Origin of the sequence: Amycolatopsis sp. 505 (assembly GCF_031625235.1) — a bacterium.
In the GTDB taxonomy this organism is placed as follows: Bacteria; Actinomycetota; Actinomycetes; order Mycobacteriales; family Pseudonocardiaceae; genus Amycolatopsis.
Genome location: NZ_JACKQP010000010.1, coordinates 1 through 55,763, shown reverse-complemented (window position 1 = coordinate 55,763; position 55,763 = coordinate 1). Strand labels below are relative to the sequence as shown.

The 55,763-nt window shown below is 71.9% G+C and carries 54 protein-coding genes (1 of these 54 running past the window's edge); 25 read left to right on the top strand and 29 right to left on the bottom strand.

Translation table 11 applies throughout. The annotated features are described in order from the left end of the window. From H5965_RS33655 to H5965_RS33640, 4 genes are all read left to right on the top strand, one after another. Window positions 1-1,354 carry the 3' portion of an excinuclease ABC subunit UvrA gene (locus H5965_RS33655; protein WP_310974819.1) on the top strand. 1,022 nt of this gene lie to the left of the window's left edge, so the window shows 1,354 of its 2,376 coding nt (coding positions 1,023-2,376); the start codon falls outside the window, past its left edge; it ends in the stop codon at window positions 1,352-1,354. Window positions 1,355-1,453: 99 nt separating this feature from the next. Continuing rightward, window positions 1,454-2,470 (top strand): acyl-CoA desaturase, encoded by a 1,017-nt coding sequence (locus H5965_RS33650; RefSeq protein ID WP_310974818.1) that lies wholly within the window; start codon window positions 1,454-1,456, stop codon window positions 2,468-2,470. A gap of 10 nt (window positions 2,471-2,480) precedes the next feature. Beyond that, window positions 2,481-3,542 (top strand): MBL fold metallo-hydrolase, encoded by a 1,062-nt coding sequence (locus H5965_RS33645; protein WP_310974817.1) that lies wholly within the window; start codon window positions 2,481-2,483, stop codon window positions 3,540-3,542. A gap of 175 nt (window positions 3,543-3,717) precedes the next feature. Next, entirely contained in the window at window positions 3,718-3,972 is a 255-nt protein-coding gene (locus H5965_RS33640; RefSeq protein WP_086675002.1) for a Smr/MutS family protein, read from the top strand. Window position 3,973: 1 nt separating this feature from the next. On the opposite strand, the gene H5965_RS33635 is transcribed toward H5965_RS33640, so the two are convergent. The 6 genes from H5965_RS33635 to H5965_RS33610 form a co-directional block, all read right to left on the bottom strand. Then, window positions 3,974-4,573: a hypothetical protein gene (locus H5965_RS33635; protein WP_310974816.1), complete on the bottom strand. Its 600-nt coding sequence runs from the start codon at window positions 4,571-4,573 to the stop codon at window positions 3,974-3,976. 128 nt (window positions 4,574-4,701) lie between these two features. Then, on the bottom strand, window positions 4,702-5,241 hold the full coding sequence (hsaB, locus tag H5965_RS33630; protein ID WP_310974815.1) for a 3-hydroxy-9,10-secoandrosta-1,3,5(10)-triene-9,17-dione monooxygenase reductase subunit: 540 nt from the start codon (window positions 5,239-5,241) through the stop codon (window positions 4,702-4,704). Beyond that, window positions 5,238-6,149 carry an iron-dependent extradiol dioxygenase HsaC gene (gene hsaC, locus H5965_RS33625; RefSeq protein ID WP_310974814.1) on the bottom strand — a complete coding sequence of 304 codons (912 nt, stop codon included), beginning with the start codon at window positions 6,147-6,149 and terminating at the stop codon, window positions 5,238-5,240. Before hsaC ends, hsaB begins: the two co-directional genes overlap by 4 nt. Further along, a complete protein-coding gene (gene hsaD, locus H5965_RS33620) occupies window positions 6,149-6,994 on the bottom strand; it encodes a 4,5:9,10-diseco-3-hydroxy-5,9,17-trioxoandrosta-1(10),2-diene-4-oate hydrolase (protein WP_310974813.1) in 846 nt (281 codons plus the stop codon). The genes hsaC and hsaD overlap by 1 nt, the downstream gene beginning before the upstream one ends. After that, on the bottom strand, window positions 6,994-8,157 hold the full coding sequence (gene hsaA / locus H5965_RS33615) for a 3-hydroxy-9,10-secoandrosta-1,3,5(10)-triene-9,17-dione monooxygenase oxygenase subunit (protein ID WP_310975214.1): 1,164 nt from the start codon (window positions 8,155-8,157) through the stop codon (window positions 6,994-6,996). Before hsaA ends, hsaD begins: the two co-directional genes overlap by 1 nt. A 34-nt stretch (window positions 8,158-8,191) precedes the next feature. Beyond that, entirely contained in the window at window positions 8,192-9,793 is a 1,602-nt protein-coding gene (locus H5965_RS33610) for an FAD-binding protein (protein WP_310974812.1), read from the bottom strand. 100 nt (window positions 9,794-9,893) lie between these two features. Between H5965_RS33610 and kstD the strand changes: the two genes are divergently transcribed. The 6 genes from kstD to H5965_RS33580 are packed head-to-tail and all read left to right on the top strand — an operon-like array spanning window position 9,894 to window position 15,314. Further along, complete coding sequence (gene kstD, locus H5965_RS33605; RefSeq protein WP_310974811.1) at window positions 9,894-11,558, top strand: 3-oxosteroid 1-dehydrogenase; 1,665 nt, start codon at window positions 9,894-9,896, stop codon at window positions 11,556-11,558. Further along, entirely contained in the window at window positions 11,555-12,691 is a 1,137-nt protein-coding gene (locus H5965_RS33600; protein ID WP_310974810.1) for a Rieske 2Fe-2S domain-containing protein, read from the top strand. The genes kstD and H5965_RS33600 overlap by 4 nt, the downstream gene beginning before the upstream one ends. Next, window positions 12,688-12,945, top strand: coding sequence for a hypothetical protein (locus H5965_RS33595; RefSeq protein ID WP_310974809.1), 258 nt, complete (start codon window positions 12,688-12,690; stop codon window positions 12,943-12,945). The genes H5965_RS33600 and H5965_RS33595 overlap by 4 nt, the downstream gene beginning before the upstream one ends. Further along, window positions 12,938-13,969 (top strand): ferredoxin--NADP reductase, encoded by a 1,032-nt coding sequence (locus H5965_RS33590; RefSeq protein WP_310974808.1) that lies wholly within the window; start codon window positions 12,938-12,940, stop codon window positions 13,967-13,969. The genes H5965_RS33595 and H5965_RS33590 overlap by 8 nt, the downstream gene beginning before the upstream one ends. A 9-nt stretch (window positions 13,970-13,978) precedes the next feature. Beyond that, window positions 13,979-14,827, top strand: coding sequence for a MaoC/PaaZ C-terminal domain-containing protein (locus H5965_RS33585; protein WP_310974807.1), 849 nt, complete (start codon window positions 13,979-13,981; stop codon window positions 14,825-14,827). Window positions 14,828-14,858: 31 nt separating this feature from the next. After that, complete coding sequence (locus tag H5965_RS33580) at window positions 14,859-15,314, top strand: riboflavin kinase (protein WP_310974806.1); 456 nt, start codon at window positions 14,859-14,861, stop codon at window positions 15,312-15,314. An 85-nt stretch (window positions 15,315-15,399) separates the two neighbouring features. Here H5965_RS33580 and H5965_RS33575 read toward each other — a convergent pair whose 3' ends face one another. From H5965_RS33575 to H5965_RS33550, 6 genes are all read right to left on the bottom strand, one after another. Then, a complete protein-coding gene (locus H5965_RS33575) occupies window positions 15,400-16,056 on the bottom strand; it encodes a DUF5134 domain-containing protein (protein ID WP_310974805.1) in 657 nt (218 codons plus the stop codon). Between the two features lie 81 nt (window positions 16,057-16,137). Further along, a complete protein-coding gene (locus H5965_RS33570; RefSeq protein WP_310974804.1) occupies window positions 16,138-17,307 on the bottom strand; it encodes a lipid-transfer protein in 1,170 nt (389 codons plus the stop codon). Beyond that, a complete protein-coding gene (locus H5965_RS33565) occupies window positions 17,304-17,690 on the bottom strand; it encodes a MaoC family dehydratase (RefSeq protein WP_310974803.1) in 387 nt (128 codons plus the stop codon). Before H5965_RS33565 ends, H5965_RS33570 begins: the two co-directional genes overlap by 4 nt. Next, window positions 17,687-18,595, bottom strand: coding sequence for an OB-fold domain-containing protein (locus H5965_RS33560; RefSeq protein WP_310974802.1), 909 nt, complete (start codon window positions 18,593-18,595; stop codon window positions 17,687-17,689). The genes H5965_RS33565 and H5965_RS33560 overlap by 4 nt, the downstream gene beginning before the upstream one ends. After that, a complete protein-coding gene (locus H5965_RS33555; RefSeq protein ID WP_310974801.1) occupies window positions 18,592-19,746 on the bottom strand; it encodes an acyl-CoA dehydrogenase family protein in 1,155 nt (384 codons plus the stop codon). The genes H5965_RS33560 and H5965_RS33555 overlap by 4 nt, the downstream gene beginning before the upstream one ends. Window positions 19,747-19,751: 5 nt before the next feature. Next, window positions 19,752-20,801: an acyl-CoA dehydrogenase gene (locus tag H5965_RS33550; RefSeq protein ID WP_310974800.1), complete on the bottom strand. Its 1,050-nt coding sequence runs from the start codon at window positions 20,799-20,801 to the stop codon at window positions 19,752-19,754. A gap of 87 nt (window positions 20,802-20,888) precedes the next feature. Between H5965_RS33550 and H5965_RS33545 the strand changes: the two genes are divergently transcribed. Next, window positions 20,889-21,740, top strand: a complete 852-nt coding sequence (locus tag H5965_RS33545) for an alpha/beta fold hydrolase (protein ID WP_310974799.1) — start codon at window positions 20,889-20,891, stop codon at window positions 21,738-21,740. Beyond that, a complete protein-coding gene (locus tag H5965_RS33540; RefSeq protein WP_310974798.1) occupies window positions 21,740-22,237 on the top strand; it encodes a nitroreductase family deazaflavin-dependent oxidoreductase in 498 nt (165 codons plus the stop codon). The genes H5965_RS33545 and H5965_RS33540 overlap by 1 nt, the downstream gene beginning before the upstream one ends. Here H5965_RS33540 and H5965_RS33535 read toward each other — a convergent pair. Next, the gene (locus H5965_RS33535; protein WP_310974797.1) at window positions 22,221-23,606 is read right to left on the bottom strand and encodes a wax ester/triacylglycerol synthase family O-acyltransferase; all 1,386 of its coding nucleotides are present in this window, start codon (window positions 23,604-23,606) and stop codon (window positions 22,221-22,223) included. The two genes, H5965_RS33540 and H5965_RS33535, sit on opposite strands and share 17 nt — an antisense overlap. A 64-nt stretch (window positions 23,607-23,670) precedes the next feature. On the opposite strand from H5965_RS33535, the gene H5965_RS33530 reads away from it, so the two are divergent. Beyond that, window positions 23,671-24,909 carry an alpha/beta hydrolase gene (locus H5965_RS33530; RefSeq protein ID WP_310974796.1) on the top strand — a complete coding sequence of 413 codons (1,239 nt, stop codon included), beginning with the start codon at window positions 23,671-23,673 and terminating at the stop codon, window positions 24,907-24,909. Here the strand turns inward: H5965_RS33530 and H5965_RS33525 are convergent. From H5965_RS33525 to H5965_RS33515, 3 genes are all read right to left on the bottom strand, one after another. Further along, a complete protein-coding gene (locus tag H5965_RS33525) occupies window positions 24,903-26,063 on the bottom strand; it encodes an SWIM zinc finger family protein (protein WP_310974795.1) in 1,161 nt (386 codons plus the stop codon). The two genes, H5965_RS33530 and H5965_RS33525, sit on opposite strands and share 7 nt — an antisense overlap. Further along, window positions 26,063-29,008 (bottom strand): DEAD/DEAH box helicase, encoded by a 2,946-nt coding sequence (locus H5965_RS33520; protein ID WP_310974794.1) that lies wholly within the window; start codon window positions 29,006-29,008, stop codon window positions 26,063-26,065. Before H5965_RS33520 ends, H5965_RS33525 begins: the two co-directional genes overlap by 1 nt. A 101-nt stretch (window positions 29,009-29,109) precedes the next feature. Then, window positions 29,110-31,164 carry an acyl-CoA dehydrogenase gene (locus tag H5965_RS33515; protein ID WP_310974793.1) on the bottom strand — a complete coding sequence of 685 codons (2,055 nt, stop codon included), beginning with the start codon at window positions 31,162-31,164 and terminating at the stop codon, window positions 29,110-29,112. A gap of 141 nt (window positions 31,165-31,305) precedes the next feature. Here H5965_RS33515 and kstR point away from each other — a divergent pair, with 141 nt between their 5' ends. Together kstR and H5965_RS33505 are read left to right on the top strand one after the other, a co-directional pair. Next, window positions 31,306-31,932: a cholesterol catabolism transcriptional regulator KstR gene (gene kstR, locus H5965_RS33510; RefSeq protein ID WP_086849903.1), complete on the top strand. Its 627-nt coding sequence runs from the start codon at window positions 31,306-31,308 to the stop codon at window positions 31,930-31,932. Next, window positions 31,929-32,624, top strand: coding sequence for a maleylpyruvate isomerase family mycothiol-dependent enzyme (locus H5965_RS33505; protein WP_310974792.1), 696 nt, complete (start codon window positions 31,929-31,931; stop codon window positions 32,622-32,624). Before kstR ends, H5965_RS33505 begins: the two co-directional genes overlap by 4 nt. Here the strand turns inward: H5965_RS33505 and H5965_RS33500 are convergent. Then, window positions 32,578-33,408 carry an LLM class F420-dependent oxidoreductase gene (locus H5965_RS33500; RefSeq protein ID WP_310974791.1) on the bottom strand — a complete coding sequence of 277 codons (831 nt, stop codon included), beginning with the start codon at window positions 33,406-33,408 and terminating at the stop codon, window positions 32,578-32,580. The two genes, H5965_RS33505 and H5965_RS33500, sit on opposite strands and share 47 nt — an antisense overlap. 77 nt (window positions 33,409-33,485) lie before the next feature. Here H5965_RS33500 and H5965_RS33495 point away from each other — a divergent pair, with 77 nt between their 5' ends. Next, complete coding sequence (locus H5965_RS33495) at window positions 33,486-34,175, top strand: class I SAM-dependent methyltransferase (RefSeq protein ID WP_310974790.1); 690 nt, start codon at window positions 33,486-33,488, stop codon at window positions 34,173-34,175. Window positions 34,176-34,364: 189 nt separating this feature from the next. Here the strand turns inward: H5965_RS33495 and icmF are convergent, their stop codons facing one another. Beyond that, the gene (gene icmF / locus H5965_RS33490; RefSeq protein ID WP_310974789.1) at window positions 34,365-37,598 is read right to left on the bottom strand and encodes a fused isobutyryl-CoA mutase/GTPase IcmF; all 3,234 of its coding nucleotides are present in this window, start codon (window positions 37,596-37,598) and stop codon (window positions 34,365-34,367) included. 138 nt (window positions 37,599-37,736) lie between these two features. Here icmF and H5965_RS33485 point away from each other — a divergent pair, with 138 nt between their 5' ends. From H5965_RS33485 to H5965_RS33470, 4 genes are all read left to right on the top strand, one after another. Continuing rightward, window positions 37,737-38,063: a metalloregulator ArsR/SmtB family transcription factor gene (locus H5965_RS33485; protein WP_310974788.1), complete on the top strand. Its 327-nt coding sequence runs from the start codon at window positions 37,737-37,739 to the stop codon at window positions 38,061-38,063. Beyond that, window positions 38,056-38,496, top strand: a complete 441-nt coding sequence (locus tag H5965_RS33480) for an SRPBCC domain-containing protein (RefSeq protein ID WP_310974787.1) — start codon at window positions 38,056-38,058, stop codon at window positions 38,494-38,496. Before H5965_RS33485 ends, H5965_RS33480 begins: the two co-directional genes overlap by 8 nt. Continuing rightward, on the top strand, window positions 38,493-39,143 hold the full coding sequence (locus tag H5965_RS33475) for a DUF899 domain-containing protein (protein WP_310974786.1): 651 nt from the start codon (window positions 38,493-38,495) through the stop codon (window positions 39,141-39,143). The genes H5965_RS33480 and H5965_RS33475 overlap by 4 nt, the downstream gene beginning before the upstream one ends. 226 nt (window positions 39,144-39,369) lie before the next feature. Continuing rightward, entirely contained in the window at window positions 39,370-39,930 is a 561-nt protein-coding gene (locus H5965_RS33470) for a dihydrofolate reductase family protein (RefSeq protein ID WP_310974785.1), read from the top strand. Between the two features lie 39 nt (window positions 39,931-39,969). Here H5965_RS33470 and H5965_RS33465 read toward each other — a convergent pair whose 3' ends face one another. Genes H5965_RS33465 through H5965_RS33450 form a run of 4 tightly spaced genes read right to left on the bottom strand, consistent with a single transcriptional unit; the run spans window position 39,970 to window position 45,946 of the window. Further along, window positions 39,970-40,581 (bottom strand): ATP/GTP-binding protein, encoded by a 612-nt coding sequence (locus H5965_RS33465; RefSeq protein ID WP_033261921.1) that lies wholly within the window; start codon window positions 40,579-40,581, stop codon window positions 39,970-39,972. Then, entirely contained in the window at window positions 40,562-41,278 is a 717-nt protein-coding gene (locus H5965_RS33460) for a DUF742 domain-containing protein (RefSeq protein ID WP_310974784.1), read from the bottom strand. The genes H5965_RS33465 and H5965_RS33460 overlap by 20 nt, the downstream gene beginning before the upstream one ends. A gap of 7 nt (window positions 41,279-41,285) precedes the next feature. Further along, the gene (locus H5965_RS33455; protein ID WP_004561253.1) at window positions 41,286-41,738 is read right to left on the bottom strand and encodes a roadblock/LC7 domain-containing protein; all 453 of its coding nucleotides are present in this window, start codon (window positions 41,736-41,738) and stop codon (window positions 41,286-41,288) included. Further along, window positions 41,735-45,946, bottom strand: coding sequence for a nitrate- and nitrite sensing domain-containing protein (locus H5965_RS33450; protein ID WP_310974783.1), 4,212 nt, complete (start codon window positions 45,944-45,946; stop codon window positions 41,735-41,737). Before H5965_RS33450 ends, H5965_RS33455 begins: the two co-directional genes overlap by 4 nt. A 1,008-nt stretch (window positions 45,947-46,954) precedes the next feature. Here H5965_RS33450 and H5965_RS33445 point away from each other — a divergent pair. Next, a complete protein-coding gene (locus tag H5965_RS33445; protein WP_310974782.1) occupies window positions 46,955-47,392 on the top strand; it encodes a DUF485 domain-containing protein in 438 nt (145 codons plus the stop codon). Beyond that, window positions 47,389-48,981 (top strand): cation acetate symporter, encoded by a 1,593-nt coding sequence (locus H5965_RS33440; protein WP_310974781.1) that lies wholly within the window; start codon window positions 47,389-47,391, stop codon window positions 48,979-48,981. Before H5965_RS33445 ends, H5965_RS33440 begins: the two co-directional genes overlap by 4 nt. A 19-nt stretch (window positions 48,982-49,000) precedes the next feature. On the opposite strand, the gene H5965_RS33435 is transcribed toward H5965_RS33440, so the two are convergent. Then, window positions 49,001-49,564: a TetR/AcrR family transcriptional regulator gene (locus H5965_RS33435; RefSeq protein ID WP_310974780.1), complete on the bottom strand. Its 564-nt coding sequence runs from the start codon at window positions 49,562-49,564 to the stop codon at window positions 49,001-49,003. Window positions 49,565-49,698: 134 nt separating this feature from the next. Between H5965_RS33435 and H5965_RS33430 the strand changes: the two genes are divergently transcribed. Then, on the top strand, window positions 49,699-51,123 hold the full coding sequence (locus H5965_RS33430) for an MFS transporter (RefSeq protein ID WP_310974779.1): 1,425 nt from the start codon (window positions 49,699-49,701) through the stop codon (window positions 51,121-51,123). Here H5965_RS33430 and H5965_RS33425 read toward each other — a convergent pair. From H5965_RS33425 to H5965_RS33405, 5 genes are all read right to left on the bottom strand, one after another. Then, window positions 51,101-51,442 carry a DUF3817 domain-containing protein gene (locus tag H5965_RS33425; protein WP_086857625.1) on the bottom strand — a complete coding sequence of 114 codons (342 nt, stop codon included), beginning with the start codon at window positions 51,440-51,442 and terminating at the stop codon, window positions 51,101-51,103. The genes H5965_RS33430 and H5965_RS33425 overlap by 23 nt on opposite strands. 11 nt (window positions 51,443-51,453) lie before the next feature. Beyond that, on the bottom strand, window positions 51,454-51,846 hold the full coding sequence (locus H5965_RS33420; RefSeq protein WP_310974778.1) for a hypothetical protein: 393 nt from the start codon (window positions 51,844-51,846) through the stop codon (window positions 51,454-51,456). Between the two features lie 64 nt (window positions 51,847-51,910). Next, window positions 51,911-52,825, bottom strand: a complete 915-nt coding sequence (locus tag H5965_RS33415) for a lytic murein transglycosylase (RefSeq protein ID WP_310974777.1) — start codon at window positions 52,823-52,825, stop codon at window positions 51,911-51,913. 123 nt (window positions 52,826-52,948) lie between these two features. After that, window positions 52,949-53,431 (bottom strand): hypothetical protein, encoded by a 483-nt coding sequence (locus tag H5965_RS33410; RefSeq protein ID WP_013224355.1) that lies wholly within the window; start codon window positions 53,429-53,431, stop codon window positions 52,949-52,951. Between the two features lie 359 nt (window positions 53,432-53,790). After that, the gene (locus H5965_RS33405; protein WP_014466828.1) at window positions 53,791-53,958 is read right to left on the bottom strand and encodes a hypothetical protein; all 168 of its coding nucleotides are present in this window, start codon (window positions 53,956-53,958) and stop codon (window positions 53,791-53,793) included. A 101-nt stretch (window positions 53,959-54,059) separates the two neighbouring features. Between H5965_RS33405 and H5965_RS33400 the strand changes: the two genes are divergently transcribed. Beyond that, the gene (locus H5965_RS33400) at window positions 54,060-54,833 is read left to right on the top strand and encodes a crotonase/enoyl-CoA hydratase family protein (protein ID WP_310974776.1); all 774 of its coding nucleotides are present in this window, start codon (window positions 54,060-54,062) and stop codon (window positions 54,831-54,833) included. A gap of 276 nt (window positions 54,834-55,109) precedes the next feature. After that, window positions 55,110-55,640 carry a GNAT family protein gene (locus tag H5965_RS33395; RefSeq protein WP_310974775.1) on the top strand — a complete coding sequence of 177 codons (531 nt, stop codon included), beginning with the start codon at window positions 55,110-55,112 and terminating at the stop codon, window positions 55,638-55,640. On the opposite strand, the gene H5965_RS33390 is transcribed toward H5965_RS33395, so the two are convergent. After that, the coding region (locus H5965_RS33390; RefSeq protein WP_310975213.1) for an integrase core domain-containing protein at window positions 55,637-55,763 on the bottom strand (127 nt) is incomplete at its 5' end. The two genes, H5965_RS33395 and H5965_RS33390, sit on opposite strands and share 4 nt — an antisense overlap.

The window sequence follows — 55,763 nt, the reverse complement described above, 5'->3', positions numbered from 1 at the left end:
GCTGCTGGACGCGCTGAAGCACACGCTCGACTCGTTCGTCGAGATCGGCCTCGGCTACCTCTCGCTGGACCGTCCATCCGGGACACTGTCGGGCGGGGAAGCCCAGCGCACCAAGATGATCCGGCACCTCGGGTCGTCGCTGACCGACGTCACCTACGTCTTCGACGAGCCGACGATCGGCCTGCACCCGCACGACATCCGGCGCATGAACGACCTGCTGCTGCAGCTGCGTGACAAGGGCAACACGGTGCTGGTCGTCGAGCACAAGCCGGAGGCGATCGCGATCGCCGACCACGTCGTCGACCTCGGCCCGCGCGCCGGCACCGAAGGCGGCGAGATCGTCTTCGAGGGCACTGTGGACGGTCTGCGCAAGAGCGGGACGCTGACCGGGCGGCACCTCGACGACCGGGCGTCGCTGAAGTCGTCGGTGCGTTCGCCGTCGGGTGTCCTGGAGGTGCGCGGCGCGTCGACGCACAACCTGCAGGACGTCGACGTCGACATCCCGCTCGGCGTGCTGGTGGTGGTGACCGGGGTGGCGGGCTCGGGCAAGAGCTCGCTGATCCACGGCTCGGTGTCCGGCGGCGAGGGCGTGGTGACGGTCGACCAGACGGGCATCCGCGGCTCGCGCCGGAGCAACCCGGCGACGTACACGGGCCTGCTGGAGCCGATCCGCAAGGCGTTCGCCAAGGCCAACGGCGTCAAGCCGGCGTTGTTCAGCGCGAACTCCGAAGGCGCGTGCCCGAACTGCAACGGCGCGGGCGTGGTCTACACGGACCTGGGGATCATGGCGAGCACGGCGACGCCCTGCGAGGTGTGCGAGGGCAAGCGGTTCAACGCCGACGTGCTGGAGTACACCTTCGGCGGCCGCGACATCAGCGAGGTCCTCGGCATGTCGGTGGCTTCGGCGTTGGATTTCTTCGCGTCCGGCGACGCCGCCCTGCCGGCGGCGCACAAGATCCTCACGCACCTGTCCGACGTCGGCCTCGGCTACCTGACGCTGGGCCAGCCCCTGACGACGCTGTCCGGCGGCGAGCGCCAGCGCATCAAGCTGGCGACGCACATGGCGGAGCAGGGCGGGGTGTACATCCTCGACGAGCCGACGGCGGGCCTGCACCTGGCGGACGTCGAGCAGTTGCTGGGCCTGCTGGACCGCCTGGTGGACGCGGGCAAGTCGGTGATCGTCATCGAGCACCACCAGGCGGTGATGGCCCACGCGGACTGGCTGATCGACCTCGGCCCCGGAGCGGGTCACGACGGCGGGAAGGTCGTGTTCGAGGGGACGCCGGCGCAGCTGGTGAAGGCGCGGAAGAAGACGCTGACGGGGAAGCACCTGGCCGAGTACGTCGCTTCCTGACCCGAGCGCCTACCGGCTCGGGCGGTAGGGCTGGCCCCCCGAAACCGTCTGGGGCGAGCCGGATTCCGATATCGGGCGCCGGTGCGAAGACTCGGGTGGGTGACCACCACAGAGAACAGCGTCGGCAGCGACTTCGCCCGGCTGAGCCACCGCATCTCCGCCGCCGGGCTGATGGCACGGCGGCCCGGCTACTACACCGCCCGGATCGCGCTCGTCGCCGGGTTGTTCGCCGCCGGGTGGGTGGCCTTCGCGCTGCTCGGGAACTCCTGGTGGCAGCTCGGCGTCGCGGCCTTCCTGGCCGTCATGTTCGGGCAGGTCGCCCTGCTCTCGCACGATCTCGCGCACAAGCAGGTCTTCCGGCGACGGCGGCCCACCGAAATCGCCGGGATGCTCGCCGGGAACCTCGGGATCGGGATGAGCTACGGCTGGTGGATGGACAAGCACACCCGCCACCACGCCAACCCGAACCACGAGGAGCTCGACCCCGACGTCGATCCGGACATCCTCGTCTGGTCGAAGGACCAGGCGCGCGCTAGCCGCGGGGTGCCGCGGTTCATCGGGCGGTACCAGGCCTTCCTGTTCTTCCCGTTGCTCACGCTCGAAGGCCTCAACCTGCACTGGTCGGGGATCCGCGCGGTCGGCAAGCCGGGCCTGCGCCACCGCAAAGTCGAAGCCGCGTTGCTCGCCGCGCACTTCGTCCTCTACTTCAGCGCGCTGTTCACCGTGCTCAGCCCCGGCATGGCAGTGCTGTTCTTCGCCGTCCACCAGGGACTGTGGGGTGTCTACATGGGATCGATCTTCGCGCCGAACCACAAGGGCATGCCGACGCTGACCGGGCGCACCGAACTCGACTTCCTCCGCAAGCAGGTGCTGACCTCGCGCAACGTCCGCGGCGGGCTCGTCACCGACGTCGCCCTCGGCGGGCTCAACTACCAGATCGAGCACCACCTGTTCCCGAGCATGCCGTCACCGCACCTGCGGCGGGCGCAGCCGATCGTCCAGGCCTACTGCGCCGAGCTCGGCGTTCCCTACCTGCAGACGAGCCTGGTCGACTCCTACCGGCAGGCCCTCACCCACCTGCATGAAGCTGGGGCCCCTCTCAGGAACCGTTCGTAGACTCGATCCCATGAGGAAGACGATCGCTGCGCTGCGCGACTTACCCGCGGCGTTCGGTGCCAAAGCCACCGGTGCCCGGGCCGAGCGGGTCCGCTCCTCGCCGCAGTTCGACGGCAAGGTGTTCCGCAACGCGGCGCCGCGGCACCCGATGACAGCGGCGTCGATGCGGGCCATCTTCCGCGAGATGTTCTTCGGCGAGCACCGTGAGCTGCGCAAACCGGCCGGCGCGGTCCCGCTGGTGACGGCCGGGCCGGTCGAGTCGGCGAGCGGGCTGCACCTGACCTGGTACGGCCACGCCTCGACGCTGGTCGAGCTCGACGGCGCCCGCGTGCTGCTCGACCCGGTGTGGAGCGACCGCGTCTCCCCCGCCGCGTTCGCCGGCCCGAGGCGGCTGCACGAGCCGCCGGTCCCGCTGTCCGGGCTCGGCCGGATCGACGCCGTCGTCATCTCGCACGACCACTACGACCACCTCGACCTGGCGACGGTCCGCGCGCTGGTGACGTCGTCCGAAGCGCCGTTCCTCGTCCCGCTCGGCGTGGGCGCGCACCTCGAGCGCTGGCACGTGCCGGCTGCCCGCATCATCGAGCTCGACTGGCACGAAGAGGCGACGGTGGCGGGCGTCCGCTTCATCGCGACGCCGGCCCAGCACTTCTCCGGCCGCGGCATCACGAACGACGACACGCTGTGGACGTCGTGGGCGCTGCTGGGCCCGGCGCACCGGGTGTTCTACAGCGGCGACACGGGCTACTTCGACGGGTTCGCGGCGGTCGGCGCGGAACACGGCCCGTTCGACGCGGCCCTGATCCAGGTCGGCGCGTACGCCCCGCAGTGGCCGGACATCCACATGACCCCGGAGGAAGGCGTGGCGGCGGGCCTCGACGTCCGGGCGAAACTGCTGGTCCCGGTGCACTGGGCGACGTTCCAGCTGGCGATGCACCCGTGGGGCGAGCCGGCCGACCGCGTGTGGAGCGAGGCCAAGGAGGCCGACCTCCCGCTGGCCATCCCCCGCCCGGGCGAGCGCATCGACGCGGCAACACCCCCAGCGGTCGACGGCTGGTGGCAGGCGCTGTGATCAGGCAGCCGACACGCGTGATCAGAGGGTCGACACGCGTGATTGAAGGGTCGACACGCGTGATTGGAGGGTCGACACGGCTCGGACCTGGCGTGTCGACGCGTCAATCACGTGTGTCGGCGCGGGGATCACGCGTGCCGGCTGTTGGCGCACGTCGGTGGGGCCGGGAGGGCGGGTGAAGCTCAAGCTGGATCTGCACGACATCTACAACCGCGGCGGTGAGATCGACCGGGCGCTCAAGGCGATCATCGACGAGGCCGTGGCCAAGAAGGCGCCGCTCGTCGAGATCATCCCCGGGAAAGGCTCGGGTCAGCTGAAGAAGCACGTCCTGCGGTTCCTCGAGCGCAAGGACGTCAAGGCGCTCTACCACCGGGTCGAGAAGGACAAGGACAACTTCGGCAGGGTGTTCGTGCACTTCCGCTGGAAGTGAGTCAGAACCGGCTGTCGTGGCGGGCCTGCGACCACGCCCGGTCCCACGCCGCCGCGTGGACGCGGGTCAGGACGAACCGGGCGGTCGCGTACAAACCCACCAAGGCCCCGGTGATCGCCGCCCACAGCAGGATGGCCGCGAACACGCCGTCGGCCGCCGAGGTCGACGCCGACAGGGGCTCGGCCGCCAGCTCGCCGCGCTGGTCCAGCCAGATCGCGACGCGGGTGCCCGCCGGGCTGCCCGGGTCGGCGAGGACCTCGCCGGTGTGGCGGGTGCCGCGGGCGTCGAACCAGGCCGCCGGGACCGACGTCTGCGCGGCCGGGGCGCCGGCGCCGTCGGTGCTGTACGGCTGGTTGGACGCCGCCGCGAGCGAAACCGCCGTTGCGGGGTGGCGCGTGGTGCGTTCCTCCGCGGCGCGAGCGTTCTGCGCCGCGTAGGTCTCGGACCCGAACGCCGCCGCGAACGGGATCGCCAGCAGCGCGCCGGCCACGGCCAGGAGCAGCAGGAGGGCTTCGACGCGGTCGCCCGCCCGGGCCAGGGGGTTGCGACCGGGGCGTACCCGGCGCCCGAACCGGGCGATCCGTCCGCTGGGCCCACGCATGCGCGACTCACTCCTCCCGGGAAGGTGTCTTCTCGGTAACAGTGTGCGCGCCGGGCTCGCTTTTCTCTCGTGAATGGGATGCGGCCCACCTGTGAATCCGTGCACAACCACCCGGTCGCGCCCGCCGGTCACAGCCAGTCGTCGGGGCGGGGCCAGGGCAGCATGGCCGCGAGCGCGTCCCGGGCCGGCTCGGTGACCGCGTACCGGCCGCGGTGGAACAGCAGCGGGCGGGCGTCCGACGCCGCGCCCAGTGCCGTCACCCGGCCGATCACGACGTAGTGGTCACCGGCCTCGTGCACGGCTTCCAGGGCGCAGTCGATCCAGGTCAGCGCGCCGTCGAGCAGCGGGGCCCCCGACGGCGCCGGCGTCCACGGGAACCGGGCGAACTTGTCCTCGCCGCGGGCGCCGAACACCGCGCTGACCTCCTGCTGGTCCTCGGCCAGCACGTTGACCGCGAACCGGCCCGCCGCCGCCAGCACCGGCCACGTCCGCGACGTCCGGGCCGGGCAGAACAGCACCAGCGGCGGGTCCAGCGACAGCGCCGCGAACGACTGGCAGGCGAACCCGGCCAGGGTGTCGCCGTCACGGCCGGTGACGACCGTGACGCCCGTGCAGAAGTGCCCGAGCACGCTGCGGAACTCGGTCTGGTCGACCGCCACGGACGTCATGCGCCCGGGGGCCGCGCGCCGACCGAGAAGTCGTGACCCCACAGCGACACCGCGGTGCTCTCGCGGGCGATCCAGTTGTCGTCGTCGACCTGACGGCCTTCGCAGCCGAACTCGACGTCGAAGCCGCCGGGCGTCTTCATGTAGAACGACAGCATCAGGTCGTTGACGTGCCGGCCGAGGGTGGCCGACATCGGCACCTTCCGCCGGATCGCGCGGTCGAGGCACAGGCCGACGTCGTCGGTGTTCTCCACCTCGACCATCAGGTGCACGATCCCGCTCGGCGTCGGCATCGGCAGGAAAGCCAGGCTGTGGTGACGCGGGTTGCAGCCGAAGAACCGCAGCCACGCGGGCGGCCCGTCGGCGGGCCGGCCGACCAGCTGCGGCGGCAGGCGCATCGAGTCGCGCAGCCGGAAACCGAGGACGTCCCGGTAGAACCGCAGCGACGCCTCGTCGTCCTTTGTGGACAGCACGACGTGGCCGAGGCCCTGCTCGCCGGTGACGAACTTGTGGCCGTACGGGCTCACCACGCGCCGGTGCTGCAGCGCGACGCCGTGGAACACCTCCTGGGTGTTGCCGGACGGGTCGTCGAAGCTGATCAGCTCGTCGACGCGGCGGTCGGCCAGCTCGTCGGGCGTGCCCTCCTTGTACGGCACCGACGCACTGTCCAACCGGGACCGCAGCTCGGCCAGCTCGGCCGCGTGCGCGACCTCCCAGCCGGTGACGGCCAGCCGGTCCGCGGAACCCGGCGAAATCACCAGCCGCGCGGGGAAGTCGTCCATGCGCAGGTAGAGCGCGTCCGGGTCGGTGCCGCTGCCTTCGACCATGCCGAGCACCTTGAGGCCGTACTCGCGCCAGGCCGCCATGTCGGTGGCCTCGATGCGGAGGTAGCCCAGTGACCGGATGCCCATCAGGAACTCCCGAGGAAGTCGAGGGCCAGCCGGTTGAACTCGTCGAACTTCTCCAGCTGGGCCCAGTGCCCGCAGCCGCCGAACACGTGCAGCTGCGCGCGCGGGATGGTTTTCAGAGCGACCAAGGCGCCGTCGAGCGGATTGACGCGGTCCTCGCGCCCCCAGATCAGGAGTACGCGCTGGCGCAGGCGGTGGGCTTCGCGCCAGAGCATCCCTTCTTCGTAGGTTTCGGGGTGCGCGAACGACTTGCCCATCGCCCGCATCGCGGCGAGCGACTCGGGCGTGTTCGCCGCGGCGAACCGTTCGTCGATCAGCTCGTCGGTGACCAGCGCCTGGTCGTGGACCATGATCCGCAGGAACGCTTCCATGCGTTCGCGGCTGGGGTGCGCACCGAACTTGCCGAGGTTCTTGACCCCTTCGGTCGGGTCGGGCGCGAACAGGTTGACGCTCAGCCCGCCCGGCCCCATCAGCACCAGCCGCCGGGCCCGCTTCCCGTGGTTCAGCGCGAACCGGACCGCCGCTCCCCCGCCGAGGGAGTTGCCGACGAAGTGGGCGCGCTCGATGCCGAGCGCGTCCATCAGGCCGAGAACGGCGTCCGCGCTGTGCCGGAAGTACTGCGGGTGCTCGGTCGGCTTGTCCGAGCGCCCGAAGCCGGGCTGGTCGACGGCGATCGTCCGGTAGTGCTTGGCGAACTCCGGCAGGTTGCGCCCGAAGTTGCTCCACGCCGACGCGCCGGGCCCGCCGCCGTGCAGCAGGATCACCGTCTCGGCGTGCTCGGCGCCGGCCTCGTGGTAGTGCAGCTTGAGCGAGCCGGCCTGGACGTACTTGCCTTCGGGTGCGGCCATCAGTACATCGCGTTCTCGACGGGGAGCCCGAAAGCGCCGGTGCCGTACATGACGTACGCGCGCTCGGCGTCGTTCGCCGCGTGGACGCGGCCGGCGTGCGCGTCGCGCCAGAAGCGCTGGATCGGCGTTCCCCGCTGGATCGCGCGGCCGCCGGAGTTCTCGAACAGCCGGTCGATCGCCGCGATCGCGCGTTCGGTGCCGCGCACCTGGTCGCGCCGGACGCGCAGCCGCAGGTCCGCGGGCAGCCGTTCCTCGCGCTTGGCGAGCTCGTACAGCTCCTCGATGTTGCGGGTCAGCTGCAGCCAGGCGGCGTCGATCTCGCTGGCCGCCTCGGCGATCCGCACCTTGGCGAACGGGTCCTCTTTGGACTGCTCGCCGGCGTAGGCGGCCCGGACGCGCTTGCGCTGGTGCTCGACGTGCGCGTCGTAGGCACCCTGGGCCATGCCGATGATCGGCGCGGTGATCGTGGTCGGGTGCACCGAACCGTACGGGAGCCGGTACAGCGGGCCGGGGTTGACGGCTTGGCCCGGCACCTTGCACTTCGACGTCGCGATGAAGCTCAGCGCCCGGTGCTGCGGGATGAAGACGTCCTCGACGACGATGTCGTTCGAGCCGGTGCCGCGCAGGCCGATCGTGTCCCAGACGTCCACAATGGAGTAGTCGGCGATGGGCAGCAGGTAGGTGCAGAAGTCGACCGGCTTGCCGTCCTTGAACGCGGGTCCCCCGAGCAGCACCCACGTGCAGTGGTCGGACCCGGAGGAGAAGCTCCACCGGCCCGTGAGCCGGTAACCGCCGTCGACGACCTCGGCCTTGCCCATCGGCGCGTACGACGAGGAGATCCGCACGTCCTGGTCCTCGCCCCAGACCTCCTGCTGCGCCTGGGCGTCGAACAGGGCCACGTGCCACGGGTGGACGCCGAGGATGGAGGCGACCCAGCCGGTGGACCCGCACGCGCTCGCGATCAGCTTGACCGCGGTGTAGAAGCTCACCGGGTCGGCTTCGAAGCCCCCGTGGAGCTTCGGCTGCAGCAGCTTGAAGAACCCGGTCTCCTGCAGGGCCTTGACGGACTCCTCGGGGACGCGGCGCGCGTCCTCGGTGTCCTGGGCCCGTTCCCGCAGGACCGGCAGGAGGTCCCGGACCCCGGCGATCACCTGCTCGCTCATGCGCAGTTCCTCTCTGGTCTTCACTGCCCCAAGACTAGAACACGTTCTCGTTTTTGTCGAGAACGCCCTGCGCCAGCGCACTGTTGATCCCCGCTCTGCGGCCGGAAAACACGCAGTCGGCCAGGGACAGGCCGCTCACGTAGGACCTGGAACAGATTCCCACGGCGGTGCGCCCGGCGGCGTACAGCCCGGGGATCGGCGCCCCCGCCGTGTTCCGCACCGCGCCGGTGTCCTCGTCGACGACGAGGCCGCCGAGGGTGAGCATCGGCGTCGGGTACCCGAGGTTGGGCCGCACCGAGATGTCGATCAGCGAGTACGGCGGGTTGTCCAGGCGGCGCACGAACTCGGTCGGCTTGCCCACCGGATCGCGGTCGCCGTGGTAGCCCTCGACGCTCGCGCGCAGCCCCTGCGGGTCGACGCCGGCCCGGCGCGCCACCTCCTCGACCGTCTCCCCCACGACCCGGCCGCGGCGCAGCAGGTACCGCAGCTGGAGCCATTGGAACCACTGGCTCTGCTTGCGGCCGTCCCGGCGCGCCTCGGCCACGATCGGCGCGTCGACGAGGAGCCAGCCCTTGCTCTCGTGGTGCTCGATGAGCTTCTCGCCGACCGCGGCGCCGTAGCGGGACTCGTCGATGACCCGCCGGCCCGCGGCGTCGACGATGATCCCGCCGAGGAACGCGCTCGGCGGGGTGACGAACCGCCACGCGGAGATCCGGCCCAGCTCACCGGTGGCCCCTCCGGCCTCGACCCCCATCCGGATGCCCGAACCGTTGTCGGCGGAGGTGCCCAGGGCCAGCCCACCGCGGTACTGCGGGGCGTGTTCGCGCACCATCTCGCGGTCGGCGATGAACCCGCCGGCGGCGAGCACGACCCCGCGCCGGGCGGAAATCCGCAGCTCACGGCCGTGCGCCCGCTCGAAGCGCTCGACCCGGCGGTGCAGCGACTTGCGCAGCGACGGCACGTAGATCCCGGGCTTGGCGGCGTACTGCGCGAGGCGCTGGTGGCGCGCCCGCACCGACGCGGGGGCGTCGCTCAGGGTGTCGGCGACGAGCCCGGTGACCCGGCCGGTGCCGTCGCGGACCAGGCTGCGGGCCGTCGTCTGGGTCAGCACCCGGATGCCGCGGGCGCGCACGGCCGCCTTGAGCCGCGCCATCAGCATCTTCCCCGACGTCCCGGGCCCCTTGACGCGATGTCCGCGCGGAGCCGGCTTCGCCGCGTCGCGGAACCCGCCGGCCGCTTCGCTGCCGGAGTAGTAGAGGTAGTGGTCGTCGCTCGGGTACGACGTCTTGTACGGGCAGAGGCTGCCTTCGAACGGCACGCCGTTGCCCTCCAGCCAGGTGATCATCTCCCGGCTGCCCTCGCAGAACCGCCGCAGCGTCCGCTCCGAGACGACGTCCCCGGTTTCCATGCGCAGATAGGCGTACATGGCGTCGACCGAGTCGTCGACACCCGCGTCGAGCTGCTGACCGGTGCCGCCACCGGCGTAGACGACGCCACCGCTGACCGCGCTGGCTCCTCCGCCGGCGAAGCGCTCGACGATGACGACGTCGGCGCCCGCGTCGGCCGCTTCGAGGGCGGCACAGGCGCCGGCCGCCCCGAACCCCACGATGACCACGTCCGCGACGAGTGCGTCCATGGTGGCTACCCTAGAACTGAAACACGTTCTCGTCTATGGTGACCGAAAGGGGCTCTCAACTGGATACTCGTCACGTGGAACACGTTATAGGTGAGGTGGCATGACGGAGCAGTTCGACGTCGTCGTCGTCGGCAGTGGTGCCGCCGGGATGACCGCCGCGCTGGCTGCGGCCCACCAGGGCCTGAGCGTAGTGGTCCTGGAGAAAGCCGGCTGCTTCGGCGGCTCGACCGCACGCTCCGGCGGCGGGGTCTGGCTGCCCGGCAACCACGCTCTGCGCGCCGCGGGGATCGAAGAACCACCCCAGCAGGCGCGCGAGTACCTGGCTTCCATCGTCGGGGACGCCGTCCCGGCCGTCCGGCGCGACACGTTCCTCGCCCACGGCCCCGAAGTGCTGAAGTTCGTCTGCGACCACACCCCGCTGAAGTTCCGCTGGGTCCGCGACTACAGCGACTACCACCCCGAGGCCCCCGGCGGACGCCCCGGCGGGCGGTCGGTGGAGCCGGTCGCCCTCGACGGCAAGCTCCTGGGCGCCGAGCTGGCCCACCTCGAACCGCCCTACAGCGCTCCCCCGCTCGGCGTCCCGATCACCCAGGCCGACTACCGCTGGCTGAGCTTGCTCGCGAGGCACCCGCGCGGCGCCCTCCGGATGCTGTCGCTGGGCCGGCAGTGGCTCGTCGGCAAACTCCGCGGGCAGCAGCTGCTGAGCATGGGGCAAGCGCTTGCGGCCGGGTTGCGGGTGGGCCTGGCGCGGGCCGGCGTCGAGGTCCGGCTGAACACCCCCCTGGTCGATCTCCAGGTCGACGACGACCGCGTCACCGGCGTCGTCACCGAGACCGGCGTCATCGCGGCGCGGCGCGGCGTGATCCTCGCCAGCGGCGGCTTCGAGCGGAACCTCGAGATGCGCGAGAAGTACCAGCGCGCGCCGATCGGCGTCGACTGGACCGTCGGCGCGGCCGCCAACACCGGCGACGGCATCACCGCCGGCCTCAAGCTCGGCGCGGCCCTCGACCTGATGGACGACGCCTGGTGGGGGCCGTCGCTGCCGCTCACCGGCGGGCCGTGGTTCGCGCTGGCCGAGCGGTCCCGGCCGCGCAGCATCATGGTCGACGCGCGCGGCGAGCGGTTCGTCAACGAGTCGGCGCCGTACGTCGAGGCCGTGCACGCGATGTACGGTCCCGGGGACGGGCCGGGACAGCACATCCCGACCTGGCTGGTGTTCGACCAGCGCTACAAGGACCGGTACATGTTCACCGGCATCGGGCCGCGCCAGCCGCTGCCCGGCCGCTGGTTCAAGGCCGGGATCGCGGCGAAGTCGTCTTCCCTGGCCGGGCTGGCGGCGAAGATCGACGTCCCCGCCCAGGCGTTGGAAGCGACGGTCGAGCGCTTCAACGGCTTCGCGCGCAACGGCGTCGACGAGGACTTCCACCGCGGCGTCAGCAAGTACGACCACTACTACGGCGACCCGCGCAACAAACCCAACCCCAGCCTCGGCCCCCTGGACAAAGCGCCGTTCTACGCGGTGAAGATCGTCCCGGGCGACCTGGGCACCAAGGGCGGGCTGCGCACCGACGAACACGCGCAGGTGCTGCGCGAGGACGGCTCGGCCGTGCCCGGGCTGTTCGCCGCGGGCAACGCCAGCGCGGCCGTGATGGGCCGGACGTACGCCGGGCCGGGCGCGACCATCGGCCCCGCCATGGTGTTCGGCTACCTTGCGGCGACGCGGCTGGCGCACGAAGATCAGGGGACCACGGGAGGGCAGCGATGACGCAGGATTCGGTACGCACCATCTACGCCGGTGAGCCGCCGACCCGGTTCGCCCGCGGCTGGCACTGCCTCGGCCTGGCGGAAACCTTCCGCGACGGGAAGCCCCACGCGGTCACCGCGTTCGGCACGAAGCTCGTGGTGTGGGCGGACTCGGCGGGCGAGCTGCACGTGCTCGACGGCTACTGCCGGCACATGGGCGGCGACCTCACCCAGGGCACGGTCAAGGGCGACGAGGTGGCCTGCCCGTTCCACGACTGGCGCTGGAGCGGCACGGGCAAGTGCGTCTCGATCCCCTACGCCAAGCGGGTTCCGCTGCGCGCGCGGACGCGGTCGTGGACGTCGGAGGTGCGCAACGGGCAGCTGCTCGTCTGGCACGACCCGGAAGGCAACCCGCCGCCCGAGGAGCTGGCGATCCCGCGGATCGAAGCGGCCCACAGCGACGAGTGGAGCAACTGGACCTGGGACGAGATCTTCATCGACGGCTCCAACTGCCGCGAGATCATCGACAACGTCGTCGACATGGCCCACTTCTTCTACATCCACTACGCCTACCCGACGTACTTCAAGAACGTCTTCGAAGGCCACATCGCCACCCAGTACCTCAACACCAAGGGCCGCCCGGACATGGGCATGGCGTCGAACTACGGCGGCGAGGACAACCTGCTGCGGTCGGAGGCGTCCTACTTCGGGCCGTCCTACATGATCAACAAGCTGGTGAACTCTTTCCAGGGCTACGAAATCGAGAGCGTGCTCATCAACTGCCACTACCCCGTGACGCCGACGTCGTTCGTGCTGCAGTACGGCATGAAGGTCAAGAAGCTGCCGGGGATCTCCGACGAGCACGCGGACAAGATCGCCGCGAAGCTGGCCCGCGGGATCGGCGCCGGGTTCCTGCAGGACGTCGAGATCTGGAAGCACAAGACGCAGATCGACAACCCGCTGCTGTGCGAAGAGGACGGTCCGGTCTACCAGCTTCGCCGGTGGTACCAGCAGTTCTACGTCGACGTCGCCGACGTCACCGAGGACATGACGCAGCGGTTCGAGTTCGAAGTGGACACGACGAAGGCGAACGAGGCGTGGGCGGCGGAGGTCGCGGAGAACCTGGCGCGGCAGAAGACCGAGGCGGAAGTGTGACCACCGCCGAGCAGACCGAGTTCCTGTCGGGCGGGCTGCGGCCGCACGAGTGCCGCAGCTGCGGGACGTGCGTGCTGGTGAAGAAGAACAGCATCCAGCACACGAGCATCCAGTGGACGTCCCGGCCCGCCGACACCTGCCCGGTGTTCGCGGACGCGGACGGGCCGTCGGCGCTGCTCGACACGTGCCCGAAGCTGGCCGACAGCATCGGCGACGCCGTGCGCGAAGGCACGCTGGCGGTGGCCGATGGCTGAACGGGTCTACACGCTGACCGTCGCCGACGTCGTCGTCGAAACGCCGGACGCGCGGTCGGTGGTCTTCGAGATCCCTCCCGAGCACGCTTCTGCTTTTGCCTACTCGGCGGGGCAGTTCTTGACTCTGCGGATCCCCAGCGAGCGGACCGGTTCGGTGGCGCGGTGCTACTCGCTGTCGAGCGCGCCGCACGAAAACCGGGTGCAGGTCACGGTCAAGCGGACCGACGGCGGGTACGGGTCCGGCTGGATCTGCTCGTCCCTGCAGCCGGGGATGCGGGTCGACGTGCTGGCGCCCGCCGGGGTGTTCTGCCCCTCTTCGGTCGACGAGGACTTCCTGCTGTTCGCGGGCGGCAGCGGCATCACGCCGGTGATGGCCATCCTCAAGACGGCGTTGGAGACCGGTTCCGGCCGGGTCGTGCTGGTGTACGCGAACCGGGACGAGCGCTCGGTGATCTTCGCGGGTGAACTGGCGTCGCTGGCTAAGCGGTACGGAGACCGGCTGGTCGTCGTCCACTGGCTGGAGAGCGTCCAGGGCCTGCCGGACGTCTCGCAGCTGCGCGGGCTGGCTTCGGCGTACACGTCGCACGAGGCGTTCCTGTGCGGACCGGCGCCGTTCATGGCGGCCGTGCGGGAGGCGCTCGGGCAGCTCGGGGTGCCGCGCGAGCGGGTGCACGTCGAGAAGTTCACGTCGCTGACCGGGAACCCGTTCGAGTCCGGTGCGCCCGAGCCCGAGCCGGAGTCCGACGAGGCCCCGGCGTCGCTGACGGTGACGCTGGACGGCTCGACGCAGACCCTGGCCTGGCCGCGGCAGCGCAAGCTGCTGGACCGGCTGCTGGACGCGGGCATGGACGCGCCCTATTCGTGCCGCGAGGGACAATGCAGCGCGTGCGCGTGCCGGATCGTCTCGGGTGAGGTGAAGATGCTGCACAACGAGGTCCTCGACGCCGAGGACATGGCGGACGGCATCGTGCTGGCCTGCCAGTCGCTGCCGGTCACCGACGAGGTCTCGATCAGCTACGAATAGGGAGTTCCCGTGCCCATCAACCCCGACGTCGCCATCGGTGCCGAGATCGGCGAGGTGAACTTCGCGTGGACGTCGTCGGACGTGCTGCTGTACCACCTGGCGCTGGGCGCGGGTCCGGACGAGCAGCGGTTCACCTACGAGCAGGACCTGGTGGTGCTGCCGACGTTCGCGACGGTGGCGGCCAACCTGCGTGTGTTCGACCCGCCGGCGGTGTCGTTCCCGGGGGTGGAGATCGACCTGGCGAAGGTGCTGCACGGCAAGCAGGAGATCACGCTGCACCAGCCGATCCCGGTCGAGGGCAAGGCGGTGGCGCGGTCGCGGATCGCCGACGTCTTCGACAAGGGCAAGGCGGCGGTGGTGGTCCAGGAGGTCTCGGTCACGTCCTCGTCGGGCGATCCACTGTGGACGGCCCGGTCGAGCATTTTCGCGCGTGGCGAGGGCGGGTTCGGCGGCTCGCGGGGGCCTTCGGACCGGGTTTCCTGGCCTTCGGCGGAGCCGGACGTCGTTCTGGAGGTCCCGACGCTGCCGCAGCAGGCGCTGCTGTACCGGCTGTGCGGCGACCGCAACCCGCTGCACGCGGACCCGGCGTTCGCCCGGGCGGCGGGGTTCGACCGGCCGATCCTGCACGGGCTGTGCACGCACGGCATCGTGGCGCGGGTGCTGGTGAACGAGTTCCTGGACGGCGACCCGGCGCGGGTGGCGTCGTTCGCGACGAAGTTCGCGGGCGTGGTGTTCCCGGGCGAGACGCTGCGGATCCGGGTCTGGCGCGCGGACGACCGCCTGCTGGTGACGACGTCGGCGGCCGAGCGCGACGACGCGCCGGTGCTGGCGGACACGGTGCTGGTGTCCACTTCCTGAGCGGCGCGCCCGGGGCGGCTACCGTGGAGGGGTGACTTCGGACTACTTCGTGGTGCGCGGAACGGTCGAGCCGGGCGACCAGCGCGGCCGAGAACTGGGCTTTCCGACGGCGAACATCGCCCTGAGCGACCAAGACGGCTCCCTGGGCGACGGCGTGTGGGCGGGCTGGATCGGCCGCCCGGACGGGACAAGGCTCCCGGCGGCGATCTCCGTCGGCCGCCGCCCCACGTACTACGGCGCGGACGGCTACCGGTTGCTGGAAGCCCACGTCTTGGACTTCTCGGGCGACCTGTACGGCGAGACGCTGGTGGTCTGGCTGGGGACGCACCTGCGCGAGCAGAAGAAGTACGCCTCGGCGGAGGATCTGATCACGGCCCTGAAGAACGACATCGCGGCGGCGGCCCAGTGGACGTCGGAGCACCCGGCCGATTCGCTTCCCTCGCCTGGCGACAGTGCCCTGGGTGAGGTGCGGCGGGTCGCGGGCTGAAGGTTTCCGCGGCCCGGAATTGTCGGTGGTCTCCGGTAACGTGAAATCCGGGGGTCCCCTGGCCGGGGACCTCTCGGTGCCGTGCTCACAACGCCGAGGCCAGCAGCATGTACCCCATGCCGGCGCCCATCACGGTCCGGCAGACCGCGCGCGACGCCTGCCCGGAGCCGGTCACCGCGCCGGAGCCAGAAGCAGCGGCCGAACCGGACGCGGCGGCCAAGCCAGACGCGGCGCCGGGGCCAGCGCCCGCGCCCGAGACAGCGCCCGAGCCGGGGGCCGCCCGTACGACCGCCGAGCCCCGGACCACCGCCACTCCCGACCAAGCAGCGTCCACCACGAAGTACCCCGCCGCCAGCACGGCGACCAGCGGGACCGCCAGCCGCGCGTCCATGGCCGACATCGTCAGCCACGGTCCGTGGTCGCCTCCGCCGTGGGGCATCGCCGTCACCATGTACAGCATCGCCGCCGCCGACAGGGCGTGGTGGGCGCACGCCCGCCCGCGCCACCAGGCCAGCGCGAACCAGCCCGTGGTCAACACCAGCACCGCCTGCCAGCCCGCCGCCGGGATGGGGCCTCCGACCGGCGAGAACATCGCCACCATCGCCACCACCAGCAACAGCTCCGCCAGGTCGCCGTGGCGGACGCCGTGCCCGAGCCGCGCGTAGTCGAGGCGGACCAAGCGCAGCACGCACGGCAGCACCAGCCCCGCGAACACGGCTGTGAGCGCCCAGTCGACCGTCATCGGGTTTCACTCTCCGTCGTGGGTGGTGTCTCCACCGTGACACCCACGACGGCCGGGCACCAGCCGTCATTGAGGTGACACTCAGTCACCCGTCAGGATGAGTCCGCTCGTCGGCACGCCCGTTCCCGCCGTCACCAGGACCCGCGCCGCGTCCGCGACCTGGTTGGCCGCCGTCCCCCGGATCTGCCGGACGCCCTCCGCGATGCCGTTCATGCCGTGGATGTACGCCTCACCCAGCTGGCCGCCGTGCGGGTTGAGCGGCAACGCGCCGTCGAGCTCGAGCGCGCCGTCCGCGATGAAGTCCTTCGCCTCGCCGCGGCCGCAGAAACCCAGTTCCTCCAGCTGCATCAGCACATACGGCGTGAAGTGGTCGTACAGCACCGCAACGTCCACATCGGACGGTCCCAGCCCGGACTGGCCCCACAGCTGCCGGCCCACGACGCCCATTTCCGGCAGCGCGGCCAGGTCGTCGCGGTAGTAGCTGGTCATCACGTACTGGTCCGGTCCGCTCCCCTGCGCCGCCGCCGCGATCACCGCCGGCGGCCGCGCGAGATCGCGGGCCCGTGCCAGGCTCGTCACGACCAGCGCGACCCCGCCGTCGCTCTCCTGGCAGCAGTCGAGCAGGTGCAGCGGCTCGGCCACCCAGCGCGACGCCTGGTGCTCCTCGAGGGTGATGGGCCGCCCGTGGAACCACGCGTTCGGGTTGGTCGCCGCGTGCTTGCGGTCGACGACGGCAACGCGCCCGAAGTCCTCGCTCGTCGCGCCGTAGTCGTGCAGGTAACGCCGCGCGACCATGGCCACCGTCGCCGCCGGGGTGGCGATGCCCATCGGGTAGTGGAACGCGTTGTCCACGCCCGAGGAGTTGACCTGCCCGGCCGCCGCCGACGACACCTGGCCGAAGCGGTGGCCGGACCGCTCGTTGAACGCCCGGTACGCGACGACGACGTCCGCGACGCCGGTCGCCACCGCCATCGCCGCCTGCTGCACGGTCGCCGCCGCGGCGCCGCCGCCGTAGTGGATGCGGCTGAAGAACTTCAGCTCGGGAATCCCGAGTTCCCGCGCGACCGCGATCTCCGCGTTGCCGTCCATGGTGAACGACACCAGCCCGTCCACATCGGACGGGGTCAGGCCCGCGTCGGCCAGTGCGTGGGAGACGCATTCGGCCGCCAGCCGCAGTTCGCTGCGCCCGGAGTCCTTCGAGAACTCCGTCGCGCCGATCCCGGCGATCGCCGCCGTTCCCGAAAGCGTCACGGCAGGGTCACCTCCACCGTCCCGGCGACGTGCTCGCCGAGACTGTCCACACCGGACACCGAAACCACGACGTCCGGCCCGGAACGGGAGACCACCCGGCCGGTGAACGTCAGCGTGTCGTAGGCGTAGCACGGCACGCCGAGCCGGATCTTGATCGACCGGATCAGCGCCTGCGGCCCGGCCCACTCGGAAACGAACCGCTGGACGAGACCCGTGTCGGTGAGGATGTTGAGGAAGATGTCCTTCGAGCCGCGGGCGACGGCCGAGTCGCGGTCGTGGTGGACGTCCTGGAAGTCGCGGGTGGCCAGCGCGGTGCTGACGACGAACGTCGGCGTCGCCTCGATCGTCAGCGGCGGCAGCTCGGTCCCTTCGGCGACGGTCATCGGGCCACCTTCCACGCGGGCAGGGTCAGGTCGTCGTCCACCTCGACGAACGCCGCGACCACCGGTAGTCCGATGTGGACCTCCTCCGGCGCCGCGTCCAGCAGCTCGGCCATCACGCGGACCCCTTCTTCGAGTTCCACCAGGGCCACCACGAACGGCAGCTGCTTGCCGGGCACCGCCGGGTGGTGGTGCACGACGTAGGAGTAAACGGTCCCCCGGCCACTGGCGACGACGTAGTCCGGCTTGGTGTCCAGCGAGCCGTCGGGCGGCATCGGCCCCGGCGGGTGCCGCAGCGTCTCGCCCCAGCGCTGGATCCGCAGCTCACCCTCGCGAAGGCCGTCCCAGAAGAACTCGGTGTCCCGGCTGATCACCGGCCGCAGCACCGGCGCCGGCGGCGGCTTCGGGGCGGGCGGGCGGAACTTGAGGACGCGGAACATCATCTCCGCGACGGCTTCGTCCCCGACGTACCAGGTCATCCGCGTGGTGACGAACCAGCCCTCGCCCAGGGCGGTCTTCTTCGGCCCGACGACGTTCTCCAGCCGCGTCCGCGCCTCGACCTGCTCGCCGGGCCGCAGGTAGCGGTGGTAGGTCTGCTCGGAGTTCGTCGCGACGACCGAGGTGAACCCGGCTTCGTCCAGGAGCTCCATCATCAACCCGAGGGGGTCGTCGGAGCCGCGCGGGACGTTCAGGCCGCCCATCGTCCACACCTGCGCCATCGCGGGCGGCGCGACCAGTCCCTTGTGGACGCTCGTGGCGGCGTACTCCGGGTCGGTGTAGACCGGGTTGCGGTCCCCGATCGCTTCGACCCAGTTGTTGACCATGGCCTGGTTGACGGGGTCGCGCGCCAGGCGCGGCGCGCATTCCCCGCGCGCGGCGATCTCCGCGGCGGCCTCTTCGATGTTCATCGCGGCACCCTCGGCAGGCCCAGGCCGATCGAGGCGATCAGCTCCCGTTGGATTTCGCTGACGCCCCCGCCGAAGGTCAGCACGATGTTGCGTTTCGCGGTGAGGTCCAGCCATTCGGCGAGCTCGGCGGTGTCCGGATCGGCGAGGTCACCGTGGCGGGCGACGACTTCCTCGAGGTTCCGGCCGATCCGCTGGATGGCCTCCGAGCTGAACACCTTGGTCGCCGACGCGTCGGCCACACCCACCGGCGCGCTCGCCGAGGACACCGCGACCTGCCAGTTCAGCAGCTCGTTCACCCGGGTCACGGCCAGCGCTTCGGCGAGCGCGGCCCGCACGTCGACGAGGTCCAGCAGGCCGTGCGCGCCCGCCCAGGCGCGGACGCGGTCGTACAGGCCGCCGATCCGCCCGGCCGGCCCGAGCATGACGCGCTCGTGGTTGAGCTGGGTCGTGATCAGCCGCCAGCCCGCGTTTTCCCGCCCCACCAAGCGGTTCGCCGGCACCCGGACGTCCGAGTAGTAGGTCGCGTTGACGTGGTGGGCGCCGTCGCAGGTGATGATCGGCGTCCAGGAGTAACCGGGGTCGCTGGTGTCGACGACGAGGATCGAGATGCCCTTGTGCTTCGGCGCGTCCGGCGCGGTCCGCACGGCGAGCCAGATGTAGTCGGCGTCGTGGCCGCCGGTGGTGAAGATCTTCTGGCCGTTGACGACGTACTCGTCGCCGTCACGCACCGCCGTCGTCCGCAGCGACGCGAGGTCGGTGCCCGCTTCCGGTTCGCTGTACCCGATCGCGAAGTGGATCTCCCCGGCCAGGATCTTCGGCAGGAAGAACGACTTCTGTTCGCCGGTGCCGAATTCCTGCAGGGTCGGCCCGACCGTCTGCAGCGTGACCGAGGGCAGCTGGACGTCGGCGCGCGCGGCCTCGTCGACGAACAGGTGCTGTTCGATCCCGCCGAAGCCCTGGCCGCCGTATTCGACCGGCCAGCCGACGCCGAGCCGGCCGTCGCGGCCCATCCGGCGGACGATCTCGCGGAACACCGGCCCGTGCCGCTCTCGCCGCATCGCCCGGCGTTCCTCGGGGCTGATCAGGCCGGCGAAGTATTCGCGCAGCTCGGCCCGCAGCTGCTTTTGCGCGCTGGTCAGTTCGACGTGCATCCGCCTCACCCCGCCACTCGTTCGCCGAGCCGGCCGAGCCGGTGGGCGGCCCCGCCGAGCGTCCGGCCGAGATCCTTGACCGCCGAGGAATACCGGTGCAGCGGATAGGTTTCGTCGACGCCGAGGCCGCCGTGGAGGTGGTGGCAGGTCGCCAGCGCCTGCGGTGCCTGCGAGGCGAGCCAGTAGGCGGCGACGTCCAGTTCGGCGTCCGCGTCGAGCCCGGAAGCGAGCCGCCACACCGCGGACGTCACGGCGAGGTGCACGGTCCGCGCGGCCACGTAGACGTCGGCGATCTGGCCCGCCACGGCCTGGAAGGCGGCCAGGGGCCGGCCGAACTGGGTGCGCTCGCCGACGTGCTTGACGGTGAGGGCGAGCGCGCCGGCCAGCAGGCCGTCGCCGAGGGCCAGGGCACCGGCCAGCGCGAACCGGTGCAGCGCCGCGACGGCACCGCGGTCGAACAGCAGGTCGGCCTCTTCGACGGCGACGTCGTGGAGCCGGACGGTGAATTCCGGGGTCCCGGACGAGGTGGGGGTCGGGACGAGCGTGACGCCGTCGGCGTGCGGGTCGACGAGGTAGACGGCGCTGCCGTGCGCGGTGGTCACCGGGGTGAGGATCCGGGTGGCTCCCGCGGCGTGCGGGACAGCGGTCTTCACGCCGTTGACCAGCCATTTCCCATCGCCGGGCCGGGCGGTTGCGGCGGGCTCGGCGACCAGCGGCGCGGACGGCTCGTGCAAGGCGGCGGTGAGCAGCGCGTCCCCTGCCGCGACCGGCGGCAGGAACTCCGCCCGCTGGGCGGGGGTGCCGAGCGACTCGATCGGCAGGACGCCGAGGGCGAGCGCGGCGTACGCGGGCACCGGCGCCGCCACCCGGCCCACCTCGGTCAGGACCTGGGCGACCTCGGCGACGCCCAAGCCGTCGCCTTCCAATTCCGGCGGCAGCGCCAGGGCGAGCAGGCCCGCCGAGGCGAGCGCGCGCCAGGGGTCTTCCTCGGACCCGAGCACTTTCGCGGCGAGGGCGGCGATCTCGGTCTGCGTATCGTCAAGGGCGAAGTCCACGCCTGTCCTCCGGATCGGGCGCAATATTGAAACCTGTTCTAGTCTTAACCGGAAAGGGTGGGCACGGCAACCCCCGGGGGTGGCGCAATGGCGGGGACACGGCGGCGGATCACCGTGCCGCCGACCGCGGGCGTGCCCGAGCCGGTCCCCCTGACGCTGCCCGGCCGCGGCCGCACGGTGGTCACCGACGTCGGCCCGCGGGACGCGCCCGTGCTCTTCCTGCTGCATTCGGTGGCCTGCACGGGCCTGCTGACCTGGTATCCGGCGCTGACGCGGCTGGCGCGGCAACACCGCGTCGTCGTGTTCGACCAGCGCTGGCACGGCCGGGGCATCCGCTCGCCGGAGTTCCGGCTGGCCGACTGCGCCGAGGACGTCACGGCGGTCGCGGACGCGCTCGGCGTCGACCGGTTCGCGATCGCCGGGTACTCGATGGGCGGCCTGGTCGCGCAGCTCGTGGCCCGCGTCGAACCAGAACGTGTTACCGGGCTCGTGCTGTGCTCGACCGCCGGCCACTTCGGCCGGGGGCTGCGGCAGCGCGCCGCCCTCGAGGTCTTCGGCCGGACACTGCGGCGGCTGCGCGAGCGCGTGCCGCCGCCGGCCCTGCCCGGCGCGCTCCCCCGCGCCCGCCTCGCCGACCACCGGTGGGGGCTGCGGGAGTTCCGCTCGACCACGCCGTGGGCGATCGCGGTCGCCGTCGACGAGATCGGCCGGTTCGATTCGCGGCCGTGGTTGCACACGCTGCGGCAGCCGGCCGCGGTCGTGGTGACCGCGCGGGACCGGTTCATCGCGCCCGCCCACCAGCGGTCCCTGGCCCACCGGCTCCCCGGCGCGGCCACCTACGAGGTCGCGGCCGGGCACGCCGCCTGCGTGCTGGCCGCCGACCGCTGGGTGCCCGCCCTGCTCGCCGCGGTCGGATCCCTCCGAGGAAGGAAGCCATGATGGGACGCTTCAGCCTGCCCGACTCCAAACCCGACGGCCTCGAGTCGCCCGTCACCGCGAAGGCCATGAAGTACCTGGCGAAGGCGCAGGTGGCGGTCTTCCGGCTGACCGGCGGCCGGGTCGGCAGCAAGTGGCGCGTCGGGGCGGGGTTCCGCAAGCCCGTGCCGACGCTGCTGCTGGAGCACCGCGGCCGCAAGTCGGGGCGGCTGTTCACCACCCCGCTGCTCTACCTGCGCTCGGGCGAAGACGTCGTCGTCGTCGGCTCGCAGGGCGGGCTGCCGCGGCACCCGCAGTGGTACCGCAACCTGCTGGCGCACCCCGAGACGCGCATCGACCTCAAGGGCCGGCGCGGCGTCCCGGTCACGGCCCGGGTCGCCGAGGGCGCCGAACGCGCCGAGCTGTGGCCGCGGCTGGTCGAGCTGTACGCGGACTTCGCGAAGTACCAGGCCTGGACCGAGCGGGAGATCCCGGTGGTGGTGCTCAGCCCGCGGCCTTGACCAGCTCGGCGAGGGCGTCCGGGAGCGCGTCGGCGAGTGGCCACAGGTCCTTGACCAGCTCCCGCGCGCCGAGCAGGCCGACGTGCACCTTGCCCGCGTTGGACAGCACCGTGACGTTCAGCCCGGCGCCGTGGAAGACCGGCCCGAGCGGGTAGAAGCCGGTGATCCGCGCGCCCAGGAAGTACAGCGGCATCGGCGGGCCGGGCACGTTCGAGACGACCAGGTTGTGCACCACCGGGTGCTTCTCGGCCAGGCGCAGCGCCGAATACGCGCGCACGGCGAGCCCGAACGCCGTCGCGGCCGAGAACTGCGCCCAGTCCTGCAGCATGTCGGCGTCGATCTCGTGGTGGTGGTCCTTGGAGCGCCGGTTGGCCTCGGCGAGGAAGAACACCCGCGCGGCCGGGTCGGCCAGGTGCGTCGGCAGGGAGGCGAAGAAGGCCGAGACCTTGTTGCTGCCGTGGTCGCGTTCGGTGCGGTCGTGCACCGAAACCGGGACGGTCGCCACCAGCGGGTCCTCCGGCAGCTCGCCGCGTTCGGCGAGGAACTCGCGCAGCGCCCCGGCGACGAGCGCGAGCACGACGTCGTTGACCGTGACCCCGAAGGCGTTCTTGACGTCCTTGACGTCGGCGAGGTCGAGCTGGGCGAAGGCGACGCTGCGGTGCCCGGTGATCGTGCCGTTCAGTGACGTCCGCGGCGCGGTGAACGGGACCGGCATCCCCTTGCCGCGCAACGCCCGGCCGACCCAGCGCGGCATCAGCCCGAGCAGGTCGGGCAGCAGCCGCGCGACCTCGGCGGGGCGCTTCACGACGCTTTCGACGCCGGAGCGGATCAGGTCCAGCGGCGACGGCAGCCCGGCGTTCCGGTGCTCGTCGATCTCCGGCATCGGGCCGTCGGGTTCGAGCCCGGCCAGGTAGGTGATCAGGCTGGCGCCGCTGACGCCGTCGACGCTCGCGTGGTGCATCTTGAGCAGCACGGCGAGCTGGCCGTCGGCGAGGCCTTCGATGACGTACAGCTGCCACAGCGGGTGCGCGCGGTCGAGCTGCTGCCCGGCGATGTGCGCACACAGCGCGGCCAGCTCGGCGCGGTCGCCGGGGGCAGGCACGCCGATGCGGTGCACGTGGTGGTCGAGGTCGAACTCCTCGTCCTCGACCCAGACGGGGTGGCTGAGGTTCCACAGCGGATTGTGCAGTTTGCGGCGGAACGCCGGGATCAGCCGGACGCGTTCGTCGAGTTTCTCGTGGAGCTTCGCGAAGGTGTAGCCGCCGGGGACGGTCTCGCTGTCCAGGACGAGCAATCCGCAGACGTGCAGGACCTGCGACGACGTCTCGAGGTAGAGGAAGCTCGCGTCGAGGCCGCTCAGTCTTTGCATGGCGTCAGGGTAGGCCACGTCCGGTGAGCGGCGCGTCACCCTACTCGCCGGTATCATCGCGGTGGTGCAGCCGAATTTCCTGATCCGTCGCGCGGTCCAGCTCGGTCTCACCGCCAACGCCCTGCGCCCGCTGCGGGCCCGGTCCACGACGATCCCGGTGTTCTTCGCCGGGTGGCTGACCGGCGAGCTGGCGCCCCAGTTCCTGGCGCTGACGGCGGCGGATTCGCTGTCCCACGTGGCCCGCCACGGCGTCCACGACCGGTCGACGAAGGCGGGCCTGGCGATGGCGGCGGCGTCCGCCGCGGGGCTGGCCGCGCTGGTCCGCACCGGCCACGGCGCTCGCGAGGAGATCGAGAACGCGCTGACGTCGGCGCTGGGTCCGGACTACGCGTCGGAGCTGGGCCGGTCCGATCTGGGGTTGCCGTGGGGCGAGCTGGCGCTGCCGTTCCGGATGGGCGCCCCGGACGTCCGCGTCGACCGCAACATCGCCTACGCCCCGGGCGGCAAGCGGTTCCTGCTGGACGTGTACCGGCCGGCTACGCCGGTCTCGGGTGCCCCGGTGCTGCTGCAGGTCCACGGCGGAGCGTGGGTGATCGGCAACAAGGAGGAGCAGGGCCGGCCGCTGATGCGCTACCTGGCGCGTCGAGGCTGGGTGTGCGTCGCGATCAACTACCCGCTCGCGCCGACACATCGGTGGCCGGCGCACATCGTCGCGGCGAAGCAGGCGCTGGCGTGGATCCGCTCTTCGATCGTGTCGTACGGCGGCGACCCGGATTTCGTGGCGGTGACGGGCGGCTCGGCGGGCGGCCACCTGTCGGCGCTGCTGGCGTTGTCCCAGAACGACCCGGCGTTGCAGCCGTCGTTCGAGGACGTGGACACGAGCGTCCAGGCGTGCGTCCCGCACTACGGCGTGTACGACTTCGCGGCGACGTCCGGCGCACCGGCGAGCAAGTACCGGCTGGAGAGCCTGATCGCCCGCCGGGTGTTCGCACCGGACCGGGACCCGGTCTCCCACCTGGACGACTACATCGCGGCGTCCCCGCTGGACCGCATCACCTCGGACGCACCGCCGTTCTTCGTGATCCACGGCCGCGACGATTCACTGGTCCCGGTCCGGGAGGCCCGCGAGTTCGTCGCGCGCCTGCGGGAGAAGTCGCGGCAACCGGTGGCGTACGCGGAGCTGGCGGGGGCTCAGCACGCGTTCGACGTGTTCACATCGGTCCGGTCGGCGCACGTGGTCCGCGGGGTGGCGCGGTTCCTGGATCACACCTACAACGCCTGGAAGGCCGAGCGGGCTCAGTAGACGAGGTCCAGGGGGCTGGCCGAGGGTGGGCCGTCGAGGCGCCACTCCGGTCCTTCGCGGACGAAGCGGTACCAGCGGGCGTCGCGGCCGTAGCGCAGTTGCAGGTCTCCCTGGGTCAGCCGGTTTCGCCAAAGCTTCGGCTTGCCCGGGAGACCCGCGTCGGCCAGGGTTTGCTGCGCTTCGGCGAGCGGGCCCGGGCCGGGTTGCCAGGTCTCCCGATACGCCGCCAAGCCGCCGCGGCCGGCTTCGCGCCAGGCCTCGGCCCAGCGGGTCAGGTCTTTCGGGGCCACCCCCGCCGCCGTGGCGAGAGCGGTGATCTCCGCGCTGGTGCGGCCGGCCGCGCGGCGGGTGAGGTCTTCCTCGAACGTCAGCTCCGCCGGGGTCGGGCCGCCGGTCAGGAGGTCGCGGGCGAGGGCGGCCGCGTCCGCCGCGAGGGCCGAGAGCGCCGCCGCCGTCCAGCCGGTGCCCGGGGGCGGGTCGAGGTCCAGGACCGCCGGGGGCCCCGGGACCCGTGGTGGTGCCGGCACGGCGGGGATCGCGCCCGGCCGTCGCGCGTAGGCGGCCCGGGGCGTCAGGCCCTCGTCGGCGGGCTTCGGGAGCTTCGGCTTCTCGCCGCGGGCGGGCGAGCGGCGGGCGCGGAGCTCGGCCAGGACGTCCGCCCGGGGGCGGCCGCGCAGCAGGAAGAGCGTGAACGGGTCGCGGTCGACCTCGTCGGCGACCAGGTAGTACACCGCGGCGACGTGCTTGCACGGGTTCGCCGAGTCCGGGCACGAGCACCGCGGCCGCAAGTCACCTGGGCCCGGCAGCAGGTCGACGCCCGCTTCGCGCGCCTGCTCGGTGAGCGCGCCGGGAAGCTCGCCGTCGAGCAGCGCGGCCGCGTGGCCGAGCTGGGTGCCGACCACGCCGAGCAGGGTGTCCCACTCGCCGTCGGTGAAGGTGCGCATGGTGATGGTCACCCGGTACGGCTCCGGCCGGCTGCCGCGCACCCGCGCCGTCATCGCGCCGGCGCCGAAGTGCAGCTCGCTGACGGTGCCTTTCCGCGCGTACGTCCGCCCGCGGGGCAGCCGGTTCGGGTCGAGCTTCGCGCGTTGCTCCAGGGCCTCGACCCACGCGCGGCCCCACCACGTCGTGCCGAAGTTGCGCCTCGGAGGCATCACCCGCCCCCGAGCCGGACGAGGTCGGCGAGCTCGTCGTCGGACAGTTCGGTGATCCAGTCTTCGCCCGCCCCGACGATCGACTCGGCGAGGCCCCGTTTCTTTTCGAGGACCTGCGCGATCCGTTCCTCGAGGGTGCCTTCGGCGATCAGCCGGTGCACCTGGACGGGCCTGTCCTGCCCGATCCGGTAGGCGCGGTCGGTGGCCTGGTCTTCGACCGCCGGGTTCCACCAGCGGTCGTAGTGGATCACGTGGGTGGCGCGGGTCAGGTTGAGCCCGACGCCGCCGGCCTTGAGGGAGAGCAGGAAGACCGGGATCTCGCCGGCTTGGAAGCGGTCGACCATGTCCTGCCGTTTGGCCGGGGAGCTGTCGCCGGAGAGCAGTTCGGTGGGCAGGCCGCGGTCCCGGAGGCGCCGTTCGAGGAGGCGGCAGAGCTGGACGTACTGGCTGAAGACCAGGACGCTTTCGCCTTCGTCGAGGATCACGTCCAGGAGCTCTTCGAAGGCGGCGAGCTTGCCGGAGCGGCCGGTGAGCGCGCCGTGCGGTTCTTTGAGGAACTGCGCGGGGTGGTTGCAGATCTGCTTGAGCTCGGTGAGCAGCTTCAGAACCTGCCCGCGGCGTTCGATGCCCTTGGTTTCCCGGATTTCGGCGAGGTTTTCCCGCACGACGGCTTCGTAGAGCGTGGTCTGCTCGGCGGTGAGCGGGACGAACCGATCGGTCTCGGTCTTCGGTGGCAGTTCGGGGGCGATGTCCGGGTCGGTCTTGCGCCGCCGGAGCAGGAACGGCCGGACGGTGGCGGCCAGCCGTTCGGTGACCGCCTTGTCGCGGTCGCGTTCGATCGGCCGCGCGACGGTGCGCCGGAACCGATCGAGGGGGCCGAGGAGGCCGGGCGTGGTCCAGTCCACGATGGACCACAGCTCGGTGAGCCGGTTTTCGACGGGCGTCCCGGTGAGGGCGACCTTGGCTTGCGCGGGAATCTTGCGCAGTTCCTTGGCGGTGGCGGACAGCGGGTTCTTGACGTGCTGCGCTTCGTCGGCGGCGACGAGCCCCCAGTCCACTTCGGACAGTGTTTCGCGATCCCGGCGGAGGACACCGTAGGTGGCGAGGACGACTTCGTCGGGGGCGAGGTCGTCGAGGTGGCGGCGGCCGCCGTGGAAGCGGCGGACGGGGATCTCGGGGGCGAAGCGGGCGAACTCGCGCTCCCAGTTGCCGAGGAGGGAGGTGGGGCAGAGGACGAGGGTGGGACCGCCTCCGGCGCGCGGAGGCGCAGCCGGCCGGGCACCCGAGGGCTCGGCACCGCCCGAGAAGTTTTCGGCAAGCAGTGGCCCATCGCCGGCGGACGAGGGCGCGGCCACCGGCGGCAGGTCGCCGGGCTGCCGCTCGCCGGGCGCCGGTTCGGCCGCGGATTCGGCAGCCTCGGCGGGGTGCGTCGAGACCCGCTGCAACTCCCCCGACCTCGCCAGCTCACGCCGGTGCAAGTGGAGTGCGATCAGCTGGATCGTCTTGCCCAGGCCCATGTCGTCGGCCAGGCAGGCGCCCAAGCCCAGGCCCGTCATCGTCGCCAGCCACGACAGCCCGGCCTGCTGGTACGGGCGCAGTGTCGCCTGCAACCCCGGCGGCGGGGCCATGGGGGACTCCGCGCGGTCCCGGATCCGCGCGGCCAGGCCGCCCAGCGCCGGTGGCGCCGCGAACTCCACTCGCTCGCCGTCCACATCCAGCTCGCCCGTCAGGGCCGCCGCCAGGGCCTCGCCCGCGTCCAGCCGGCGAGTCCGGCTGCGTACCCGGGCCAGGAGCTGCGGATCGACCCGCACCCAGTGCCCCCGCAAGCGAACCAACGGCCGCTTGGCTTCGGCCAGGGCCGTCACCTCTGCGTCCGTCAGTTGCTCCCCGCCCAGGCTGAGCTGCCAGCGGAACTCCAGCAGGGACCGCAGCGCGAACTCCGCCTCCGCCACGCTCGCCGGTGCCTGCGTCGCGCTTGCCCGGGCCTTCACCTCGCCCGCGAACAGGCCCTTCGACCACAGGACCTCGATGCCGGCTCCGCCCAGCTCGCGGGCGCCGTCGGTGAGGAGGTCGACCACTTCGTCGTCGGACAGCGCCAGCGAAGCCGGGGTCGCCTGGGTCAGCACGCGGCCCAGCGGCGCCCACGCCCTCGCGCCGCGCCGCAGCCCCAGCAGCAACTGCGTCTCGACCTGGTCGCCGAGGCGGTTCAGCACCGCGTCCGGGGCGTCCCACAGCGTGGCCGCCTCCACCACCAGGCTCGGCTCCGCCATGCTGCGGACCGCCAGCACTCCGGCGAACGACTCGTCGTCGGCGCCCTCGACCCGCAGGAGCACCTGGACCCCGCGGGGCTCGCGGGCCTCCAGCTCCGCCAGCCACGCCGCGCCGTCCGGGCCGAGGAGCGCCGGTTCGCGGGCCGCGAACGCCGGGTCGCCCGCGCCGACCGGGGCCGCCGGGCTGCGGACCAGGAGGTCGGCCGTCGCGTCCCAGAGGGCCCGGACCAAGGAGTCCGGCGAGTGCAGGCGGATGCGCTTCAGCCCGGTCAGCGGCAGCGCGTACGCCTCCGGGGGCAAGGCGCCGGCCAGCCCCCGCAGCAGTTCCTCGTCGGCCGCATCGAGGGGGCCGATCCGCCAGGCCGCCGCGCCGCCCGGTGACGCTGCCGGCCGCAGCCGCCCCCGCGCGACGAGGTTCACCCCGGCGTTGACCGCCGCCGACCACGCGGCCACCGCGGGGCTGGCCTCCTCCCCCACCGACAGCAGGCGGGGCAGCGCCCGCTCCAGGGGGACCAGCTCGGCTTCGACCTTCGTCCGCGCGAACTTGGCTCCGCGGGGCAGCACGAGCTCGATCGTGGTCCCGCCGGCCACGTCCTCGCCCCACAAGGCCAGCACCCCGTCCCGCGGGGGATCCGCGGGGAGGTAGGTGGCCTGGGTGTCTGCGCTGAACTCCACGACCGCAACGCTAGAACACGGCACCGACAGTTCGGCCCCCGGCGGCGCGAACGGTCCCTTCGCACCGTTGCCCAACGCAACTCACCCGGCGCCGAAGGGCATCACCCGCGGGGCAGGCCGAGGAGACGTTCGGCCGTCAGCGAACGCAGGACCTGCGTCGTGCCGCCGGCGATGGAAAGGCAGCGGGTGAGCAGGAATTCGTGCTGGGCCGGGCCGTCGGCGAGCAACGCGCCCGCGCCGGCCAGCTCCAGCGCGAACTCCGCCACCGCCTGCCGGTGCGACACGCCGAGCAGCTTCCGGACGCTCGACTCCGCGCCCGGATCCTGGCCCTCCAACCGGCGCAGGGCCGCCCGCAGATCCAGCACCGAACCCGCGACGCCGTCGGCCACCAACGTGCCGAGCCGGTCCAGCGCCACGTCGTCCAGCGCGTCGGCGTCCACAGTGGACACCAGAGTCTGCACGCTCTCACCGACCGCCGACCCGCTGCCGATGGCCACCCGCTCGTTCGCCAGCGTCGTGCGCGCCAGCCGCCAGCCGCCGCCCGGCGGGCCGACGACGTCGGCGTCCGGCACGAACACGTCGTCGAGGAACACCTCGTTGAACACCGCCTCGCCGGTGATCTCCCGCAGCGGCCGCGTCGTGATCCCCGCGGCGCGCATGTCGACCAGGAAGTACGTGATGCCCTGGTGCTTGGGCACGTCCGGGTCGGTGCGGGCCAGGCAGATGCCCCAGTCGGCTTCGCGGGCCAGCGACGTCCACACCTTCTGCCCGGACAGCCGCCAGCCGCCGTCGACGCGGCGGGCCGACGTCCGCAGCGCCGCCAGGTCGGATCCGGCGCCGGGCTCGCTGAACAGCTGGCACCAGGTGAGCTCGCCGCGCAGGGTGGGCCGGGCGAACCGCTCCCGCTGCTCGTCGCTGCCGTGCTCGAGGATCGTCGGCACCGCCCACGCGCCGATCACCAGGTCCGGACGGCGGACCCCGGCCGACGCCAGCTCGGCGTCGATCCGCAGCTGCTCCGCGGCGTCGGCACCCCGGCCGTGGGGTGCGGGCCAGTGGGGCGTCAGCAGACCCGCGTCCGCCAGGGCAACCCGCTGCGCCTCGGACGGCAAAGCGGCGATCCGCGCCACCTCGTCCCGCAAGGCGGGATCGTCCCCGACGTCGACACCCAGCGTGCGCTCGCTTCCGGACAGCGCCAGCGACGCCGCCCGCCGCCGCCACGACCCGCCGAGCCACTGCCGCAGAGCAACGGCCCGGCGCAGGTACAGGTGCGCGTCGTGCTCCCAGGTGAACCCGATGCCGCCGAGGACCTGGACGCAGTCCTTGGCGTTGGCGACGGCCGCGTCGAGGGCGACGACGGCCGCGCTCGCCACCGAGAGCGGGTGCTGCCCGGACGCCGCGTCCCAGGCGAGCGCTTCGGCGGCTTCGGCGCGGCAGAGCATCTCGGCGCAGAGGTGCTTGATCGCCTGGAACGCCCCGATCCGCTTGCCGAACTGCTCGCGGACCCGGGCGTACTCGACGGCGATGGTCAGGCAGCGCCGCGCCACGCCCGCCGCCTCGGCCGCCGCCAGGATCGCGGCCGGTGAGTCGGCCGGCGGCACGGAGAGGAGATCGGCCTGGACGTCCGAGAACCGGATGCGGGCCAGCGGACGCGAGAAGTCGAACGCGGGCAGCGGCTCGACGCTCACCCCGGGCGTGCCGGGCGCGAGCAGGACGTGGCCACCCTCGACCGGGACGAGCAGCCAGGCGTCCGGGTGCGCCCCGGGTACGGGCCCGCTGAGGCCGTCCTCGAGGGACAGGGCGTCCAGCAGGACCGCGACGGTGGCCTCCCCCTCGGCCAGGGCCGGGAGCAGCTCCTTGGCTTCGGGGACGTCGGCGAGCAGCAACCCGGCGAGCGCGGTGCCCAGCAGCGGGCCGGGAACGAGTTCCTCCGCCGCCGCGGCGAGCCCGGCGGCGAGGTCGGCGACACTGCCGTCGGCCCCGCCGGCCGCCGCGGGCAGCGCGACACCGAGCAGGCCGAGCGCGGCGAAGCCGGCCGGGATGCCCACGCCGGGGCCGGTCTCCGCGGCGCGCACCGCCTCCCGCGGGTGGTGCGCCGCGGACCAGGCGCGGATCGCCTCGGCCAGCGCGGCCTGTTCCTCGGTGAGCGCGACCGGCATGGGGCCTCCTCGCGGGATCGGCAAACTACTGGCGAGTGTAGAACGTGTTATAGTTTTTCGGCCAGTGGGTCAATTGTCGCGAGGTTCGCCAGGACAGGTAATCTACGTCGTGAACTGGAACAAGTTCCGAAGGACGGGGGAATGCCGATGCCAGGCAAGACCAAGGCCCGCGGCAACGGCCTGAGCGCGATCGGGGCCGACGAACTCGGCTCGGCCGCCCAGCGCGACCGCCGCCGCCGGATCATCGACGCCACCCTCGCGCTGGCGTCGAAGGGCGGCTACGACGCCGTCCAGATGCGGGCCGTCGCCGAGAAGGCCGACGTCGCCCTCGGCACGCTCTACCGGTACTTCCCCTCGAAGATCCACCTGCTCGTCTCCGGGCTGGCCCGCGAGTTCGAGCGCGCGCAGGAGAAGCTGGAGCGCCAGGCCATCCCGGGAGACACGCCCGCCGAGCGGCTGATGTTCGTGCTCGGCCGCAACACGCGCATGATGCAGCGCGACCCGCACCTGACCGAGGCGATGGTGCGCGCGTTCATGTTCGCCGACACCTCCGCCGCGGCCGAGGTCGAGCAGGTCGGGCGGCTGATGGAGAACATGTTCGCCAAGGCGATGGGCATCGCCGAGCCGACCGAGGCGGACCGCGACATCTTCCACGTCGTCGCGGACGTCTGGATGGCGAACCTGGTCGCCTGGGTGACCCGCCGCGCGTCGGCGGCCGACGTCGCGAACCGCCTCGAACTGTCGGTGCACCTGCTGCTGGACAAGTGATCCCGGTCGCGGCGGTCGCCGAAGCGCACCGCCGCCTCCACCGGGCGCTGGACCCGCTGACCGACGCCGGGGTCCGCGCACCCTCGCCGCTGCCCGGCTGGACGCGCGGGCACGTGCTCGCCCACGTCACCGACGCCGGCCGCGCGCTGGCCGACCTGGTCGAGCAGGCCCTGCTCGGCGTGCTCGTCCCGCTCTACGATCCCCGCACGCACGACCGGGACGGCATCATCGAGGCGACCGCGAGCCGGACCGCCGACGAGCACCGGCGAGCTCTGCTCCGGCACTCCGTACGCCTGGAGGACGCCTGGGCCCGGGTCCGCGACTGGAACCAGCAGGTCGACTACCGCGACGGCAAGCTGGCCAGCACGGTCTTCGCGCGCTGGCGCGAGGTGTGGATCCACGCCGTGGACCTCGACGTCGGCATCCGCGCGGCCGACTGGCCGGAGGACTTCGCCGTGCACGCCGTGGACTTCCTCGCCGAGCGCCTGCCCGGCGGCGTCGCGGTCCGGGCCGGCGACCGCCGGTGGGGCACCGGTGACACCGAGGTCACCGGTCCCGTGCGCGACCTCGCGGCCTGGCTGTCGGGACGGACCACCGGCGACGGCCTCGCCGGCGACCTCCCGGAGCTGGGCCCCTGGCCGGGCGTCAGCGGTGGGCGGCGGCCACCTCCGCCAGCCCGTCGAGCGCCTTGAGCGTCTCCGCCTCCGGCAGCGTGTCCAGCAGGAACGTGTACCGCTCGACGCCGGCCTCGCGGAAGCCGTCGATCACCTTCGGCGTCGTCGGGCCGCCGAAGACCGCGAACTGGACGTCCTCGCGGCCCTGGTCCGCCAGCCAGCCGCGGACGCGCTGGGCCTCCTGGTACTTCGTGTAGCCGCGCAGCAGCCAGCCGTCGCCGTACTTGGCCAGGCGGTTCAGGGCGGCTTCGCTCTCACCGCCGATGTAGATCGGGACGTGCGGCTTCTGCACCGGCTTCGGCCAGCTGAAGATCGGGTCGAGGTCGACGTGCTCGCCGTGGAACTCGGCTTCGTCCTTCGTCCAGATCTCCTTGAGCGCGGCCAGCTGCTCGTCGATCAGCGCGCCGCGCGTCTTCGGGTCGGTGCCGTGGTTGCGCATCTCCTCCCGGTTCCAGCCGACGCCGACGCCGAAGAGCGCGCGGCCGTCGGAGATCAGGTCCAGCGACGCGACCTCCTTCGCCGTGTGGATGAGGTCGCGCTGGATCAGCAGGGCGATCCCCGTGCCGAGCAGCAGCTCCGACGTCGCCGTCGCCGCGGCGGTCAGCGCCACGAACGGGTCCAGGGTGCGGTAGTAGACGCGCGGCAGGTCGCCACCGCCCGGGTACGGGGTTTCCCGGCTCACCGGGATGTGCGAGTGCTCGGCGAGGAACAGCGAGTCGAAGCCGCGTTCTTCGAGGGCGGCACCGAGGACGTCGGGCCGGATGCCCTCGTCGGTCACGAACGTCGAAATCCCGAATTTCATGGTTCCAGGACTACCACCGGGTTGACAGCGGGTGCAGGATGAAGTGATCTCATCATACGTTGAATAAAGGGGTGGACATGGACGTACAGGACGTCGACTTCGAAGAGCTGTACCAAGGCTCGACGCCGATGGGCCGCAAGATGCCGTGGGACCTCGGCGCGCCGCAGCCGGCGGTCGTCGCGCTGGCCGATGCCGGCGAGTTCACCGGCGAAGTGCTCGACATCGGGTGCGGCCTGGGTGACAACTCCGCGTTCCTCGCCTCGCGCGGCCTGCATGTCACCGGCCTCGACGGCGCACCATCGGCGATCGAGCAGGCCCGCACGCGCGCGCCGGGCGTCACGTTCGCGGTGGCCGACGCGACCGAGCTCGAAGGCTACGAAGGCCGGTTCGACACGGTCCTCGACAGCGCGTTGTACCACTGCCTGAGCGAGGACGAGCGGCGCGCGTACCTGGCGGCGCTGACCCGCGCGACGCGGCCGGGCGCGACGCTGCACCTGTTCGCTTTCTCGCCGGAGATCCCGGACGGCTTCCCGGCGCCGTACCTGATCAGCGAGGCCAACCTGCGGGAGACGGTCGGTCGCGATTGGACGATCGAGCGCCTCGAGCCGGCCCTGTACACGACGTCGATGACGCCGGAGGAGCTGCGGGAGAGCGTCCGGGTGGTGCTGGACCAGGACCCCGGCCGGCTGGCGCGGCTGGGTACCGACGCCGACGGGCGCGTCCTGGTCCCGGTGTGGCAGCTGAAGGCGGTCCGCCGATCGAGTTGACCCGCGACGGCCGGGGCCGTGCTGCGGGCACCGCACGTTCGAAAACGGCCGCCCGGACGAACCGCTCGACGAGGGCCGGCGGCCCATCGACCCCGCCGTCGACCACTTCGAGCCCCAGGGCGTCGCCCTGGCGCCGTGGCCGACCGCCCCCGGAACGCTCTACTGGTGGCGGCCGGCCTTCTGGCGCCGCTAGACGTTCCGCCGGTACTGGCCGCCGACCTCGAAGAACGCTTCCGTGATCTGGCCCAGCGAGCACACCCGCGCGGCGTCCATCAGCACCCCGAACAGGTTGCCGCCGCGGGTGGCCGCCTCGCGCAGGGCCTTCAGCGCCTGCTGGGTGTCCTCGTGGTTGCGGCGCTGGAAGTCCGCGAGGCGGTCGAGCTGGGACTTCTTCTCGTCCTCGGTCGCCCGGGCCAGCTCCACCTCGACTTCGTCCTCCCCCGAGCGCGGGTTGCGGAATGTGTTTACGCCGATGATCGGCAGTGAGCCGTCGTGCTTCTTGCGCTCGTAGAGGATCGACTCGTCCTGGATCTTGCCGCGCTGGTAGCCCGTCTCCATCGCGCCCAGCACGCCGCCGCGCTCGGAAATGCGGTCGAACTCGGCCAGCACGGCCTCCTCGACCAGGTCGGTCAGCTCGTCGATGACGAACGAACCCTGCAGCGGGTTCTCGTTCTTCGACAGGCCCCACTCCTTGTTGATGATCATCTGGATGGCCATCGCCCGGCGCACCGACGACTCCGACGGCGTCGTGATCGCCTCGTCGAACGCGTTGGTGTGCAAGGAGTTCGCGTTGTCGTACAGCGCGCACAGCGCCTGCAGCGTCGTGCGGATGTCGTTGAAGCTCATCTCCTGCGCGTGCAGCGACCGGCCGGACGTCTGCACGTGGTACTTCAGCTTCTGCGAGCGCTCGTTCGCGCCGTAGCGCTCGCGCATCGCCACCGCCCAGATCCGGCGCGCCACCCGGCCGAGCACCGAGTACTCCGCGTCCATGCCGTTGGAGAAGAAGAACGACAGGTTCGGCGCGAAGTCGTCGATGTCCATGCCCCGCGCGAGGTACGACTCGACGTAGGTGAAGCCGTTGGACAGCGTGAACGCCAGCTGCGAGATCGGGTTCGCCCCGGCCTCGGCGATGTGGTAGCCCGAAATCGACACCGAGTAGAAGTTGCGGACACCGTGTTCGATGAACCACTCCTGGATGTCGGCCATCATCCGGAGGCTGAACTCGGTGGAGAAGATGCAGGTGTTCTGCCCCTGGTCCTCCTTGAGGATGTCGGCCTGCACCGTGCCGCGGACGTTCTTCAGCACCCACTCGCGCAGCTCGGCGGCCTCGGCGTCGGACGGCTCGCGCCCGTGCTCGGCCCGGAACGCCTCGACCTTCTGGTCGATCGCGGTGTTGAGGAAGAACGCGAGGATCGTCGGCGCCGGGCCGTTGATGGTCATCGACACCGACGTGTTCGGCGCGGTCAGGTCGAAGCCGTCGTAGAGGACCTTCATGTCGTCGAGCGTCGCGATGGACACGCCCGACGTGCCGACCTTGCCGTAGATGTCGGGACGCGTGTCGGGGTCGTGGCCGTAGAGCGTCACCGAGTCGAACGCCGTCGACAGCCGCTTGGCTTCCGAGTCGGCCGACAGCAGCTTGAAGCGGCGGTTGGTGCGGAAGGCGTCACCCTCGCCGGCGAACATCCGCGCCGGGTCCTCGCCGTCGCGCTTGAACGGGAAAACGCCCGCGGTGTAGGGGAAGTAGCCCGGCAGGTTCTCGCGGCGCAGGAACGACAGCAGCTCGCCGGACTCGGCGTACCGCGGCAGGGCGACGCGCGGGATCCGGTTGCCCGACAGCGTGTCGCGCCACAGCTGCGTGCGCAGCTCCTTGTCGCGGATCTTGACGACCAGCTCGTCCTGGCGGTATTCCTCGGCCAGCTCGCGGAACCGCGCGAGGAGCTTTGCCGACTCGCCGTCCACATCGGACTCGGCGGCGGCGAGGAGGCCGTCCAGCGCGTCGGTCGACGCGTCGACCTTGGCCAGTTCCGCACGCGCGGTCGAGAGGGCCTCGTGCTTGCGGATCGCGGCGACCTGCGCTTGCGTCTTCGCGTGGTAACCGCGCACGGTCTCGGAGATCTCGGCCAGGTACCGGGCCCGGTTTCCCGGGATGATCGTCGAGGCGTCGGTCGACACCTTGCCTTCGACCTTCGGCAGCGTTCCCGCGGACACGCCGAGGCCTCGCTCGGCGAGCATCCCGCGCAGGTGCTGGTAGAGCGCGGTGACGCCGTCGTCGTTGAACTTCGCCGCGCTCGTGCCGTACACCGGCATGTCCTCCGGGCCCTCCGAGAAGGCTTCGCGGTTGCGCACCAGCTGGCGCGCGACGTCGCGGCGGGCGTCCTCGGCGCCGCGGCGCTCGAACTTGTTGATCGCGACGACGTCGGCGAAGTCGAGCATGTCGATCTTCTCCAGCTGCGACGCGGCGCCGAATTCCGGCGTCATCACGTACAGCGACTCGTCCACGAAGTCGACGATGCCCGCGTCGCCCTGGCCGATGCCCGGCGTCTCGACGATCACCAGGTCGAACCCGGCGGCCTTGCAGGCCAGGATCGACTCGCTCAGCCCGGCCGGGATCTCCCCCGACGTCGTGCGCGTGGCCAGCGAGCGGAAGTACACCGGGGAGCCGTCGAGGCAGTTCATCCGGATGCGGTCGCCGAGCAGCGCGCCGCCGCCCTTGCGCCGCGACGGGTCGACGGCGAGCACCGCGATCCGCAGCTTGTCCTCCTGGTCGAGGCGGAAGCGGCGGATCAGCTCGTCGGTGAGCGACGACTTGCCCGAGCCGCCGGTGCCGGTGATGCCGAGCACCGGGACCTCGCGCTTGCCCGCGGCCTCGGTGATGCCGCTCAGCAGGTCACCCGGCAGCTTCTCGGCCTGCAGCTGGGTGATGGCCCGCGAAAGCGCGGCGACGTCCCCGGAGAGCACCTTGTCCAGTGCGGGCGCTTCGGCCGCGAGGTCGACGTCGCAGGCCTTGATCATCATGTTGATCATGCCCGGCAGACCCATCTCGTAGCCGTCTTCGGGCGAGAAGATGCGGGCGACACCGCGCGAGTGCAGCAGCTCGATCTCCTCGCGCACGATCACCCCGCCCCCGCCGCCGAAGACCTTGATGTGGCCCGCGCCGCGCTCGCGGAGGAGTTCGACCAGGTAGGAGAAGTACTCGACGTGCCCGCCCTGGTAGGCGGAGATGGCGACCCCCTGGACGTCCTCGGCGATGGCCGCGGTGGCGACCTCGTCGACCGACCGGTTGTGGCCGAGGTGGACCACCTCCGCGCCCTGGGACTGCAGGATCCGCCGCATGATGTTGATCGACGCGTCGTGGCCGTCGAAGAGGCTCGACGCGGTCACGAAGCGGACGGGGTGCACGGGGCGGTACAGCTCGCTGCTCATCCCTCCAAAATACTTTGACTTCCTACTATTGGAAACCCGAGGACCCGTGACGCGGATCTCACGGCGCCCCGGGAAAACCTTGACTTCCGCGAGCTCGGGCCTATATTTAACGAGTACGTTAATTAACAAGGTGGTGAAATGACCGACACGCTGAGCCGGACGTTCTCGGCTCTCGCCGATCCGACCCGGCGCGCCATCCTCGCGCGCCTCTCGGCCGGCGAGGCGACGGTGAACGAGCTCGCCGAGCCACTCCCGATGACCCTGCCCGCGGTGTCCCGGCACTTGAAGGTGCTCGAGGAGGCCGGGCTGATCACCCGGGGCCGCACCCGTCAGTGGCGGCCCTGCCGGCTGGAGGCCAAACCCCTGGAGGACGTGGCCGACTGGGTCGCGACCTACCGCCGGTTCTGGGAGGGCGGGTTCGACCGCCTCGAGGACCACCTGAGGAGGCTGACCGGCGATGCCTGACCTCACCATCACGCGCGTGTTCGACGCCCCGCGCGAGCTCGTCTTCGCCGCGTGGACCGACCCGGACCAGCTGGCGAGCTGGCTCGGCCCGCACGGCTACACCGGCTCCGCCGTCACCCTCGCGACCCGGCCGGGCGGCGCCTGGCGGGCGTGCATCCGCTCCCCCGAGGGCGACGAGCACTGGATGCGCGGCGTCTACCGCGAGATCACCGCCCCCGAACGGCTCGTGTTCACCTTCGCCTGGGACACCGAAGGCGACCTGCGCACCGAGACGCTCGTGACGATCGGGTTCGCCGACCTCGGCGGCAAGACCGAGATGACGTTCGTCCAGACCGGCTTCCCGACCACCGCCGACCGCGACGGCCACGACGAGGGCTGGACCTCCAGCTTCGAAGACCTGACCGGCTTCATCCGCAGAAAGGACGTTCGATGACCGCCACCCTGCCCCGGATCGTCTCGCCGGAGGACTGGCAGACCGCGCGCGACGCGCTGCTCGTCAAGGAGAAGGAGCTGATGAAGGCGGCGGACCACCTCGCCGCCGAACGCCGGCGGCTGCCGATGGTGCCCTTCACCAAGCCGTACGCGTTCGAGTCGGCGTCGGGGAAGCAGAGCCTGCTCGACCTGTTCGACGGGCGCCGCCAGCTGATCGTCTACCACTTCATGCTGCACCCGGGCGACGAGGCGGGCTGCCCCGGCTGCTCGCTGGTCGTCGACAACCTGCCGCACCTGGCCCACCTGCACGCCCGCGACGTGACGCTGAAGGTCGTCGCGCCGGCGACCCTGGCGGAGATCGAGCGGTACAAGACCCGGATGGGCTGGGACGTGCCGTGGGTGTCCGCGCACGGCAGCGACTTCACCGAGGACTGCGGCGTCGGAAGGGGCTTCGGCGTCAGCGTGTTCCTGCGTGACGGCGACGACGTGTACCGGACGTATTTCACCAGCGGCCGGGGCGGCGAGATGTTCCTCGCGTCGCACCGGTACTTGGATGTGACGCCGCTCGGCCGCCAGGAGGCGTGGGAGGAGGAGAGCCGCGGCGACGACGGTCCCGGCTCCTGGTGGCGACGGCACGACGAGTACTGACGGTCTGGGGCCGCGAGCCGCTTCCGACCCGCGTTGCTCGCGGTGACCTGGGCGAAGTGGGGTCACCGCCGAGGACCGGACGGGGCAGCGGGGCGCCGCCGCGCGCACGCGACCAAGCTCGCAAGGCGCCGCCACGACGAGTACTGAAAAATTCCTCCGCGCCCGTGTCCGGTCCGCGTCCGCGACTCCGACCTCCTCCCGTCAGACCCACCAGGAGGAGATGGAAATGCGCGAGATCGTCTACATGGTCCACACTTCGCTCGACGGCTGCGTCGAGGGCCCGAACGGCGAGTTCGACTGGCCCGTCATGGGTCCCGAGCTGTCCGCCTACTCGCGGGGGCTGAGCTCGCGCTGCGGTGAGTTCGCCTACGGGCGGAAGGTCTGGGACATGATGTCCGCGTACTGGCCGGCCGCCGAGTCGATCTCGGACGACCCGCACGACCTCGCCTTCGCGCCCGTGTGGCGGGAGACGCCGAAGGTCGTCTTCTCGCGGACGCTGGAGAAGGCGGACTGGAACACGCGGGTCGTCGGCGGGGACCTGACCGAAGCGGTCGCGTCCCTGAAGGCCGAGCCCGGCGAGGACCTGCTGCTCATGGGCGGCGCGGAACTGGCCGCCGAGCTCACCGCGCGCGGCCTGATCGACGAGTACCAGATCTTCGTGCACCCGGTCGTTCTCGGCGGCGGCAAGCGGCCGTTCGCCGAGAGCACCGCGCGGCTCGGTCTCACCCTGGCTCAGTCGCGCATGTTCGACGACGAGGTCGTGCTGCTGCGCTACCGCCGGGCGTGAGCGGCGCCGGGCCCGGGGCACTCCCGGGCCCCGCCGGCCTCAGCGCGCGTTGGCCGCCCGCAGCGCGATCCACTGCCGCATGGCGTACTCGACCAGCGTGATCAGCGTCTGCTTGGTCGACTCGCGGTCCCGGGCGTCACAGCGGACGATCGGGATGTTCGGGTCGATCGACAGGGCCTCGCGGACGTCGTTGATGTCGTGCTCCAGCACGCCGTCGAACGTGTTGATGCCGACGATGTACGGCAGCCCGCGGTCCTCGAAGAAGTCGATCGGCGCGAACGAGTCGGCCAGCCGGCGCGTGTCGGCCAGCACCACCGCGCCGATGGCGCCGCGGACCAGGTCGTCCCACATGAACCAGAACCGCTGCTGCCCGGGCGTGCCGAACAGGTAGAGGATCAGGTCCGCGTCCAGCGACACGCGGCCGAAGTCCATCGCGACGGTCGTCGTCGACTTGCCCGGCGTGTGGTCGAGGTTGTCGACGCCCACGCTGGCGTCGGTCATCATCGCCTCGGTGGTCAGCGGCACGATCTCCGACACCGACCCGACGAAGGTCGTCTTCCCCGCGCCGAAGCCGCCGGCCACCACGATCTTGGCCGAGGTCATGGTCGGGGGCGCGGTGTCCCGCGGTGCCTTATAGCCGACGGAGTCCACTCAAAACCCTTTCCATCAACACCAGATGTGCCTCGGCGCCGTCATTGCCCGTAATCGTCTTGTGCACCGTGACCAGCCCCGCGTCGGCCGCGTCGCTGATCAGCACCCGGGCCACGCCCAGAGGCACCCGCAGCGCCGACACGATCTCGGCGACCGAACGGGGGGTCCGGCACTCTTCCATGATCGAGATGCACTCGATCTGCTCCGCGGCCACTTCGGGGAAGCCACCGGTGGCAGCGTAGTCCTTCGCGGAGATCAGTGTCTCCAGCTCCAGGGCGTAATTGGCCTTGGTGCGGCCGCCGGTCAGCGCGTAGGGCCGGACGATGGCCGTCAGTTCCTCGGGCGCGGGCGGCTGCTCGAACACCGCGGGCATGACGAATTCGCCGCTGGGCGGCCCCGGGTCGAACAAACCGCCTGGTCTGGGGCTGTCCCCGTCGGTACTGCCGGGTGGCGAGACTAAAGAGGTCACACGATCTCCTTGGTCGGCCGACGGCGCGGACGCCGGCGGATCCGCGGCCGCGTGCGCACCGGCGGCCGGGGGTTGCGGGGACTCCTTGCTCTTCTTGCGCTTCCGGCGGGCACGGCCGGAATCCAGCGTGAACCCGTTGAGGACGTCGGCGAACGTGCCGTCGTCCCCACGCCCGGCGGGGCTGCGCCCCTCGGGTGGTTCGCCGTCGAATCCGGACCCCGTGCTCATCGCGCCATCATCCCACCGGTTCGCCGATCAGCGACCCCCCGGAGCCCTGAAGCTGGGCCCGCAGCTCCGGGGTGAGGATCTGGCCGACGCGGTCGACGAGCATGGTCATCTCGTAGGCGACCTGGCCGATGTCGCAGTTGGGGGCGGCGAGGACGGCGAGGCAGGACCCGTCGCTGATCGACATCAGCACCATGATCCCGAGCTCCATCTCGACGACGGTCTCGTTGACCGCGCCGGCTTCGAAGCACCGGGCGGCGCCCTGGGTGAGGCTGACCAGGCCGGACGCGACGGCGGCGAGCTGGTCGGCCCGGTCGAGCGGGAGCCGGTTCGACGCGGTCAGCAGCAAGCCGTCCGCCGAGACGACCACGGCGTGGGCCACGCCGGGCACCCGCTCCGCGAAGTCGTTGACCAGCCAGCCGAACTGGTTCTGCGTCGGCTGAGCGCTACTCGGCGAGGTCATTCACCCTCCAAGGTCTCGTGGTTGTTCTCGGCCGCCTGTGCGGTGCGGTGGCGTCCGCGCTCGATGCCCTGCTGGAAGCTCCGCAGGCGGCCGCGCACGTCGTGTGCGTCCCGTTGTGGTCGGGGGGCCGTGGCCCCGGTGGACGGTCCGGCACTGCCCGGGAGCAGCTGCTCCCCGCGACGGCGCCGGGGCAATCCTGCCGAAGTGAAGGTGGAGGGTGTCGACTGGGACACCGCTTGCACCGCGCGCCAGCCGTCATCGGTGCCGAAGTTCCACTCGGCGGTGGCTTCGACGGCGGTCTCTTCGCGGCGCGGAGCGGGGGTCTCCGGCGCCTTCCGGCTGGGCAGCGAGGCCGGCGGAACGGCGGGACGGCCGTTGGCGACCGGCAGCTGCCCGGACTCCTGGAAGACGCCGGGGTGCCGGTTGCCGGGCTGTGGGAGGGGAACGGACCGCTGCGGGAGCGCACCGGGCTTCGCGGGCCGGCTCGGCTGCGGGAGGGCCGGCTTGGGCGTGGGTTGCGGCAGCGCGCCCGAGGTCGCCGGTGGCTCTTCGGCGGGCGGCTGGGTGCCGGTCGCGAAGATGTCGCCTTGCAGTTTCGGTTCGGACGCCCCGGCCGGCGGTGCCGCGGGCCGGCCCGGCTGCGGAGTGGTTTGACCGGCGGGGCCGGGCTGGCCCTCGTCGGTTGAATCCGCTGCCGCGGAGTCGGGGACCGGCTGCCCGAACGTCTCGGGAGCCTGCGCCGAACCCGCCGGCTGCTGCCCGGCCGTCTCCGGCGTGTGCTGCGCGGCCGCCGAACCGGCCGCCTGCTGGACCTGCCCGGTTGCCTGCTGGCCCGACCCCGCGCCCAGCCCGGCCGCCTGCGCCGAACCCTGCGCGGCCGCGGAACCCGCCGCCTGCTGCCCGAACACCTCCGGAGCAGCCTGCGTCGAGGCCGCCGCCTGCTGCGCGACCGTCTCCGGCGTGTGCTGCGCCGACCCCGCGCCCAGCCCGGCCGCCAGCGCCGAACCTTGCGCGGCCGCCTCCGGCGTGTGCTGCGCCGACCCGGCATCCAGCCCAGCCGGCTGCACCGGCCCCTGCGCGGCCGCCGGACCGGTTGCCTGCTGCGCCGACCCCGCGCCCAGCCCGGCCGCCTGCGCCGAACCTTGCGCGGCCGCCGAGCCCGCCGTCTGCTGCCCGGCCGTCTCCGAAGCAACCTGCGCCGAACCCTGCGCCGCCGAACCGGCCGCCTGCTGGGCCTGCCCGGTCGCCTGCTGCACCGACCCCGCACCCTGCTCGGCCGAGGGCGACGGCTGTCCGCCAGGCGCCGCGGGCTGCTGGACACCCTCGGCCGCGTCCTGGGCCGTGCCGAGGCCCTGCACCGGCGAGCCCTCCGCTGGCTGCTGCTGCACCGGGCCGCGCTGGCCGGCGCGGGGGCGCTGGGCCGCGGCCTGGCGGCGGCCGCGGGTCACGCCCTGCTGGAAGCTGCTCAACCGGCCGCGGACGTCGGCCGGGTCGCGGACCGGGAGGTCCGGGCGGGGGGCCGGCTTCGGGGTCGCCGCCGGGGACGGTGGCGTGGCGCTTCCCGGGAGCAGCTGCTCGCCGCGGCGGCGGCGCGGGAGGCCCGCGTCCGTGAACGCCGTCGGCTCGGCCTTCGTGCGCTCCTGGACCGTGCGGAAGTTCTCGTCGCTCGCGAAGTCCCAGCTGCGGCGCTCCTCCGGCGGGACCTCCTGCGCCGCGGCCGCCGGTTCTTCCTCCGAATCGGCCGGCTTGTCCTCGCGGAACCAGGCCGACAGCATCTCGTCGAAGATCGGCGTCGTCTCGGACCGGTCCGGGGCCGGGGCCGGCGGGGGCGGCTCCGAGCCCGCCGTCGCCTCCTGCCACCAGTCGCTGAGCGTCGTCTCGTTGGCCGTGAACAGGTCCTTGCCCGCCGGCAGGTCGTCGCTCCGGGGCGGCTGCTGCGGCAGCGGCAGCACCGCGGGCACCGGCGGGAGGGCCGGGCGCTGCGGCGGGACGTCGCCGTCCTTCTCGATCGGGGCGAACAGGGCCGTCCCGGAGATCTCCAGGTCCGACGGCGGCCGCCCGCCGGACAGCCCGGCGAGGTCGCTCGCCGACGGCCACCGCTCCTCGCCCATCGCCGGCTGCTGCGGCACCACCGGCCGCGGGCGGTTCGCGCCGTTGACCGGGCGGCGCGGCAGCTGGTTGCCCGCCGCCGGGCTCGCCGGGTGCTGCTGCAGGGCGCCGATCGGGCCGGTCACCGGGCCGTCGGTCACCGGCATCACCAGCTCCGCCGGGACCACGACGGTGGCGCGGACGCCGACGATGTCCTTGCCGCCGTGCAGCGACACCCCGATCCGGTGCCGGCTCGCCAGCCTGCCGACGACGAACAGGCCCATCCGCCTCGACGTCACCAGGTCGACCGAGCCGGCCTCGGTCAGCCGGGTGTTGGCCTCGATGACCTCGCACTCGTTCATCCCGATGCCCTTGTCCAGGATGTCGATGTGGAGCGAGCCGTCCTCGCCCAGCCGCGACGCCACGGTGACCGTGGTCTCCGGCGCGGAGAACGCCGCGGCGTTGTCCAGCAGCTCGGCGACCAGGCGCATCAGGTCGCTCGCCGCGTAGCCGACGATCCGGGCCGGGGGCGGCGGCTGCACCTGGACGCGCTGGTACTGCTCGATCTCCGACACCGCCGCGCGCAGCATGTCGGTGGTGCCGACCGGCTTCCCGGACCGGCGGCCCGGCTCGGCGCCGGACAGCACCATCAGGTTCTCGTTGTTGCGCCGCATCCGGGTGGCGAGGTGGTCGAGCTGGAACAGCGTCGCCAGCTGGTCGGCGTCCTCCTCGTCCCGCTCGAGCTGCTCGATCAGCTGCAGCTGCCGCTGCACCAGGCTCTGGCTGCGCCGCGACAGGTTGACGAACACGCTGCCGTAGCCGGTGCGCATCGCGGCCTGCTCGGTCGCCAGCCGCAGCGCCTGGTGGTGCACCTTGTCGAAGGCCCGCGCCACCTCGCCGACCTCGTCGTCGGTGTGCACCGGGACCGGCCGGACGTCGGTGCCCTGCGCGCGGCCCTCCTGGATGTTGCGGACCGCTTCCGGCAGGGCGGTCTCGGCGACGTCGAGGGCGCTGCGGCGCAGCACCTTCAGCGAGCGCAGCAGCTGCCGGGTGATGAGGAAGACGACCGCGACGGCCAGCACCATCGCGGCGAACAGCAGCACCGCGAGCAGCCCGGCGCCGCTGCTGGCCTGGTCGACCAGGTCCGCCGCGGTCTGCGACGCCGACGCGCCGAGCCGGTCGGAGATCGAGCCGATCTGCGTGCGCATCGCCGCGGAGGCGGTGGTCCAGTCCGCGGCCGGCAGCGCGCGGAACGCGTCGTCGACCTGGCCGCTCTGCGCGTTCAACACGGTTTCGACCATGCGGGCCCGGTTCTGCGCCTGGGTGCCCTCGGCGATCGCCGCGAAGTCGCGCTGCAGCGTGTCGCCCGCCGCGGAGCGGAAGTCGACGAGCCGGTCGGCGAGCCGCAGCTCGGCGGCGCGCAGGGTGGCCAGCTCGCTCGGCGTCAGCCCGGCCCGGCCGATGCCGTAGGAGACGAGGGCCTGGCTGAGCGACACCTGCTCGCCGGCGACCAGCAGTTCGTGCAGCCCGGCGGGCAGGCCGCCGAGGGTGCCGTCGCCGGCGCCCGCGGTGGCCGCGGTGTCGAGGCTGATCAACGACCCGGTGAGCGCGGAGTACGCCGTGATGGCCTGGCCGGGGTCGAGCTGGCCGGCGTCGACCTGGCGGCGCAGGAAGGCGAGGTTGCCGACCTGGGCGGAAGCGGTGCCCGCGGCCCCGGAGACACCGGGCTCGGCTTCGGACGCGCGGGCCTGCTCCGCGGTGAACGGGCCGGTCGCGGCGTCGGTCGCCTTGCGCGCGGCGGCCAGCTCGGGGGTGCCGCCGACGGTGCCCTCGGTCAGCATCGCCGCGGTGACCGTGCGCTCCTGCTGGAGGGCGGCGGTCAGGCTGCGCACCCCGCCGCCGAGCGCGACGAGCCGGTCGAGCCGCTGGTACTCGTCCGAGCGGCCGACCTGCGCGGCGATCGTCGCGACGCCCAGGACGAGCGCGAGGACGATGGGCACGACCGTGACGGCCGAAAGCTTGACGGGCAGGCTCCAGTCGCGCCACTGCACCAGCGCGCGCCACACGGCCTTCCCCTTGGACCGCCGGGGCGCTCGGCCGAGCAGTTCCCCGACGGGCACCTGACCTTCTCCTGCAACGGTCACGTGAGTGACTCCCTGTCCGGCGTCATGAATCCGCGTCGGCGGCGCGGCGTCCCGGATCGCGACGGGTTCCCGGACGGCCGTGCCGTCCCCACCCTGCCGCTTCCCCGGCGCCCTCGCTCGTCCCCGGCCGCCCCGCTGTCCGCGCGCCCGTCGCCGGGCAGGCACCGCAGCGTCCCGTGCCCGGGACTATGCACGTGCATGTCGCAAGTTGCGTTGTGCACGGGGATCGAGATCAACTTTATCGGTGCCAATCGATCGCTGCGGTCAGCTGGGCCAAAGAATCGTACCCCCGGAGTCCTGCCGGTCAATTGTGTTCCCCACTCGGGCGCTGACCTGCGAAAAGTGCTTTCGCGACCGACCACCGGCGTGGACATTCCGCTCCACCGATCCCCGAAGAGGGAATTCCGGTTACCGGACTGCGGGCCCCTCGCATCCGGCCGTCACCCGATTAGCCCAGACAGGGTAGCAGCATCCCTCGGTCGATCTACACTGCGTACCACCAACGGGTGGGTCAAGTCTCAAGATGTGCCCGATGTTGTGGCGTTGCGCGTTCCCCGGCCCCGACCTGGTGATTTCTTTCGAAACCCTACGCTGACCAGTGGATCTTCGCCGCCCCTCTGCTGCCCCGAAACACCCGCGAGCAGGATCAAGCCCGCGATCCGGCTACTTTCGGTGACCAGCCCGGCGAGACGACCAGCGCCTTTCCCCCGTTTGCCGCAGTCCGCTTGGCTCTCGACAACGTCGCGTCACAATTCTTTTCGGCATTACGGGCGTTCTCCGCAGTGCGTTCTCGCCGGTCACCCATTCGAAGCGATCGACGGGAAACCGAATACCGCCGTCCGAACCGACTGGACGGTCCGGGCGCCTTCACCTACCGCCGGATGGCGTAGTTACGATGTGCCCTCGCAGTCCGCAAGGGCGGCCCGGCGCCCTGCTCGCAGGCGCCGGGGCCCGCCGCCACGGAGGCACCTGCCGGAGGCACCCATGTACGACGTAGCGCGGCCCACGCCGGGCAACGCCCTCGAGGAGACGAGCCGGATCCCGGTCCTGCCCGCCGGACCCGACCCCGCCGGGGGTCTGCCCCGCCGGTCCGCCGCCCCCTCGGGCCCCGACTACACCGCGATCCAGGCCAGCCCGGAGTTCGTTTCGCTGCGCCGCCGGTTCCGCTGGTTCGTCTTCCCGCTGAGCTTCGCCTTCTTCGCCTGGTACATGACGTACGTGCTGCTGGCCGCGTACGCGCACGACTTCATGAGCCGCAAGGTCTTCGGCCAGGTCAACGTGGCCATCCTGCTCGGCCTCGGCCAGTTCGTCAGCACCGCGCTGATCACCTGGCTCTACCTGCGCTACGCGCGCCGACGGCTCGACCCGCGAGTCGCCGAACTCCGGGCCCACGCGGGCCTCGCGGAAGGGAAGCGCCGATGACCGCGCTCGCGGCGGGCGGCCTGACCGCCAGCGACCCCGTCGTCAACACGGTGGTGTTCGCCCTCTTCGTGGCGATCACGCTGTACGTCGTCTACCGGGCCGGCAGCCGGAACTCCTCGACGTCGGACTACTACGCCGCGGGCAGCGCCTTCACCGGCCGCCAGAACGGCATCGCGCTCTCCGGCGACTTCCTCTCGGCGGCGTCGTTCCTCGGCATCGCGGGCGCGATCGCCGTCCACGGCTACGACGGCTTCCTCTACTCCATCGGCTTCCTGGTCGCCTGGCTGGTCGACCTGCTGCTGATCGCCGAGCTGCTGCGCAACACCGGCCGGTTCACGATGGGCGACGTCATCAGCTTCCGGATGAACCAGCGCCCGGTCCGGGCCGCGGCGGCGACGTCGACGCTGGTGATCTCGCTGTTCTACATGCTGGCGCAGATGGCGGGCGCCGGCGGCCTGGTCGCCCTGCTGCTCGACATCCACACCCGGCTCGGGCAGGCGCTGGTGATCGGCGTGGTCGGCCTGGTCATGGTCGTCTACGTGCTGGTCGGCGGCATGAAGGGCACCACCTGGGTGCAGATCATCAAGGCCGGCGTGCTGATGCTCGCCGTGGTGCTGATGGCGGTGTTCCTGTTCGGCAAGTACGGCTTCAGCTTCTCGAACCTGCTGTCCGCGGCGACCGAGAAGAGCCCGCTGGGCGAGCACCTGCTCGAACCGGGCGGCTCATACGGCAAGGACGACACCACCAAGCTCGACTTCGTGTCGCTCGCGCTGGCCCTGGTGCTCGGCCTGTCTTCGCTCCCCCACCTCCTGATGCGCTTCTACACCGTGCCGAACTCCCTGGAGGCGCGCCGCTCGGTCGTCTGGGCGACGGTGTGCATGCTCATCTTCTACGTCTGCACGCTGGTGATCGGCTTCGGCGCGGCCGCGCTGGTCGGCTCGGACGAGATCAAGAGCGCCCCAGGCGGGGAGAACTCGGCGGCGCCGCTGCTCGCGCTGCACATCGGCGGGACGCTGCTGCTGGGCGTGATCGCCGCGGTGGCGTTCGCGACGATCCTGGCGGTGGTGGCCGGGCTGACGATCACCGCGTCGGCGTCGTTCGCCCACGACGTCTACGCGAACATCTTCAAGCGGGGCAAGGCCGAACCGGCCGACGAGGTCCGGGTGGCCCGGATGACCGCGATCGCGGTCGGCGCGCTGGCCATCGTCGGCGGGGTGCTGGCGAACGGGCAGAACGTCGCGTTCCTGGTGGCGCTGGCGTTCGCGGTGGCGGCGTCGGCCAACCTGTCGACGCTGCTGTATTCGTTGTTCTGGAAGAGGTTCAACACCGCCGGCACGCTGTGGGGCATGTACGGCGGCCTGATCGCGTGCCTGCTGCTGGTGCTGTTCTCGCCGGTCGTCTCGGGTGCCCCGGACTCGATCTTCAAGAGCATCGACTTCGCCTGGTTCCCGCTGAAGAACCCAGGCCTGGTGTCGATCCCGTTCTCGTTCCTCTGCGGCTTCGTCGGGACGCTGGTGGGCCGGCCGAAGGCGGACGCGGAGAAGCAGGCGGAGATGGAAGTCCGGTCGATGACCGGCATCGGCAGCTGATCCCCCGGGACGGCCTGCGTCAGGCGCGCAGGCCGTCCAGGATCACGTTCAGCACGCGCTTGCCGTCCTCCGGGCTGCAGTTGCGCACCGCCATCCCGGCGCCGTGGCCGAGCCGCAGCACGTCCGCGCCGACGACGTCCGGGCGCACCAGCCCGGCCTCCTGCGCGGCTTCGACGAGCACTCCGGTCGCTTCACGAAGCCGCTTCTGGCAGTACTGGAAGGTCTCCGAGCCGGAGTCGATGGACTCCTTGAGGATCGTCGCCAGCTTGTGCCGCTCGACGACCCAGGTCACCTGGGCGAGCAGCCACGCCTCCAGGGCCTCCCACGGCGGCAGTTCGTCGTGCAGGACGAACGCGCGGTCGGCGAGCACCGTGATCTCCTCGCGGTAGACCGCTTCGAACAGCTTCTCCCGGGTCGGGAAGTGCCGGTAGAGGGTGCCCGCGCCGACGCCGGCCTTCTTGGCGACGTCGTCCAGCGGCACGTCGGCGCCGTGGGTGGTGAAGAGGTCCTTGGCCGTCGCGACGATGCGCTCGTAGTTGCGTCGCGCGTCCGCCCGCATCGGACGCTCACCCGCCTCGGGCATCCCGGCCTCCTCGCCACTCAACCGGAGAGATTCTCCGAATTCACTTGCGCATCCGGAGACACTCTCCATATTATCGGATCACACCAAGTGGAGAAACTCTCCGCTTCTTCTCTTACTCCTTGGGGGAGTATCCCTTGTCGCACCAAACGCTCGACCGCGCGCCCACGCCGGCGCCGCCCCGGCACCGCGGGCTGGTCCTCGCGATCATCCTGACCTGCCAGCTCATGCTCGTCCTCGATGCGACGGTGATCAACGTCGCGCTCCCGCGCATCCAGGCCGACCTCGGCTTCACCCCCACCGGCCTGTCCTGGGTGATGACGGCCTACAGCCTGGTCTTCGGCGGCCTGCTCCTGCTCGGCGGCCGGGCCGGCGACCTGTTCGGACGGCGGCGGATGTTCGTCGCGGGCACCGCCGTGTTCACGGTGGCCTCGCTGGCCGGCGGCCTCGCCGACTCGGCCGCGCTGCTCATCGCCGCCCGCGCGTTGCAGGGCGTCGGCGCCGCCATGGCGGGTCCGAGCACCCTGGCGTTGATCACGACGACGTTCACCGAAGCCAAGGCCCGCGTCCGCGCACTGGCGCTGTTCTCGGCGATGTCGAGCGGCGGCTTCGCGATCGGCCTGATCGTCGGCGGCCTGCTGACGGAGTGGATCTCGTGGCGCGCGGCGCTGTTCATCAACGTCCCGTTCGGGCTGGCGATCGCCCTGCTCGCCCCGCGGTTCGTGGCCGAGCCCGAACGCCGTCGCGCCCACCTGGACCTGCCCGGCGCGGTCACCGGCACCCTCGGCGTCGGCGCCCTGGTGTTCGCCTTCACCCACGCCGCGTCCGACGGCTGGGGCAACGCGGTGACGCTCGGCTCGCTCGCCGGCGGCCTGGTCCTGCTCGCCGGGTTCGTCGCCATCGAAGCCCGCACCGCCACACCGCTGGTCCCGCTGCGGCTGTTCGCCGACCGCAACCGCAGCGCGGCCTACGTGAACTTCTTCCTCGGCCCGATGGCGATGATGTCGATGTTCTTCTTCCTGACGCAGTTCATGCAGGACATCCGGCACTACGCCGCGCTGGCCACCGGGTTCGCGTTCCTCCCGATGGCGGCGCTGATCTTCACGATGAGCCGGCTCGTGCCGCGGCTGCTCCCCCGCTACGGGCCGAAGCCGCTGACGATCACCGGGTCGCTGCTGATCGTCAGCGGCGTCGGCTGGCTCGCGCTGCTCACCACCGGGAGCGCGTACTTCCCGGCGTTGCTGGGCCCGCTGCTGCTGGTGGGGCTCGGCGTCGGGCTGGCGTTCGCGCCGCTGAACGTGATCGTGATGGCCACCGTGCCGGCCGAGGACGCGGGCGCCGCGGGCGGCGTGCTGCAGACGATGCAGCAGGTCGGCAGCACCCTCGGGCTGGGCATCCTGATCACGGTGTTCGGCTCGGTCACCCGCTCGGCGGGCACGACCGGAGCTCAGCTCACGGTCGACGGCATGACGGCGGCGTTCGCGACGGCCACCCTGGTCGCGGCCGGCTCGGTGCTGGTGGCGCTGACGTTCCGCCGGGTTACAGCTTCTGCCCGGCCTTGACCTTGTGCGTCACCCGGCGCTCGACGAGGAACGAGACGAACGGGACGCAGCCGGCCAGCAGCACGAGCACGGTGCCCTTGATCGACCAGCGGGCCTTGATCGCCAGGTCGATGGTGAGCACCAGGTAGATCATGTAGAGGACGCCGTGGATCGGCGAGTAGACCGCGGACGGCGTCGGGTTGTCGAAGCCGTAGCGCAGCACCATGACGAAGCAGAGGCCGAGCAGGCCCACACCGGTGACGTAGGCGGCGGTGCGGAACCGGACCAGGGGGCCGGCGAGCGGCACGGCGGTCCGGGCGCCTTCGGTGCTGGTGGTCATCGGGGTCGTCCTCACTCTGCGGTCTGCTCGTCGCGAGCGTGCAGCTCGCGAAGGTAACGGTTGTACGCAGCCAGTTCCTCGTCCTCGTCCGTGACCTGGGTGTCCGGACGGGGACGCGGAGCGGGCACCTCGGGTTTCACCGCGGCCTTCGGCGTCTCGTCCGCGGTGCCGTCGGCTTCGGCCTTCAGCCGGAGCCGGCGGATCCGCCAGAACATGAAGGCGGGGAAGAGCCCGAACAGCGGCCACTGCAGGACGTAGCCGAGGTTCTGGAAGGTGCCGTTGGCCGACGTGAAGCGGTCCCACTGCCACCAGGCGAGCCCACAGCAGACGAGCAGGCTCACCAGGCAGGCCGCGACGATCGCGATCCGGCGTCCCCAGGGGGAGGCGGTCTCGGAGGCTGGCACGCTTCGACGCTAGCACTGGCCCGCTGAGAGACGTCGCGCGGTCGCGGACGAGGTGGCCGGGCTCTCAGCCCTGCTTGCGCGCCGCCTGGGCAGCCTTCGCGTACCCATCGGCCAGGCCGAACACCTTCTGCGCGTACTCCGTCGAGTTGTTGTACGACAGGATCCCCGCCCACCACCCGCTCGGAGCGGCCATGTCCCGCCCGCCCGCGCACAGGTACCGCGCCGCGGCCAGGGCGGCGTCGTCGATCTGCTGGGGGTCGCCGAGGCCGTCGCCGTTGCCGTCCGAGGCCCACTTGCGCCACGTTCCCGGGATGAACTGCATCGGGCCCACCGCCCGGTCGACCCCGGCGTCGCCGTCGTAGCGGCCGCCGTCCGTGTCGCCGATGGCCTGGACCCCCGCCGAGCCGTCGAGCGGGACGCCGATGATCGGCTTGGACGGGCGGCCGTCCGCGCCGAGGACCGCGCCCGCGTACTGGCCGTGGTTGGACTCGATGCGGCCGATGCCCGCGAGCGTGGCCCACGAGATCTTGCAGCCCGGCTGGTCCGCGCGCATCGCCAGCTCGGCGTTGCCGTACGCCTGCAGGGCGCGCGCCGGGACACCGGTGGCCGCCGCGACCTGCGCGGCCCACTGGGAAAGCGTGGCCGGGCCCGACTCGCGCGGGTGGGCCTGCTGGGGCGACGTCTGCTGCTCGGCCCCGCCCGCCACCGCACCACCGGCCGGGGCGACCGAGCCCGGGCGGACGTCGGCCGCCTTGACCTGCAACGCGGGGATTTCGGTGGTGGTCGGGCTCGCCTCGGGCGTCGAGGCGCGGGTCACCAGCCAGATCCCGCCGCCGGCCACGGCCAGCACGGCGAGGACCACGAGCAGCCGGGTGAGCACGGCCACGCCCGGAGAGCGCGGGGCCGGTGGGGCGGGAACGGCTTCCTCGGCGTCGGCGCCGATCGGGTCGTCCTCGGTCTTTCCGGTCCTGGTGCGCACGAAACTCCGGTCCTCCAGCGTGATGTCGACGAACTGTCAACGAGCCCGCGCAGGTTAGCGTTACGCGGGCCGTCGCCATCGTCTCACCACGCCGGGTCACCCGGCCGAGTGGAAAACGTCTCGTCAGGCGGATTTCTGCTGCCGCGCGAGGCGCGCGACGCACCAGGCCGGGGCGCTGCCGCGGCGCAGGTGCTGCAGGACGGTCATCGGCCCGAGCCGGCGGCTCAGGTCGGACGGCGCGAGACCGGCCGCCCGGTAGTCGAGGGCCCGCTGGTCGAGCGGGCTGATGCCGGCGTCCCACCACTCCTCGGCCTCGGCGACGCCGCCGACCATCTGCCACCAGCCCGCGGCGGCGGTGAGGAGTTCTTCGGGCACCTCCGGCAGCCGGCTGCGCATCGCGGCGAGGTAGCCGGGGTCGGCCGACTCCACCGGGACGAACCGCGACTGCCCGGTCCGGGCGCGCTGGCCGGGGATGCCCGGGGCCTGCGCGGGTGCGTCGGCCAGCCACGCGGAAGCGATGCGGTCGACCTCCTGCTCCTCGGGAGTCCTCTCGCGCTCGGCGGCCCACTGCCGGATCAACGCGTCCACTCCGGGATCTCCGGTCATCCCTGCCTCCTTGTAGGTCCCCGACGGACAGGCCCTGACACCTGTCCCACGCGGTGGTGCCGCACGCACCAACCTGCACCTTGCTGAGTGGAAACTGCCTGCGTACCGGGGTTCTCCGGGGGGATGGCGAACCACCCGATCACGCAATGTGAGCACCGTAGGGCCGGGGTGGTCGTCTTCGCCAGACCCCGGGTGGTACGAATTCGACGACCTGCGCGTTTTCGGCCGCAATCCACCCGGATGGTCGAGTGTTCGAGTCCGAAATCCGAGATTGGTGACACTGGGTGATTTACCGTCCGTTAACACGCACGGTAATCACCGGCACCGCCCTGGCGGCGCCGGTACCGGGGAGTAGCAGGTCAGGAGAAGAGGGCCCGGAAGAACGTGACGATCGCTTCGGCGCCGTCCTTGAGCCAGCCGAGCACGCGGTGCACGAAGTCGGCGGACTGGGTGGGCTGGGTGATCAGGAGGAAGAGCACGAGCGCGACCACGCCCACGATGAGGATCTTCTTGACGCCGCCCGACATGCGCTTCCTCCCCGGCTCGCCGTCCCCGTCCTGGGAGTGGCCACCCCAATACTGTAGGGAAGGCGTGCGTGGAAGACACCTCGATCACCCCAGGAGCGGCCATGTCCCCGAATGTGCTGGTGCGGCGGGACGGGCCGGTGACGACGATCACCATCGACCGCCCGGCGGCGCGCAACGCCGTCGACGGGCCCACGGCGGCGGAGCTGGCCGACGCCTTCCGCGCGTTCGACGCCGACCCGGACGCGGCCGTCGCGGTGCTGACCGGAGCCGGCGGCGCGTTCTGCGCGGGGGCCGATCTCAAGGCGATCGGCACCGACCGGATGAACCGCACTCACCCGGACGGGGACGGCCCGATGGGACCGACCCGGATGACCCTCGGCAAGCCGGTCATCGCGGCGGTGCACGGGCCGGCCGTCGCGGGCGGGCTCGAGCTGGCGCTGTGGTGCGACCTGCGGGTCGCGGACGCGACGGCGGTGTTCGGCGTGTTCTGCCGCCGCTGGGGCGTCCCGCTGATCGACGGCGGGACGGTCCGGCTGCCGCGCCTGATCGGTCAGTCCCGCGCGATGGACCTGATCCTGACGGGCCGGCCGGTCGACGCTTCGGAAGCCTTCGAGATCGGCCTGGCCAACCGGCTGGTCCCCGCGGGCGAGGCCGTTTCCGCGGCGCAGGAGCTGGCCCGCCAGCTGGCGGCGTTCCCCCAGGCCTGCCTGCGCGGCGACCGCCGTTCGGCACTGGCCCAGTGGGGCGAGTCCGAACAGGACGCGCTGACAGCGGAGTTCGCCGCGGCCATGGGCCCGGGCATCCTGGCGACGGAGGCGGTCGAGGGCGCCGCCCGCTTCGCCGGCGGCGAAGGCCGCCACGGCACCTTCACGTGACCAAAGGGTCAACACGCGTGATTGAGGAGTCAACTCACGTGATTGAAGGGTCGACACGCGTGATTGAAGGGTCGACACGGCCGGGCCCGCGGGTTTCGCCGTGTCGACCTCCGGATCACGCGTGTCGACCCTTGGATCACGCGTGTCGACCCTCGGATCACGCGTGTCGACCTCCGGATTACGGGTGTTGACCTCTCGGTCACGGGTGGTGCCTCTAGCGGGCTATCTTGCGCGAAGCCGTCCCGGTTCCGGTCAAGCGGCCGATAAGGTCTCCGGATGGATGACGACGGGGCCGGGGTCGAGCTGCGGCCGGTGGCCGAAAGCGACCTCGGGCTGCTGGAACAGCTGACCAACGATCCCGTCGCCGCCGGGGAGCACCAGTGGTTCGGCTGGCACGATCCCGGCTACCTGCGCCGCCGGTGGCTGGAGACCGGGATGCTCACCGCCGAGACCGGGATGCTCGTGCCGACGCTCGGCGGCCGCGTCCTCGGGCTCGTCTCCTGGCACCGGACCCGCACCGGGCCGACGTCCTACTGCTGGAACATGGGCCTCGTCCTGGCGCCGGAGGCGCGTGGCCACGGCTACGGCACCGAGGCCCAGCGCCTGCTCGTCGACTACCTCTTCGCGCACACCCAGCTCAACCGGGTCGAAGCGACGACCGAGACCGGCAACCGCGCCGAACAGCGCTCGCTTGAGAAAGCCGGCTTCACCCGCGAAGGCGTGCTTCGCGGCTACGGCTTCCGGGACGGCGAGTGGCGCGACCACGTCGTCTACGCGGTCGTACGCTCCGACCTGGCGAAGAGCTAGGTGTGATGTCCGGGGAGGTTGGTCAGCCGGGTGACCGGCGGCTTGCCGCCGGTTGAGCTGTGGGGTCGATGGTGATTGTAGAAGTGCAGCCACCCCGGCAGCGCCGCCCGCCGCAGTGTCTCC

Coding starts and splice junctions, on each gene's coding strand:
- H5965_RS33410 (WP_013224355.1), bottom strand. CDS start 53,431: ATGACCGGAGATCCCGGAGTGGACGCGTTGATCCGGCAGTGGGCCGCC.
- H5965_RS33445 (WP_310974782.1), top strand. CDS start 46,955: ATGTACGACGTAGCGCGGCCCACGCCGGGCAACGCCCTCGAGGAGACG.
- H5965_RS33455 (WP_004561253.1), bottom strand. CDS start 41,738: ATGACCTCGCCGAGTAGCGCTCAGCCGACGCAGAACCAGTTCGGCTGG.
- H5965_RS33395 (WP_310974775.1), top strand. CDS start 55,110: ATGGATGACGACGGGGCCGGGGTCGAGCTGCGGCCGGTGGCCGAAAGC.
- hsaD (WP_310974813.1), bottom strand. CDS start 6,994: ATGGCCGCACCCGAAGGCAAGTACGTCCAGGCCGGCTCGCTCAAGCTG.
- kstD (WP_310974811.1), top strand. CDS start 9,894: ATGACGGAGCAGTTCGACGTCGTCGTCGTCGGCAGTGGTGCCGCCGGG.
- H5965_RS33485 (WP_310974788.1), top strand. CDS start 37,737: ATGACCGACACGCTGAGCCGGACGTTCTCGGCTCTCGCCGATCCGACC.
- H5965_RS33600 (WP_310974810.1), top strand. CDS start 11,555: ATGACGCAGGATTCGGTACGCACCATCTACGCCGGTGAGCCGCCGACC.
- icmF (WP_310974789.1), bottom strand. CDS start 37,598: ATGAGCAGCGAGCTGTACCGCCCCGTGCACCCCGTCCGCTTCGTGACC.
- H5965_RS33400 (WP_310974776.1), top strand. CDS start 54,060: ATGTCCCCGAATGTGCTGGTGCGGCGGGACGGGCCGGTGACGACGATC.
- H5965_RS33440 (WP_310974781.1), top strand. CDS start 47,389: ATGACCGCGCTCGCGGCGGGCGGCCTGACCGCCAGCGACCCCGTCGTC.
- H5965_RS33590 (WP_310974808.1), top strand. CDS start 12,938: ATGGCTGAACGGGTCTACACGCTGACCGTCGCCGACGTCGTCGTCGAA.
- H5965_RS33460 (WP_310974784.1), bottom strand. CDS start 41,278: ATGAGCACGGGGTCCGGATTCGACGGCGAACCACCCGAGGGGCGCAGC.
- H5965_RS33470 (WP_310974785.1), top strand. CDS start 39,370: ATGCGCGAGATCGTCTACATGGTCCACACTTCGCTCGACGGCTGCGTC.
- H5965_RS33540 (WP_310974798.1), top strand. CDS start 21,740: ATGGGACGCTTCAGCCTGCCCGACTCCAAACCCGACGGCCTCGAGTCG.
- H5965_RS33560 (WP_310974802.1), bottom strand. CDS start 18,595: ATGAACATCGAAGAGGCCGCCGCGGAGATCGCCGCGCGCGGGGAATGC.
- H5965_RS33610 (WP_310974812.1), bottom strand. CDS start 9,793: ATGGACGCACTCGTCGCGGACGTGGTCATCGTGGGGTTCGGGGCGGCC.
- H5965_RS33425 (WP_086857625.1), bottom strand. CDS start 51,442: ATGACCACCAGCACCGAAGGCGCCCGGACCGCCGTGCCGCTCGCCGGC.
- H5965_RS33535 (WP_310974797.1), bottom strand. CDS start 23,606: ATGCAAAGACTGAGCGGCCTCGACGCGAGCTTCCTCTACCTCGAGACG.
- H5965_RS33515 (WP_310974793.1), bottom strand. CDS start 31,164: ATGCCGGTCGCGCTCACCGAGGAACAGGCCGCGCTGGCCGAGGCGATC.
- H5965_RS33405 (WP_014466828.1), bottom strand. CDS start 53,958: ATGTCGGGCGGCGTCAAGAAGATCCTCATCGTGGGCGTGGTCGCGCTC.
- H5965_RS33575 (WP_310974805.1), bottom strand. CDS start 16,056: ATGACGGTCGACTGGGCGCTCACAGCCGTGTTCGCGGGGCTGGTGCTG.
- hsaA (WP_310975214.1), bottom strand. CDS start 8,157: ATGAGCGAGCAGGTGATCGCCGGGGTCCGGGACCTCCTGCCGGTCCTG.
- H5965_RS33635 (WP_310974816.1), bottom strand. CDS start 4,573: ATGCGTGGGCCCAGCGGACGGATCGCCCGGTTCGGGCGCCGGGTACGC.
- H5965_RS33525 (WP_310974795.1), bottom strand. CDS start 26,063: ATGCCTCCGAGGCGCAACTTCGGCACGACGTGGTGGGGCCGCGCGTGG.
- H5965_RS33500 (WP_310974791.1), bottom strand. CDS start 33,408: ATGAAATTCGGGATTTCGACGTTCGTGACCGACGAGGGCATCCGGCCC.
- H5965_RS33645 (WP_310974817.1), top strand. CDS start 2,481: ATGAGGAAGACGATCGCTGCGCTGCGCGACTTACCCGCGGCGTTCGGT.
- H5965_RS33565 (WP_310974803.1), bottom strand. CDS start 17,690: ATGACCGTCGCCGAAGGGACCGAGCTGCCGCCGCTGACGATCGAGGCG.
- H5965_RS33555 (WP_310974801.1), bottom strand. CDS start 19,746: ATGCACGTCGAACTGACCAGCGCGCAAAAGCAGCTGCGGGCCGAGCTG.
- H5965_RS33545 (WP_310974799.1), top strand. CDS start 20,889: ATGGCGGGGACACGGCGGCGGATCACCGTGCCGCCGACCGCGGGCGTG.
- hsaC (WP_310974814.1), bottom strand. CDS start 6,149: ATGGGCATCCGGTCACTGGGCTACCTCCGCATCGAGGCCACCGACATG.
- H5965_RS33495 (WP_310974790.1), top strand. CDS start 33,486: ATGGACGTACAGGACGTCGACTTCGAAGAGCTGTACCAAGGCTCGACG.
- H5965_RS33480 (WP_310974787.1), top strand. CDS start 38,056: ATGCCTGACCTCACCATCACGCGCGTGTTCGACGCCCCGCGCGAGCTC.
- H5965_RS33435 (WP_310974780.1), bottom strand. CDS start 49,564: ATGCCCGAGGCGGGTGAGCGTCCGATGCGGGCGGACGCGCGACGCAAC.
- hsaB (WP_310974815.1), bottom strand. CDS start 5,241: ATGACGTCCGTGGCGGTCGACCAGACCGAGTTCCGCAGCGTGCTCGGG.
- H5965_RS33475 (WP_310974786.1), top strand. CDS start 38,493: ATGACCGCCACCCTGCCCCGGATCGTCTCGCCGGAGGACTGGCAGACC.
- kstR (WP_086849903.1), top strand. CDS start 31,306: ATGCCGATGCCAGGCAAGACCAAGGCCCGCGGCAACGGCCTGAGCGCG.